The following is a 57671-nucleotide window of genomic DNA, read 5'->3' as shown; positions in this document are numbered from 1 at the left end:
ACTATCTATTTTCCTGTGACTATTAATGATACCGAATGGAATACTTCATTTGTTTGTTCGCCTTACACAGCATATATCCACTATGCAAAGGATGAAATCAAACGGAAGATAAAAAATCCACTGGTTCGGTCTCCCTTGTTATTTATTATTTTTCTAATATCAAAATGGTTCAAAAAAGGCCTTTTAAACAAAAATGTTCACGTTAACAATTTTCTCTTATCTACCAATCCATATCCAGTATGGGATGGAGCAACCATTAAACAAATCACTACTTTTATAAAAAAGGAATTCCCAGAACATGCCATTATTTTTAGATCACTTAATCAATATCAACATACACATTTATTAGGTGTTTTTAAACAAGAGAACTATACCTTGATTGGCAGTAGACAAGTATATATTTTTGATTTACCTTATACAGATTGGTTACAACGTAAGAATAATAAATTAGACAACAAACTCATAAAAAAGAAAGAGCTTACCTTTATTGATCATACAGGTATGGCTGTCTATTTGGATCAGGCTCTATCATTATATAATGATTTATACTTAAAAAAGTACTCGACGTATAATCCTCAATTCACCTTACGATATTTTGAACATTGTTATAAAGAAAATATGATTCTTTTTCAAGGTTATAAAGATGAAAACAATCAATTGAAAGCATTCTCAGGGCTTTTTATTTTGGACCAAACAATCACCTCTCCATTAGTGGGTTATGACACTAAAGCACCACAAAAAGAAGGGCTGTATATCCATGCTGCTCAATTGGCAATTCTGCATAAATTCAAAAGTGGATTATTAGCAAACCTGAGCTCTGGAGCATCAGGTTTTAAAAGGTTTCGCGGAGGAGTTGCCTCTATTGAATATTCTGCTATCTATATCAAGCATTTACCAAGAAAAAGACGTGTAATATGGAAACTTCTGGCAATAATTTCTAACAAAATAGGAGTTCCAATTATTCGAAAATATAAATTGTAAATTACCCTATTGCTGGATGTAAATTAAAAGAAACTTAATCCCTTCAATAATTGATGAAAAAATACTGGTATCCAATTGCTTTACAAAAAGAGATCAAAAAAGATCCTAAATCATTCTTTTTATTGGGAGAAAAAATTGTTGTCTATAGAGGATCGCATGGATTGGTTGCTCAAAAAGATAGTTGTCCTCATAGAAAATATCCATTATCAGAAGGTAAAGTTGTAGATGGTGAGATACAATGCGGGTATCACGGATGGAAGTTTGATAATAAAGGATTTCAATCCGATTTACCAGGGTCGGGAAAACAGTTAAATAGCAAGTGTAGTATTTTACAAACCTATAGCATCCATGAGCATGAGCATTTAATATGGATATGTCTACAAGAAAATGTGCCGTTTACCCCTTTTCATAAAGATTTGCTTCCCAGAAAAATATTTTCTCACAAAACTACTATTCCTGGTGATCCTAAAGATATATTAGAGAATTTTCTTGATCCACTACACACCTCGTTTTTGCACAATGGTATCATTCGCAGTCAAAAGAAAAGAAATAAGACTATTGCTGAGATTAGATCGATTAAAAATGGGGTTGAAGTAAAATATACAGAGGTTTCTCCACAAACAGGTATCATAGGATCTATTATGGGACGTTTTATCACCCATAGCTATGGCAGGTTAACAAAACCTAATGTGATTGATCTAGAATTTCATTCTAAGAAAGGAATAGTGATGACAAATAGATTTATTATAGTTCCTACTCACAAAAATGAAAATTTCTTTTTCTCTCAGCTTACTTTTAGAAAAACCTGGATTCCCAGCCAGTTAAAAATGGGAATTCTTGCGCCATTATTTTATCTTGCTTTACAGCAAGATAAGAAAGCCTTAAAAATACAGCTTATGAATATGGTTCCAGAAGAACACAAAGAGTATAACTCTACCTATCTAGATATTATGAGGCCTTATATTGATCAAATGCAGATGGATAAAGAATTAAAAGTAGTAGAAAAAGATATCAACTTATTTTTATGAAACATATAAAAGTATTAGTGACCGGAGCAACTGGTTTTTTAGGATTTAGAACCCTTGAAAAACTGATCGATCTGCCGTATATTTCAGAGATTATCGCTACTGGTAGAACATTAAAAGAAACGCATACCGTTCATCACCCAAAAGTGACCTATATGCTGGGAGATTTATCCCAGTATTCTTTTGTAGAAAAAATTGTTACTAATGTAGATTATATAGTTCATACGGCTGCCTTGTCGTCTCCCTGGGGAGCTTATAAAGAATTTGAATCTGCTAATGTAACCGTTCAGCAAAACATTATTAAAGCATCAGAACAAAACGATATTAAAAAAATCATTTACATCTCTACTCCCAGTATATATTTTACGGCGTCTGATCGTTTTGATATTAAAGAATCAGATCCATTACCTTCTAGATTTATTAATGCATATGCGACAACAAAAAGATTAGCAGAAATAAGCTTAGAAAATTCAAATATCCCATATATTATTCTACGCCCCCGAGCACTTGTAGGCAGAGGAGATACGGTAATTATGCCTAGATTAATTAGAGCTTCTGATGAAAATAAATTAAAAATTATTGGTAACGGAAAAAACGTAGTAGACTTTACCTCTGTAGCCAATGTAGTTGATGCTATCATTCTTGGGTTTAATGCATCGCCTGCAGCAATGAATCAAGCGTATAATATTACTAATGGTGATCCAGTCTGCATTTGGGATAAAATTAGTTTAATTCTAACTCTGTTGAATAAAAAAGCTCCCAATAAAAAGGTATCATATACCTTAGCACATTTTGTAGCGTATCTATTAGAACTTAGATCAAAATTAACAACAATGAAAGAACCTACGCTAACCGTATACTCGGTTGGAATTTTAGCAAAATCATTTACGATGGATATTTCTAAAGCTAAAAAATTATTGGGGTATACACCAAAAGTAACGACCGATGAAGCTATACATGAATTTTGTGAATGGTATACCAGCATATGAAAAAGACCAATTTATACTTAAACTATGCTGGATATTGTATTGCTAAAAAAAATCACGCGATACGAGGTGGCAATAAGCAAAAAATTAAATTCCATGCATTGTGGGGAATTATACAGCATCCTGAAAAAGGATATATTTTGTATGACACCGGATATACACAAAAGTTTTATAAAGCAACCCGTCATTTTCCTAATAAAATATATGCAGTAGCCACTAAAGTATCCATTACACCAGAAAAAGAAGTAAAACATCAACTGATGAATTACGGAATCTCACCAGATGAAATCAAACATATTATTATTACCCATTTTCACGCAGATCATGTCGGTGGACTAACTGATTTTCCTAATGCACAGATATATACGTCCAAAAAAGCATTAGAACACACCTTACAATTATCAAAACACATCTCCTTTGCTAAAGGTGTATTAAAGGATTTATTACCTTCTGATCTACAAAAAAGAGCCTTTATTATAGAAGATCACTGTGACAAAATATCTACATCTCATTTTGATTATAAATACGATTTATTTCATGATCAATCCGTCTATATTTATAATATGCCGGGACATGCAGCCGGTCAAATCGCTGTAATGGTTGAGACAACAAAAAATAAATACTTTCTAATAGCAGATGCTTGCTGGTTAAAAGAATCCTATGAGGAAAATAGGCTACCTCATCCTATCGTAAAGTTATTCTTTCATTCATGGAAATCATTTAAAAAAACAGTTAGTGCGCTGAATAGTTTTCATAAAGCACATCCAGAAATACTCATTGTACCCACGCATTGCTCAGAAACCACTCATAAACTTGTTGACAATGAATTAAATTTTAGTAAGCTTTAAAACAACTGATTTCTTGTGAATTCATAGTACCACGTTCTCAAAAGTATATTTATCGTAATCAAAAGTCTATATCACACTGACGGTTCATTATAAGTATACAATGACTCGATTTATTCCTTTATCCCTTCTAGATCTAACATAAAAGCATATTCCAATGCTACTCGCTTATAACGTTCAAAACGACCAGAAGCACCACCATGACCCGTCTCCATATCGGTATCCAGAATAAGCAAATTATCATCAGTTTTTAGCTCCCGAAGCTTTGCAGTCCATTTAGCAGGTTCCCAGTATTGCACCTGACTATCCCAATAGCCTGTGGTAATAAGCATGTTAGGGTATTCTTTAGCTTCTACATTATCATAAGGAGAATATGATAACATATATTCGTAATATTCTTTATTTTTAGGATTTCCCCATTCATCAAATTCAAAAGTTGTGAGTGGTATAGTCTCATCCATCATAGTAGATACTACATCCACAAAAGGCACTGCTGCAATCACTCCATTCCATAATTTTGGCTTCATGTTTGCAACTGCTCCCATCAACAAACCACCAGCACTTACACCCCTAGCATACATATGTTCCGGACTGCTATATCCTTCTTTATTCAAAAATTGGCCGACATCTATAAAATCAGTAAATGTATTCTTCTTTTTCAATAATTTCCCATCTTCATACCAATACCTACCCATTTCTTGTCCACCTCTGATGTGTGCGATGGCGTATACAAATCCACGATCCAGCAAACTAAGTCTGGTAGTGCTAAAATAGGGTTCTGTACTGCTTCCATAAGAACCGTATGAATATAACAACAGGGGTGTCTTACTACTTATTTGCGTATCTTTTTTATACACTAATGATATGGGGATCTTAACTCCATCTCTCGCAGTCGCGTATGTACGTTCTGATATATAATTATCTTTAGAGAAGTTAGGATCCACTACTTCTTGTTCTTTTAATATGGTTTGCTCTTTTGTATCCATTCTATAATCTATTGTACTGAATGGAGTTGTCAAAGAAGTATAGGTGTAACGCAAAATATTGGTATCAAAATCCAAATTGGTAGTTGCATAAGCTAAATAGGCAGGGTCATTAAATTCAATATAATGATCATCTTCTCCATTCCATTTCATTACTCTAATGGTACGTAAGCCATTATTTCTTTCACCTAATGCTAAATAATTTTTAAAAACAGTAAAGCTCTGCAATAGCACATCTTTTCTATGTGGTATTACATCTACCCAATTTTCTTTTGTTGTTGTAGTAACAGGAGTTTTTACAAGCTTAAAATTAGTAGCATCTTTATTAGTTCGTATATAAAAATATTCTCCTAAGTGCGCTACACTATATTTCAGATCACGTTCTCTGGGTTGAATAACTTTCCATGCTCCGTTTGGTGTATCCGCATTAAGATACCGAGACTCTGAAGACAACGTTTGACTGCTCACTATAAATATAAATTTATCTGATCGAGATTTGTAAACATAGGTGCTAAAGGTTTCATCTTTTTCGTCAAAAACTAATTCATCTTTTGATTGATCAGTTCCCAAAACATGTTTATATACTTTATCTTCTCTCAAGGTAACTGAATCCTTTGATGTATAAAAAACAGTTTTATTGTCATTTGCCCAAGCGATACGCCCACTGGTATTATCCAGTTTATCGGGCAATAGTTCCCCCGTTTTCAAATTCTTAAAAAAGATAGTGTATCGACGTCTGGAAACAGTATCAATCGCATATCCTAACAATTCATTATTCATACTAATGGACCTCCCTCCAATACTAAAAAACGCTTTTTCTTCAGCCATCTCAGGTCCATTAAGAATAATCTCTTCTTCTGCAGCATCTTTGATTTGTTTGCGACAATACAATGCATAGTCCAACCCTTCTTCAAAGCGTGTATAATAGGAGTATCCGTTATCATTATAGGGTACTGAGGAGTCATCCTTTCTAATCCGGCTAACGATTTCTGTATACAATTTCTTTTGTAAACTTTCTGTATGTTTCATCGCAGCATCCTTATATGCATTTTCCGCATTTAGATAATCTAATACATCTTGTGTTTGACGATCAGGAATTTCATTATTTTTTTGCTCATCACTAAGACGCATCCAGAAATAATTATCTACTCTGGTATCTCCATGAGTTTTTAATTCTTCTGCTATTTTCTTTGCTGTTGGCGTCTCGATAGAAAGATGTGCTTTTGCCAGTTCAGGTTCCTGCTTTTCTTTTTTACAAGAAAGAAAAATTATTGAGAAAATAATAAGCGAATAAAAAAAGTTAGATTTCATATGGTTGGAAGTATTGAATTCTAAAAATAGTTGTATTGCCAAAATAACAAATCATCATTAACTAAATTTTAGTAATAGCTACTTGTATCGTAAGGCTTATGGTACGAATCTATAATGAGTCAATATCATCAGTGAGACTAGTAGGATTAATGATATAATAACTAGTCTCTAAAAAAATAATTATCGGCATTATTAACAAAGAGGCACACAAAAACAGATACCGTCTGATCATAGGTGTTTTGTAAAAGAATTATATCATATAAACTAAACATTGCATTCTATTGTGAAATTATTCTTACACTTATGGAAATCATTAAAAAAAATAGTAAGTTCACTAAATGGTTTTCACAAAGTGCCTCCAGAAATATTCCGTATGCCGATTCATTGCTCAGAAACCACTAAAGAAATGGTTAATAACGAACTAAATTTTAATGTACTTTAAATTCTTGATTTTCTGGAAATTCGCGGCACTGCGTTTACAAAAACGCATTTATTACAATAGGTTACCATTATTACAGGAAAAAAGGTGGAAACGGTTTCAAACTACCTTACTAAATTCTTCTTTTTATAAAGAAAATGCAATAAATAAAGCTTCATTAGAAGAATATCCAATCCAGAATAAAGCTTTATTTATGGAAAACTTTAATACCATTAACACACACAAAATAAAACTAAAAACAGCACTTGCCATCGCTATAAAAGCAGAACAATCCCGTGACTTTTCTCCTATGATTGGTCATTTAACCGTAGGGCTATCTTCTGGAACCAGCGGAAATAAAGGAGTGTTTATCGCTTCAGAAAGTGAACGTGCACACTGGGTAGCTGCAATTCTGGATCGAGTTATCGGTTTTTCTCTAAAAAAACGAACAGTTGCTTTTTTTCTAAGGGCTAATAGTAATCTATATGACTCTGTAAAATCAAAATTATTGAGATTTGAGTTTTTCGATTTATATGAGCCAATAAATAATCATATGAATAGGTTAAATCAATTACAACCTACTATACTGGTTGCACAACCCAGTATGTTGTTAGAATTAGCCGTTGCTTATTCCACAGGAAAACTGAAGATACACCCTCAGAAAATAATTTCAGTTGCTGAAGTATTATATCCCGAAGACAAAAAAATATTAGAAACTACATTTAATCAAATAATTCATCAAGTATATCAATGTACTGAAGGGTTTTTAGCAACCACCTGTAACCAAGGAACTCTTCATTTTAATGAAGATTTTTTAATTATAGAAAAAGAGTATATAGATGATTCTAACACAAGATTTTATCCTGTAATAACAGATCTACTACGTTCTTCTCAACCCATTGTCAGATACCACCTTAATGATATTATTACTGAAAAAACAAACTGCACTTGCGGGCAAAAGACCTTGGCTATTGACCAGATAGAAGGTAGATCAGATGATATCTTAATTTTTAAAAATAATTATGGAATCGAAATACCGATATATCCTGATTTTTGTAGACGTGCGATTATCATCTCAGATGATTCCATTACCGACTATGAATTAATCCAACGATCTGCCAATCAAATTGCTTTATTCATCAATGGAACTGAACGTATGTATCAACATGCCAAACAAGCCATTCATAGATTACTATCTAATCATGACATAGCCCATATTGATATTATAAGAAGTACCGTAAAAAAACATAGCACAGGAGATAAATTAAGAAGAATTAGAAATGATTACAAGTAAACCTATCAAAATAGTAAGCACAGGAAAATATCTTCCTGCTATTGTATCTTCTATAGAGCTTGAAAAAAAGCACGGTATCCCTTTGGGTTGGTCTTCAGAACATTCTGGAGTAACCACCAGACATATTGCTACAACAGAATCTAATGGATATATGGGAGCCAGAGCCGCAGAGCAAAGCCTAGATCACGCTAAGATGATCTTAGCAGATATTGATATGATTATTTCTGCAAGTGGCACGTTTGATTATCCGATTCCTAATCAAGCAAGTATTATCAAATCAGAAATGAAAGATGGATATACATGCCATATACCAGCGATTGATATTAATAGTACGTGTTTAAGTTTTATAACAGCATTTGAGTATGCTGCCAACATATTGAATGGGAAACAGTATAAAAACGTTTTGATTATCAGTTCAGAAATTGCTTCAAAAGGGCTGAATCCTGATAATTGGGAAACATTAACCCTTTTTGGGGATGGTGCTGCCGCTGTTATTGTAAGCTATGATGAAACTTCAGAATCTACATATTTTAAAGGTGGACAACAAACATACAGTGAAGGCGTTTATCACACTATTATCGAAGGTGGAGGAAATCAAAATCCCATAAAAGAGCATGCTTATCATCAGGAATTACATTCTTTCAAAATGAATGGAAAACATTTACTAAAGATGGCTATCCAGAAAATACCTGTATTTATAGATTGGTTTTTTAAGGATCTTGATATCAACATCTATTCTGTTGATGTGATTGTACCACATCAGGCCTCAAAACTAGGACTCAGTATTTTTAATAAATTATACGATATAGAAGACAAAAAAGTCAAAAAAACATTAGCATCCTATGGTAATTGTATCGCAGCTTCTATTCCATTAACGCTTATAAACGCAATAGAGTCCGGAGAAATAAGTAGAGGAGATCAATGTCTATTAGTAGGAACTTCTGCTGGATTTTCTATAGGAGGCGTACTTTTAAAATATTAAGAACATGTTTGTATTCTCCATAGTATTAACACTTAATTTTCGAAAACAATGATAGCATATTGATGTTCCTCAACTTCAGATAACTCGATTTTACTATCATTATGACTTTATTGATTCAATAATCCATTAATATTATTTAATACTATCGATATTTTATATATAATAAGACGCAGATTAAGGGTTAACTAGCTCATTAACATCCTGTTCACTAATTTGTGGATTAGCACCTTCACGACTTGCCACTAAAGCACCAACTGCGCATGCAAAATCGATAGCTTCTTGAGGCGATACTCCCTTTAACAATTTATTAATTAAGGAAGCCAAAAAAGAATCTCCTGCTCCTACAGTATCGACCACAATGATCTGATAACCGCTATTGTAATAAAATGTTTTATTGTAATACAATATGGCTCCGTGACGACCTTTTGTAACACAAATTGATTGAGTATCTGTCTGTTTAGCAATGAATAAAATATTTTGCTCTAAAGATTGTGTCTTAGAATCCAACATTTTTGCTATTTCAAAAATCTCTTCATCATTAAATTTAATAAAATTAGCTTTAATCATTAAGTAATGTAATATTTCCGGAGTATAGTAGGGTTCCCTAAGATTGACATCAAAAATCTTAAACCTGGCTAATTCTAGTAACGCATACAGTGTATCTCGTGAACTATCGTTTCTGGTAATTAAACTTCCAAAGATAAAAGCATCTGAATCCTTTACTACTTTAATAGCATTTTTTGTTAATTGTACATAATCCCATGCTCTTGGGAATTTTATATCATAAGATGCAGAACCCTTTTGGTTCAATAGTACATGCACCGTTCCTGTTTTTAATGTTTGATTAATCTGGATACATTCTGCATTGATCCCTTGTTCCTTTATAAATTCTATTATTTCTCTACCTTCAGTATCATTTCCTATACTACTAATTAATGAAATGTTATTCTTTAAAGATTGTAATCGTATCGCAACATTTAAAGGTGCTCCTCCGATTTTTTTGTGATTTGGAAAAATATCCCATAAAACCTCACCAAAACAAGTGATTTTTGTCATTCTAAATTTTATTTAACATCTTATTATTCATTGTTAAAATACTTTTTTCTACACCATATTTTACTATGTTCTGATATGATTTTGTGTATACCTGCACAAATGTTTCCGATTCTTTAAGTTTCCCAAATACAGATGCTATTTCTAAAAATACTTTTGGGTCTTTTTTTGACAAGAGCGCTTTTTCGTATAGAAGCCCCTTCATGCCATCTTTTATCAATAAGTTATCACCTGCTTCATTTTCTCCTAAACTATATATTGCCCAAGCTGCTATCAGAAAAGCTGCATGTGCGATACTACTTCGTCGTTTTAATTGTGCATATACTGTAGGTAAAATAAATATGGGAATTTTGGCAGAACTTTCAGAACAAATTCTATCTATCTGATCTTTTATGTATTCGTTTCCAAACCTTTGAAGTAACGATTTCTTATAACCTTCTAAGTTAACACCCTTTAGGTCAGACAATAATGGACTAACCTCAGTATCCATATATATTCTTAAAAATGAACTGATCGCATTATTATTAGCTGCCTCATCAATCGTAGAATACCCCATTAGCGCTCCCAAAATGCCTAATACAGAGTGCCCTGCGTTTAAGAGTCTTAACTTCATTCTTTCGTAGGGAGCTACATCTTCAACAAACTGTGCTCCTACCGTTTCCCAAGCAGGTCTTCCTGTAATGAAATTATCTTCGATTACCCATTGCTCAAAAGATTCACAAACTACCGGCCACCCATCTTCGATACCTGATACCTCTTTTAGATTAGCAATGTCTAATGATGATGTAGCTGGCGTAATTCTATCTACCATACTATTGGGAAAAGAAACATTTGACTCAATCCACTCTGTTAATTCAGGTTCTGCTAACTGAACATAACTTAAAAGCATTTTTTTAGTAACATCCCCATTCCCCTGAATATTATCACAAGATTGTATAGTGCATCCTAATAAACCTCTTTTCTTTCGTAATTTTAGTGCTTGAGTTAGATATCCAAATATTGTTTTTGGTGCCTGTGGATGCTCTACATCATATTTAATTAATGGGTTATTGACATCAAAATCACTTGTTGCCTCATTATAATTATAACCTCCTTCTGTAATCGTTAATGTAATAATTCTAACTTCTGGACTTGCCATTTTTTCTATAACTACTAAAGGATTATTAGGTGCAAATAAATACTCAACAATAGCACCAATTACTCTTTTGGTTAAAGAACCATCTAATTCTTTTATTATTAAAGTATATAAACCATCCTGCTCTTTTAATGTATTATATATTTTAATATCAAAATCTAATAACGCAACTCCACAAATACCCCAATCTGTTATAGATTCTTGATGCAATAAACGATCTATATAAGAGGCTTGATGTGCTCTATGAAAACCACCAATACCCACATGTACAATACTTGCTTTTATGGAACTCCTGTTATATTGAGGAACAGCAACCTGCTTTGAAATCTGATATAGATTCTGTGTATTTAATTTACAACTAGTCATTTTTAACTCTTTTTTATTTTTCGAAACGCTGTAGTAGTACAGCAAAAATGATAATTCCGCCTTTTACAACTTGTTGTGGATAAGAGGGTACATTTAAAAGATTTAAAATATTACCTATTAAACCTAAAATAAGCACGCCCATTAATGTATTAATTGCCGACCCCTTTCCTCCATTTAAACTTGCGCCACCGATTACTACTGCAGCAATAGCATCAAGCTCCCATGCCATGCCCATATTAGGAGATCCCAAATTTGTTCTTGATGCAACCACAATTGCAGCAATAGCAGCTAATGACCCAGAAATAGCATAAACTAAAAATTTATATTTGTTTACTTTAATACCTGACAATCTTGAAGCTTCTTCATTACTGCCTATCGCAATAATTAATCTTCCGAAAACATTATAACGTAACATAACGGCTGCAAGAATAACAATGATAAAAAATATAATAGCAATATTAGGAATTGCCAATGTTGAATTATTAGCAAAATCAGACATGAATTCTCCTCCCGGAGTTTTAAAGGTAATAGGTGAACCTTTTGAATAAATAAAACCTAACCCTCTTGCTACTGTCATTAATGCAAGGGTAGCTATAAAAGGTGCCATTTTTTGAAAAGCTACAAGGTATCCCGCTACACTACCTAATGCAAATCCAATACCGATTGTGAGTATAATAGCAACTGGCAAGACTACAATATTGACTAACATAGCAAAAGTTACAGCTAATAAAGCAACCATAGATCCTACGGATAGATCTATACCACCGGTCAAAATTACAATGAGCATCCCAATACTAATAATACCAATACCAGAAACTTGTTTTAATAAATTAGAGAGATTAACTGATGTAAAAAAAACATCAGAGATCGTTGCTGAAAAAATTAACAATACAATAAAAATGAATATTGTATTATACTTTATTAAAAACTTAAGCAATCCGCCGGGGCTACTTAGCTGTTCTTTTAGTGTTAAAGCCATTATGTTTTGTTTTTGAACTATTATTCTATTCTTTTAGTGCCTCTCCGATAGCATATCGTAGAATATTTTCTTCGGAGAATTTTTCTTTTGGTAGCTCACCGTAAATACTTCCTTTATGCATAACAACAATTCTATCCGAAATACCAATAATTTCTGGCATATCTGAAGAAATAACGACAACGGCAACTCCTTTTTTTGCCGCTTCGTTGATAAGATTATATATTTCAACTTTAGCGCCGACATCAACACCTCGTGTCGGTTCATCAATAATGATAACTTTACTATCAATACTCAACCATTTCGCCAAAGCTACTTTTTGTTGATTACCGCCACTTAGATTTTTAACAATAACCTCAGAACTTGGTGTTTTTATATTAAGTTTACCTATTAAGCCTGAAACATTCGTATGTTCTTTATCTAAACTGATAAAACCTAATTTACCAGCGATGGCTCCAAAATTGGTAACACTTATATTTTTTCTTATTGAAAGTGGCAAAAACACTCCTTCTTCTTTTCTATCTTCAGAAACTAATCCAACTCCATAAGCGACAGCATCTACAGGGGATTTTGTTTTAATTTCTATATTATCTAGTAATAAGGTTCCGGATTTCTTTCTATCAGCACCAAAAATAAGCTTAGCAGTTTCTGTTCTCCCACTTCCTCCTAAACCTGCAATGCCAAGAACTTCACCTTGCCTTACATTGAATGATACATCATTCACTAAAGTATCTCTTGCCGTTAAGTTTTTAACTTCAAAAATTGGCACTTCTCCTATGATAGCATCACGATAAGGATACAAATCTTTTAATTCTCTTCCAATCATTAAATGAATAACACCATCTTTATCTATTCCTGAAACTGGCATACTACCTGTATCAGTCCCATCTTTAAGGACTGTAATAGAATCAGCTATCTCAAAAATTTCATCCAGATGATGTGAAATATAAATAACAGCTATTCCTTTCTCTTTTAATCTAAAAAGATTATCAAATAATTTTTTAGTATCAGTAGGGTCAAAAACAGTTGTTGGCTCATCTAACACCAATACTTTAGTATCTTCTGATAAAGCCTTAGCTATTTCTACTACCTGCTTTTGAACAATGCTTAAATCCCTTACAATTGCTGATGCATCAATTTCAAAACCTAAAGAATTAATTAATTCCTGAGCATCTTTTATTAGTTCTTTCCAGTTCATCCAAAATTTACTGGCACCTAGTTTGTGTAAATAAATATTTTCTGCGACAGATAAATCGTTTACCAATGATAATTCTTGATATACAACACTAATGCCCAATACTTGCCCGTCATGTGTGTTTTTAGGATTAATTTCTGTTCCATTTAGAAAAACTTTTCCACTATCTTTTTGATGAACACCACTAAGAATTTTAATCAATGTAGATTTTCCGGCACCATTTTCACCTAGTAATGCATGAATTTCTCCTTGCTTTACCTTAAAATCAACATCCTGAAGGACGGAAACAACACCAAAACTTTTTGATATCCCGTTCATTTCAACACGATATTCACTTTTTGAATTTTGCATATCTTAAAGATGTTTATCTAACTAATGATTTTAAACTTTTATTAGAAAATCGCATTAGGGTTGTAGTATTTTGAAGCGTTTTCTTTGGTGATCAATAATGGCGCTGTAAAAGAAGTTTTAGAAAAATCTCTCTTACCATTCATATATTGAATAGCATATTCTACAGCATTCTTACCAATCTGCACAGGACTATTCATAGCTGTACACCCATAGAAATCTGTTTCCATAATATACTTAATAGCTTCTTTTTGTCCGTCTGCTCCGGCAACTATCAAAATGTCATCCGTTTTTCCTGCCTGTGCAATTGCTTTAATAGCGCCCAATACGCAAACGTCAGACTCAGTAATCACCACATTAATATCCGGATGAGCTACTAAAATATCTTCCATAGCTTTTTGCCCCCCTGCGTACGACCAATTTGTATACATTTGAGTCTTGATATCCAGATCAATATATCCTAAGGTTCTTAGTTGCTCTTCAGTAATACCTTGCAATAGACCTTGTTTACGTGTTCTCCCAACAGGATTACCTGCATTACCACTTAATAAAGCAATGTTCATCTTTTTCTTTCCAAATTTTTTAGCTAGCCATTCTCCTGCTAATGCTCCATTTGCCAAGTTATTTGACTGGATGGTAGTAATATAATCTGCTGAAGGATCTATAGAACTATCTATAATAAAAACAGGAATACCAGCCGCTTTTGCAGCCTTAGTCACCCCAACTAAAGCATCAGGATCTTTAGGATTAAGTAGTAAAGCGTCAACACCTTTAGTTATTAAATCTTCTACTGCCGCTACTTGTTTATTGATATCATCCTGTCCGTCTGCAGATAAGAAAACCATTCCGTTCTTTTCAGTATTTGTCTGAATACTCTGTAATAATGCTTGATAATAAGGAGCATTTAATGAGGGTGTACAATATCCTATCTTTTTTCCTGTAAGATCTATTTCACTTACAATAGCTTTTCCAGACTCTTCTGTATCCTTAACAGTAGAATCAGATGTTTGTGACTGTTCTACGCAACTTACTATATTAAAAAAAATTGCGAGTACTACTAAGAGTTTTAAAACGATTTTTGAGTGTATTGTTTTCATATGTAAAAATATTAATTAGCTTGTTTTAAAGGATTAAAATAATGTCAGGTCTAATGACAACACTGTAATCTCTTTCTCTGGATTCCACATTGCAGTAACCTCAACGGGCATTTTATACTGTCCGATATTGATATCCCTATTTAAAGCCATACCTACATTAATTAGATTACCCTGCCCCTCGGTATAAAATGTTTTATTAGTTATAAATGACCAGGCGCCTCCTGCAAAAAGAGATAATTTATATCCCTTATGTTCCCAGACGCTACTTTTGACTTCAAAATAATGTGTGTATGAGTCTTGTAAGGATCCATCCTCCTGTACTTCAAAATCTCCAGAACCACCACCTATAATGGTAGCAAAATACAACAATGTACTAGGATGAATTTTATATCCAAAATTAATATCTACAAAATTATATCCTTGTCTTTTGTCATAGCTCCAATAGGCTAAAGTATCCCCTCGCTCTTCTACACCTGTATAATTATTATGTGTGACAGCCTCTATAAAGAATGTATCCGAAAATCTGTATACAGTGTAAATTGAAAATTCCTTATAAGCAGCACTAATATAAGCATCAGCTTCTGGATTATAGACATCATTACTGGTAAAACTACCACCACCCCAGACTCCAAAAGTAAATTTTTTATTCCTGGTATTAAATTCAAGGTTTGTTGCAAACATAGCGCCTTGATGCACTACGAATCCATGCCATATATGCATGTTTTTAAGGTGACCACCAGCATTAAACATTTTGTAGTCATCTTTTATAGCTCTATCCACTTCAGAGCGTTCTGTTTTCTCATCTTGAGCATAAAGTATCGGCATCCCTGTAAGGATCGATATAAAAAAGCCCATGAAACATTTTTTAACAAAAAAACTTTGAGCATTCCAGGCTATAATGGAATTTCTATTTAGTATAGATTTTTTTTGACTCAACCAGTGTGATAGTGGTTTCATATTTTTGAGTATTTAATTATAAATATTAAACGTATTTATGACGTTTGTTAATCAAATATATAATAAAATTTAATTAATCGTCATTTTTTAAACATAAAATATAAATATATGTCTCAATTTTTAATAAATAATTACTTAATTATCATTATTTAAACGACTATTATCAACACATATATAATGTATTAATGACGTTTATTAATTAATTATAATAAAATGTAATTAATTAACTTTGCAGACTAAACTGGTTTATGAAACTCAAAAAAATCTCTAACATATCGGTAGACTGTGTTGTTTTTGGATACGACACCCTTACTAAATCACTTAATGTTTTACTAATAAAGCGTTACTTAGAATCAAAAACAGAAGCTGATATTCTCGTAGATGATTATGTATTGACAGGATATCACGTATGTGAAAATGAAACTCTGGACGACGCTGCCACTCGGGTTTTAAAAGAGCTAACAGGCTTAACTAATTTATACAAAAAACAGTTCAAAGCTTTTGGCGATCCTGATCGATTAATGAATGAAAAAGACCTTATTTGGATTAAGCACGAACAATTTAATTTAAGAACTATCACCATTGCTTACTACTTTTTATTAAAAACAGAAGAGGTAGCTCTAGAAGAAAACAAGTATCAAGCAAAATGGTTTCCTATAAGAAATTTACCCGATTTAGGATTTGATCATGAAAAAATCATCTTAGAAGCACACGAAGATTTAAAAACAAAATGCTTACACGAACCTATAATTTTTGAGCTGTTACCTGATAAATTCACTATTAATGAGGTGCAAGATTTATACCAGTCCATTCTAGGCATAGAAATCGACAATCGCAACTTTAGAAGAAAATTAATTAAGAAAAAATATATCATCGCACTAGACGAAAAACAAATTGGCATCTCTAAAAAACCTGCTCAATTATATATGTTTAGCAAAGATGTCTATGAAAAAATATTCGAAAAGAATTATTTAATTCATATTTGATTTGCTATTAAAAAATTTTGTCTTTTACTTAATACTATACTCTTTAAATTGATCTTATGAAAATAATTACGCCTTTACTATGTATTATATGCTTAGTGTCGGGTACAGCTTTATTATATACTTATCTATATGCTAATGGTGGTGCTGATGGCTTAGGTTCATTTTTTATTGGAGTTATTCTGGCTATACTATTTATTTGTTCCCTTATCGGATGTATTGCAAGTTTGATAAGCACTATATTTTCTAAAAAAGTAAAGAAAATTATACTACTATGTGCCGCATGTACTCCAGTATTGGCAATAATAATCATTGGCAGTATTTTTTTTGTTTTTAATACAGAATACCAAAATGATTATCAAAAATCCATTGACATAGAAAAGTCTATAAACCATACAGAAATTTTTAAGTCTGATGTGCTACAACTTCAATTCACTCATGTTTCTGGAGAGGTCAACGGCTCCGTTAATGGCATACCTACTGTAGTATCTATTACCCCTAAAATAATTGACAGTATTCTGTACGTCACAAAGAGTGAAGATAAATATTACTTTCCTGACCGATTATTTTTCATACAAAAGAAAGCACCCATCAAAGAGCATTTAGAAAATTTGATCAAATCGATGAGTCCAAATCCAAACTGCTCTCTATTAAAAATAAATATTGCTGAAGAATTCCCTTTGCTTGACACCAAAACAAAAGGTTATGTCTTAAAGCATCCTACTTGCACGTACGATAATACTTCAGCTTTAATCACTAGTCTATTCGGTAGTGAAAATGATATTTTTTTACAAGCTTATTTTCTTAGCATACCTCATCGTGATGATTTACTCATGGTGATCGCTATACCTAACCCTAGCAGCAGTATTAATGCTTCTGTAGAAAAACTGACAATGGATAATATAGCAAATCAAAATAAATGGTATCATACTTTAGAATTCTTTTGATAGTGATAATGTTTTAAAATAAATTAATTGTAGTAGAGATTTTACTCCTTTTCCTTCATAAAGTCTTTGGCTCCATATCCATAGTTTTTTATTTCCTATAAGCCCTGAAATATAATTCAATATTTCATCTATCACATCCTCGATATTAGTAATATTCAGCATCTGGTATATCACCTTCAGCGTATGAATCATCCTATAAGCTTGCTTCTGATATAATCCTTTTTATTTATACCCGATAACACATATTCTTAGGCTATCTGATAGTTCTTCAAAACTATAGCGTTGTATTTCTTTACTAATATTATTTTGAATATCTTTTATAAAATTCCACTCTAGACGAGTTGGAGCATATTGCGCTTCTATTAATTTAATATAATCTTGTGAAACTTTTAAATGCCCCTTAATAACAGGAAACAAAACAGTAGTAAATAAATTAAAAATACCTTTTTTAGAACATAGAAAAGTAATTAGATCCATAGTACTATTTACTTTACGTATACAAAAAGAGGGTTCATGAGCAATAAAATCAAATAGTAAAAAATCCCCTTCAATGACAAGGTTTACATCTATTTCAGTACATCTTCCTTCAGTAGGCACTCCAGGTGTAGCATGCATATGCTACGTTTTATTTAAGAAACTATTTTCTTTATCAAAAAGTGTCCATTGCCATAATTGAGTTTTAGTAAAACAATAACGATCCTTATTAAATTTTAGCTTTGAAATATCCTCAAAAATTGTATTTAATTCGTATTTCATCATTGGCTCTTTGTATAATAAATAACCTCTTAGAAGCACTCATCACGTAGTGTTATGTATTATAATTTACAGAAATAATTATAGTATCACTTTAGTCAGATGCATACACTGACAAATAACATCTATACTTAATCTTATCATTGCTTCACTAGTTGTTTAGCAATAGTTTCAGTGCCTTTTGAAATTTTTACTATATAGATTCCTGGTCTAAGCTGAAGATGGACAGCTTGTACATCAGTAAAACTGTTCATAAGAACCCCTTGAACTGTGAAAATTTCAACAGATGACACTTGAGTATCAAAGCTTATAAAATCTTTTTTCAGAGGATTTGGAAACATCTTAAAATCTTTTTTACCAAAAGTTTCTGAGGATAAACTATGCTCTTGGAAATCTGGCGCCAATGGCTGCAAAGGAGCTCCTCCTCCCCCAATCTGGTCAATCGAATTATTACTAATAACAGCTAAGGCTTTCATGAGCTTATTCAATTCATCTTTCCATATTATACTACTCATCGAAAATCCGTACGCTTCTTCAAATTCGAGTTCAGAGTCTCTTTCTACAATAATATCCCAGGTATCCCATGCAGCATCTTCGGTAAAATAAACACCATAATTTTGCATAGCAAAAAAGAGTTTTTCTCCAGCTACAGTCATTAATCCAACAGACTCCGGTGTTACCTGAGGGGGTATTGCAAATAATGACCCCATAACCACCTCCTGATTAGTACCCTTGTATTCTGTAGAGGCGTAATTATCTGCATCGTTTGCTGGCCACTTATATCCTTTAATTTCTTCGCTATAAAAACAATACTTAGCTGCCCAAGGGTTAATTTTAATAGCATGTCGAATTGGAATTTCGCTAATTAATTCTCCTTTTCTGATCGTTCCTCCCAGAGCAGACATTCCAGAAGCACCCTGACCGCCGCCAGCTAATCCATCACCTTTAATAGACTGGTAGTTTCTATTATCAGGATATTGCATCCATGATGGTAGATGTACAGGACCTGCTTCCATACATCGTGATATTTGACTTCCTTCAAAAACAATATCAGAATTAGAGAGTCTAAATGCAAAATTATCGTTAGGAGTTAAACCATACGGGCTATCCCCTGCATCAGGAACGACCCATGTATCGGGCACTTTAATTGTAAAACCAAGATTATCTGTTCCCCCACATCGATCTTCTTCAAATGAAATTGCATTTACTACCGCTCTTTCCGGATCTTCAAAATTTAAAGCCAGGATATGCTGAATATCAACACCAACATTACTTGCATTTTCAAAATTTACTTCGGTATAAACTGCATCGCTACCAATGGGTTGATTCCAAATTGAATTTTTAGAAAATGGCCAAAGCCATGCATCCCTTTCATTTGATACCTGTTCTTGACTATCAGCATTACTACAACCCAGCAATAGAAGTACTAAACAGTTTAAGGTTTTCATATTCATTTTTTTTTACAAAACTACACAAAATCACATAAACAATTCAATTATAACCACTTAAACCCAATAATCGTTGATGTTTCTCAAATTTGAACTTTAGTTTTAATAGAAAATAAAGTTCAAATTTTACTCACAACAGAGACACTTCTATCGATATCATATTCTCATATAATCAAATATCCCAACCTAGACTTCTGGTAAAATAGAAAAACCGGCAGCCGTTTCAAGCGATTTTAAACTTGTCAAAACAGTTTAGAGAATTAGTTAACAAAAGATAAATGAAAATATCAACATCCAAAACATACTAATTAGTATGTTTTGATTATATTTGCCTAAACTTTTAATATGAAAGCAAGAAATCTTGTGTTAATTGCTATAATTGTTCTAAGTGTTAGCTATATGTCATACAGGCTCATCAGAAACTTAAATATAGATAGTAAAGTAAACCAAGAACTAGTAGAGAACTCAATAATATTAGATGTTCGCACTAATTGGGAATACAAAAGAGGTGCATTACCAAACTCTGTTAATATAAAAATGAGTGACCTCAAAACTATTGATATTCCCATTGAAAAAGATAAAAATATTATTACCTATTGTTCACATGGATTACGAAGCATCAAAGCAAAATACATTCTTAAAAAACGAGGTTATTACCACGTTTATAATGGAGGCTCAATACATGACCTTGAGAAATACTTTAACAACTACTAAGCATATCATATTTTTAATTAAAATGATCAAAGAAAATTAACCATCATCATAATAGTAGAAATCATACGCTATGGTTTAGCATAAAACAATTGTATTTATTCATTCTAAACCATCCAAAACTGTTATTATTAGAATCTATATAAAAAATGTCAAAGGCAGATACTACACGAAAGAATATATTAACCAAGGCATTTGCTTTGATCTATAAAAATGGATATCAAGCTACCAGTATAGACGAAATCATTGCAACCACACAAGTAACGAAGGGTGCACTTTATTATCATTTTAAAAATAAAGATGAAATGGGATTGGCAATGATAAAGGAAATTTTATACCACTCAACGGATGCAACAATACTAAAACCACTAACTAACACGAAAGATCCGCAATCTCAAATCTATGGAATGATCAAAGATTTACTAGACAACACTTCCTTCTTTAAAATTGAATATGGATGCCCTATAGTCAATCTGATAGAAGAAATGGCTCCATTAGACACAAAATTTGCAAGAGAGCTACGTAAGCTTTTCATAGAATGGAGAAAAATGATTGTTACTTATTTAGAAGAAGCAAAAGAAAAGAAAACTATAAACAGTACAATAGATAGTGAACAAGTTGCAACCTTTATCTTAATTAGCTATAGTGGCGTACGAAATCTAGGTAAAATATTAGGTGAATCCTGTTATAAATCTTACCTAAAAGAATTAAAAAACTATCTGACTGTATTACACTAATTTTTTTTAACCTAAAACATACTAATTGGTATGTTTTATATATCATTTTATCTTCTATTATGAATATACTTTTTAACATAGCTATTACCATTACAATCTTATTTAGCCCCGTTGCTATTTGCCGTATCTTTTTAACCTTTCGCATTTTTTTTACAAGACATAAAGTTCGACTTAGTGAAAGCTCCTTAGATTTTGCGTATAGCTCCTCAAATAATTCCTATTTAAAAAACAAAAAACTTAAAATCACCCTATAATGAATACTATTTTATTACCCCTGCATTCTATTTTTCGATGGCTCGTTTTAGTGAGTTTATTATATGCAATCTATGTGTCATTCAAAGGAAAAGCAATGCATTTACCTTTTACTAAAAATATAAATCATATCAGACATTGGACAGCCACCATTTCTCACATACAGTTAATGATAGGCATAATATTATATACTCAAAGCCCTACAGTTAGCCATTTTCTCAATAATGGAATCACAGGATGGAATGAGTTTACATTCTTTGGTATGGCACATATTTTATTGATGCTTACTGCCATCATAATAATAACAATTGGCTCCGCTAAAACAAAGAGGAAAAAAACTGATTTAGAAAAATTCAGAACAATGTTTAAATTTTTTACGATAGGATTGTTAATCATATTCATTGCAATACCTTGGCCATTCTCACCTCTTGCAGACAGACCATATATAAGACCATTTTAATTGATACACTATGAAAGACTTTTTTAGCACTGCCATAGGTAGATTAAGAATTGCAGGAATTCTAGAAGGCATTTCCCTTATCATCTTATTATGTATAGGAGTACCCTTAAAATACCTGATGGAAATACCTGGGATTGTAAAATTTATGGGACCTGTCCACGGTGCATTATTCTTACTTTTTATTTTTCTGTTTATTGGAGTCGCTACCGAACACAATTGGAAAGGAAAGACCCTATTAAAAATTATCCTGGCATGCTTTATTCCCTTTGGCACATTTTATATCGACAGAACTATTTTATCAAAAGCACATCGACATACTAAAGCTATATCCAGAACTGAAAACAATTAATTAGACATTATATGAATGAATTAATAAACGCTAAAACCACTTGTTTCATAAATCTCTATGATTTAGATTATTTAAAAATGGAAGTTCTAAATTCTGAATATATAGTAACTCTTACTGATCTCCAAGGGGCAGAGATTCTGAAAGGTTATGGAAATTCAATGGAAGAAGCCATCAATGATTTACATCATAATTTAATTTGACAAAACAAATTATACGAAAACACTGTATGTATCTAAAAAAATCACATTGGGTTTTACTTATCATCATCTTAGTCTTATTATGTACAATGTTATTCCGTAATAAAAGCAAATACACTTCTATTGAAGAAACTATTGTATTCAATGAAAAGCTTAGTGATTATAATTTCTTTAAAGGTACGCCATCAGATTTAAAACCTACATCAGCATTAGACATTTATGAACTATCATCAGAACTTTTTACAGATTACGCGGATAAGCAACGAATGATTCTATTACCAAAAGGAAAAAAAATCATTGCTACAAACAGTGAGCTTCCCGATTTTCCTAATGGCACTATAATTGTTAAAACGTTTTTCTACAAAAATCACATGAATCATCAGGATGTGAAACAAAAAATAATAGAAACCAGATTACTTATAAAAAACAATTCGGTATGGAACGCTGCAACATATCGGTGGAATATGCAACAAGATGAAGCATTTCTTAGTAAAAATAGAGAAAGTGTTCCAATTACTTTTATCGACAATTTCGGAAATAAGAGAAGTACTTCTTACCAAATTCCGTCAAGTACTGATTGTGCTACTTGTCATAAACAAAATGGAAGTTTGTCACCATTAGGTCCTAAAATCAGAAACCTTAATATTGATATATTAAGAAATAAACACTTTATCAATCAACTTGAATATTTCAAAAATCAAAACAAGCTAGAAATATCTGAGAAGAACATATTAACTACTCCAGACTATTCGGATGTAAACTTAGATTATAACAAAAGAGCTCGGGCATATTTTGATATAAACTGTGCTCATTGCCATAATAGCGAAGGAAATGCCTACCATGTTCAGATGGATTTGCGTTTGAACATTCCATTTGATAACAGCGGCATAGCTAAAAAGTCAGCACAAATCCTTAGCAGGATAAATATTTCTGGTGAACTGCACATGCCTAAAATAGGAACAACACTTAATCACGATGATGGCATACAATTAATTACAAAATATATCAATTCACTCAACAAATAATAAGATCCCGCATTATACAATATTTGGGACTTACAGTTCACTATACCAGAGTAATTACTAAATCATAAAAGAAATAAACTTAATTAAAGTAAGGAGGTTATCGTGAATATCACATCTAATAATACTACCATGATTAGATATATTCAAAACAATTTACAATTAACAAACCATATTAAGCATTCAATTATTTTAATTTATGAATATTTATTCATATTTTTGAATATGTCTGACTCCAAAACAAAACGTTTACATCAAATTTTTGACGCAACACTTCAACTTACCGGAAAAGTTGGAATTGCCGGTTTAAAAATGTCTAGTATTGCAAAAGAAGCATCCATAGCAACAGGTACTCTTTATATTTATTTTAAAAATAAAGAAGAGTTATTAAATGCATTATATTTCAAATTACAGAATGAGAGTGCTCCTGCCATTATACAAGATATACATCATTTAGCGATTAATATTCAACTATACAAAATGTGGAAAATTGCTTTAGAACGTCTTGTTGACAACAATTTAAGAATAGTGTTTCTAGAACAATTTGTAATTTCCCCATACATTTCGGAGTCTAATAAAAAAATAGATATTGGATTTAAAAATTATTTAAAACAAATACTCGAACAAGGAAAATCAGAAAATTTAATTAAGAATTTAGATAATGATATGCTTATTTCCTTAATCATTGGTTTTGTGAGAAGCTTTTCAACACATATTGTGAACGATCGCAATGGATGTTTAAGCGAGAAATCTATTGATGAATCGTTCTCTTTATGTTGGAATGCCATTAAAATGTAAAAAAATTTGATTCTTTAATGAATAAATATTCATATAAATACAAACTTATGAAATGTGCCATAACAAATCTTGATTCCCTCCAAGATGGTTATTGGCTAATTCAATCTAATTATTAAAAAAACAAAGATTAACAGATGAAACTAGAACGAATCCTACTGAACCTAATCGTACCTATAATTTTTATGCAATCTTATGCACAAACTTCAAAATCCAAAACTTACGAACATCAAAAAAATAATTTCACTATGGACAAAACAAAAAGAATTGATATTAATGGTGAAAGCTTAGCATACTTTGACAATGAAAAAGGAAACACAACACTGTTATTTCTTCACGGTGCTTTCATCAATAAGGAATATTGGAATGAGCAATTATCTTATTTCTCAAAAAACTATCGTGTTATAGCGGTCGATTTGCCAGGTCACGGAAAATCTACTCATAATAAAGAGGATTGGACAGGTCCGAGATTTGGTAAGGATATCAACCAATTTATTCAAGAATTAGCATTACAAAATGTCATCATCATAGGACACTCTTTCGGATCAGACGTTATGCTTGAGACTGTTGCTGTAAATGATGCTAATATTATTGGTCTAATTGAAATCGACCATATGAAGAACGTAGGGATAGAATTGCCCCAACAGGTCATTGACCAATTGGTACAAGGCTTAAATGCCAACTTTGAGAATACTTGTCAGCAATTCGCCAAGCAAGCATTATTGACTGAAGCTACAGATCCTAAAATTGTTTCAAGATTATTGACAGATTATAAAGAAATGAATCCCGAAATCGGCATTCCCTTACTTGAGTATGGTTTTAGTTATCCACAGCGTGAAACAGAACTTTTAAAAAGCCTGAAATTAAAGCTGTATTCCATTCACGTGAACTATGCACCTACTAATGAAGAAAGTCTTAAAAAACATCTTGGTGATAATTATGAATTGCATACTATGGAAGGGACTTGCCATTATCCAATGATTGAGAATCCAGATAAACTAAATACCATTATAGAAACAACAGTATTAAAAATTAAAAAATAACGCCTCAAAGGTTAAAAAAATATATTTTAATTGGAATTCAGTAAAAGACGCTTCGTTGGGACTCTACTATTTAATAGCAAATTAAGAGTACGATGTTATTAGTTGACTGATCATAGTTAATTCTATGCATGACCGAGTGGTGATGCACGGATTGAGGATATATCCAGTATCTTTCCTTGAAATTTTATGCGTTATTTACTTAGGTTATGCTTATTCAACCAATTTTGCTAATGTATACGTATCCAAAAAGGCATCAACCTGAACTATTTTACCGGCATCATCTAATTTTAATTTCCAGGCATATTCATTGATATAATCTTGTCCATCAATAGTCTTTGCTGTACCTTTCCATTGAAACCAAACAATATCTTCTGATGCATTGATATCAATAAATTCTGGTTGTAGACTTGTAGAAAGGAAATCATTTATAGGTATAACCGCTTTCTCTATAAATTCCTTCTTACCTTTATATACGCCTGAATAAGGCGCATTGCCTATAACTCGCCAAACCATATCTTCATCCAATAAGTCAAAGAAACTACCTTTGCCAGAAATCCAACCCTGGGCCGCTTTTTGAACTATCTTGTAATTTCTTGAAACTTTATTTTCTACCAAGTTATTTTCATTCGTTTTTTCAATAATGTTTGCATTTTTTTCCTTGCAAGAGAAGAGAGCCAACGCTAGTATTACCATAATTGCCTTTGTATTCATACTTCCCAATTTTAATCTTCTTTTTTATACAATATCATTCCACCGTGATAGAGTATACCATCTTTAAAATCCCCATCTGCAGTAAAGCCTGTATCATCCTTATAATCAATATGGTTTCTCTTTACCCAATATTTACCTTGGTAGGCACTTTCTGTATTGCCACGAGCTTCATCATAACGTCCATTGGGCAATAAGTTGTGGCGTACGTGATTATCTTCCGTTACCCACATTCCGATATATTCTTTTGTTTCTTCAATTGTTTCCATTTTTTCGCTATTTATTTCTTTTTCAACTTGGCTTTTACACCCTGTATACGAAGCCATTATTATCAAAAGACCTATAATCATTCTATTATTAAAATCCATTTTGATTCATTTAGATTTTTTTAAATGAGAAAAGAGCTATTCCACTTGGTATACAATCTCTTATAAAATAGCTCTTCTCAAAATGATAGGATTAAGAAGCATTTACATTTTCAAAATCTGTGGAAACACCGAGTGATTTATGGGCTTCCATCATTTCCTGAAGATTAGCTATTTTTTGATTTACAAATTCGTAAGCGTCACTGCCTAAATAGAGATGCGTAGGTGGATTATCCATCTTTGAAAGTTTTATAAATACATCAGCTGCCTTTGCTGGATCGCCAGCTTGATTGCCATGAATGTCCTGAGCGTGAACCCTGACCGTTTCTCTTGCAAATTCATAAACATCGATGGTACGCTCACCTGTTTGCATTGAATCACTACTGAGGAATTCTGTTCTAAAATATCCTGGGGAAACACAAGTCACGTGAATACCCAGGGGCTTTACTTCAGCTTCTAAAGCTTCGCTGAAGCCCTGTACAGCAAATTTTGTTGCGCAATAAATACCATATCCAGGGAACGTTGCTACAAACCCACCTATGGATGCGATGTTCATTATATGCCCAGAACCTCTTTCTCGCATACCAGGAAGTATATTCCTGATTACGTGCAGAGAACCGTAAACATTTACATCAAAATTTTGATGCACTTCATCGTGCTGTAATTCTTCAATCGCACCGCCTAATCCATAGCCTGCATTGTTGACTACAACGTCTATACCACCGAAATAGCTTAACACTTTGCCAATGGTGCTTTTTACATCGTTTTCATCGGTTAAATCCATTGCTAAGGGCAAAAAATTATCACTATTTTCAGAAACTTTTTCGGTTAGCTGCTTTTTATTTCTTGAAGTTGCCGCAACTTTATGTCCGGATTTCAGTAATTTCTCAACCAGGTTTAAGCCCAATCCTTTTGATGCACCTGTAACGAACCATACTTTACTCATACCAATTTTATTTAAGATTACTACTTTTTGTCTCAAACAAAATTACGGTTGTCAAGCGCCTATTCTCGTATGTCAATCAAACCGACACTTATATAATTCAAACAATGGTGAAGGTTTTACGCTTTTGCGAAAGAGTACTTTTTGACTTATACTTCCTGACGAATGGACGTAGGCGTTGTGGCTGTCTGCTTCTTAAAAAATGTGGTGAAATGGGCAGGTTCATCAAAGCCCAATGAATAAGCTATTTCAGAAATTGACCAATCGGTAAGTCGAAGTAAAATATGAGCTTCAGAAACAATACGCTCTGCGATAAGTTGTGTCGTAGTTTTACCTGTTGTTTTTTTAACCGCCCGATTTAACGAATTCACATGAATCGAAAGCTTGTCTGCGAAGTCTCTTGGAGTTTTTTCGGTGATGCAATAATTCGTTGATTCTATTGGAAACTGACGTTCTAATGCTTCTTTAAAGATGATTGTTATTCGTGTGCTCGCATCTAATTTGGTGGCTCTTATTCTGGTAGGTTGTAATTTTAGGGCGTAATGGATGATATCTGAAACTTTACTTTTTATTACTTCATACTTATAGTGGTATGTAGAGTCTATTTCTGTTGTGATTTGCTCAAAAACCTGACTTATGTAGTTGTCTTGTTCTCGTGTCAATTCAAAATTGGGATGCCCGTCAATACTGAAAACTGGCAGATTAGAAGGGCTTTTATGTATAGAATTCAAAAGAAATTCCTCTTTAAAAATCAAAAATTTTCCTGAACATTCCCCACTACCTTGTACAAAGGAATAAGGAACTTGTGGATTAAAGAACATCAACGTACTTCTATGAGTCTCAATACTTCTATCGGCATAATGAAAGGTATGTTTGCCACGTATCAATGTAATTTTATAGAAGTCCCTTCTTGTGTAACTAACGGGTTTGGCATCAGGGCTCAAACTTTTTTCAAGGTCAAATACATTAAAATGCCCAATTTCTGAAGGCTGAAACCTATCTGTTGCCAATCCTTTGTTCTTATAAAATTCGGTCAAATTTTCCATATCCCTTTTTTTACAAAATTAGAGATTGTTACTTATATATTTCAAACCGATTTGAAAAAGCATTGATAAAACAGATCTAAAATCGGTTAATAATACTTAAAACTATCAATTCTAATATTAATTACCTATCCAATCTTCCTGTATCATTTCCATATTAGAAGCACCACCCGATAGATTTCCAGCATATACCGCTTGAGCAACCGAACGTATAAATGTGGTGTTATCCCCACAGGCGAACACACCGGGAATTGATGTTTTTTGAAACATATCGACTTCAATAAATCCTTGCTCGTTGAGTTGACATCCCAGTGCCGAAGGTATAGCCGAATGCTGCTCAAAGGAGACACGTGCATAAAGTGCCTTTAGAGGTTCCTTAGTACCATCTCTGAATTTTAGTTTTTCAATATAACCTTTTGTATGCTCAATAGAAGCAATAGGCTTTTCAATTACGACGATATTGTTTTGGTTGAGTTCATTAACTTGGTCCTCACTCAGTTCAGATTTTCCATTGGTATAAATGGATAACTCGTCCGTCCAATTTGAAATCAACTTTGCAGTTTCAAAAGCACTATCCCCATTGGCCAGAATACCCGTTTTCACTTTCCGTACTTCATAGCCGTGGCAATAGGGACAATGTACTACGGTGATTCCCCAGCATTTTGCAAAGCCATCTATTTGCGGTAGAACATCCTTTATACCAGTAGCGAAGACAAGTTTTCTACTCTGAAAAGATTGACCGGATTGCGTTGTAATTTCAAAACCATCTTTCGTTTTTTGTCCTTGTACTGCAAAATCCTTTAAAAACTGTACCGTTGGATACTCCAGGACCTGTTCTTTTGCTTTAGCTGAAATAGATGCGGGGGTAGCACCATCTTGCGTGATAAAATTATGAGAATGTGGAGTTTGCTCATTGCAAGGGTTTCCTGCGTCAATAATTAATACGCTTCTTAATGATCTTCCCAGTGCCATTGCTGTCGAAAGTCCAGCATAACTTCCACCTATAATTAATACATCAAATTTAGTTTCTTTTGTCATTTTATCTATTTTTTGAAAAGCTGATAACGACAAGGGCATTATAACTACTCCTGACGCACATAAACTTTGTTTTATAAACTTTCTTCGGTCTGCCATTTTGATTTTTTATCTAGAGCAGGTTATGGTGTAAATCATTCATAGCGTCTTCAATGGATTCACCATAACCTTTTACTATCTCATAACCTGTTGAATCTATTAATGCCGCAGAGTATTCTAAATTCACAAGTTCAAATTTTAAATTTTTAAGTTCTGCTGTATTAAGCAGATGAACGTTTAAAGTGTTCCGTGTTTCGTTCATTGTTTTTATGGTATTTATGTATCAAAGTTCTGATATATCATCCGGTCTTTACATCTGACAAAAATTTATTTCTAAATTGTTTGTAAATGATTTGTTTCACGATAAATTTGTGGGCTAACCCCAGTATTTTTCTTGAAAAATCGACAAAAATAGGAGGTGTCCTGATATTCCATTTTTAAGGCTATTTGACTCACTGTATCCTCTGTCTGAATTAATTTAGCCTTTATTTCCAATATGATTCTATCTTGTATTATTTCGCTTGCAGACTGCCCTGTAACTCCCTTCACTGTATCATTAAGATAAGTCGGAGATATAAAAAGTTTATCAGCATAATCAGCAACTTTTCTCACTTGCATAAAATTCTTCTCGACCAATTTCTTAAATCGCGATGTTATTAAACGCTTTCGCGATAGAGAACTATGTTGTTCGTCTTTCCTTAGCTTTGTAAGACGTTCTATTTCAATTAAGAGAACATTGAGATATAATCTGCACAATAAATCATCGTTCCAAGATTCTCGATTATTTACTTCAAAGGATATTTTTTCTACGATTCCTAAAAGCTTCATCCATTGTGAACTGGATAACTTGAGAAGTGGTAAACTATTGAGTTGAAAAAAAGGATAGAAACACAATTTCACTTGGTTTTTTAAACACAATAGAAAGTAATCTGTGTCAAAGACCAAACTAAGACCTTCAAAATACTTACTTATATACTCGATTTTTGAAGTTTGTCCTGGTGGAAAAAAAAGTATCGTTTTATTTGATGCTTCATATAATTTTTCACCTATTCTTATAGATAATATTCCTGATTTGATAAATAAAATTTGATATTCATCACTTACATGGATAAAAGTCTTCCCGATGATGTCTTTCGCTTTCTCTGAGAACTTCTTTACCTCAATATAGTTCGTTGTTTTTTCCATTTTTAAATTGTTATCTACTTTTGGCTTTGGCACTATTCACATTAATATAACTTTAAGGGTTATTTTTACATTGTTCCCCCAGATCATACGTGTCTAACAATTTGACATATACAAAGATATAAGAATATGTCGCCAGAATCGTGTTACAGATTACATTTACTATGGTACAAATCACGTTTAATAAATAATTAGGAAAAACTGCTTATCAAAAGGTCTGCAAGAAAAGAGAACAAACACGTTTAGACTGTTTGTAGCATCGTTATACTACAGAATGTTTTATAGTTCACTGTAAGAAGTGACATTATAGTTTGTTTCGAAAAGGTAGAAAAAAGATAATTTATTAAAAAGCGTAGTTAGTTATATTGATACGACTGGAGAATGAAATAGTGACTAATATGTCTATGCATCACAATATAACTGAATCAGTAATCGACCTTGCTATCACGTTTTACAAAAATGATTTTTTAAACTTACTCGCATAGCCTACCTATTTTAGATACGGAAATCAAAACATATGCTGCTCTTGTTAAAATTCATTTTAAAGATAGAGTAGTAAAAGGGTCTTTGGATAAAATACAGGTGTAATAAATATTGATATTATGAATTTTAAATACAATGAAGGAATTTATCTCCTCTAAGCACCGTAAATTCAAAAACCGGAATCTAACTTGGTTAACAAATTTGGAGAAATATATAGAATTAAGAAATCATTAAAGCAAATACAATAAAAAAGGATATGGAGACTCATAACCTCCATATCCTTTTTTTTATTTATTTTCAACCCACAAATTATAGCAATTATTTTACGAATTGCATATTTTGCTGGTTACCATCAGCTTTAAATGCTTTTAATATATAGAGCCCACTAGATAATGTACTAGTATCTAAAGTGATTTTGTTGCTCGTAATTGAAGCTTCTTCCATTATGGTTTTTCCTGTTACGTCAATAATTTTTAATTGAAGAAAGTCTTCATAAACGTCTAAGTTAATATTCAACTCATTAGTAACAGGCACTGGATAAACCGATATATCAGCATTCTTAGAACTATTTAACTCTCCTGCAGTTTTTGCCTCAGTTATTGGTGTGATTATCCAATTCAAGTTTTGATGTGTAACTGAAGAATTCCATAACTGCACAGTTTGTCCATCTTTACCTCCAGAACCTCCATCAAGAGTAAAACCAGAAGCATTACGCTTTATTAACTTATATGAACCTCCACCAGCACTAACCTTTTCCCAGTGTTGATTGTAATTATTTTCACCACAAGTCCATAAATATACATTTTGTTTATTAGCCCCTCCTCTATTACCATCTATACAATAATTAGTACCTTGTTTTTGATAGGAATAATATCCATTGCCTCGATCTATTTCTACCCATTGTTGATTTGGATTAGTAGGGTCATAACTCCACAGATAAACATCTTGTCTATTTGCTCCTCCATTACCACCATCAATCGCATACCCGGTAGCATTGCGCTTCTGGATAGTAACAATCGGATCCCCACCTCCTACTACTGTTCCACCATCTAAATCTGCATCATATTGTATCTCCTGACCAGATACGAGACGATCTGATTCTATAGAAAGTCCGGCTCCATCTGGAAGGTCATTAATTGTAAAATTTCTACTCTGACCAGAAATCAAACCTTTTAAGCTAGTCCCAGAACGTGTTCCTCCTACAGTAGGATAAGCATCATAATAAATAGGAGCAAGTCCATTATTTTTGATCGTTACACTAGTGCTATTGCCGTTTGAAGTATATGAAGTTACTTCAAAATGATATCCAATGTTCATTCCCGCATCTTCTATTCTAGAAGCACTTTGTCCCACACTTAGCTGATCATTTCCAATCATATAAGTTATATCATATAATGCTGCCATTTCCTCAAAACTGGTACCATGGGGTCCATTAGGTAAATCCAATACATGCTCCTGATCATAATCGCTATAATAACTAAACTCACCGCCCGCCACTTTTGTGTTTGCACGTGTCGCTCCAAATGTTAACCAGGATGCTCTGTTATATTCATTATTATTCTGAGAATGCTGACTATGTAAAAAGGAATCATCAAACAATCCAAAATTTAAATTTCTCAATGAAGCGCTCGCAGCAAGTGGAGACGTACTACTATCAGCTGCGTCTATAGAGATAGTCCATTGTGTATTATTAAATACACTATTTATATGATTTAAAAAAGTAGTTTGGTATGCTTTTGTTGGAAATGTATCTCCAAATGCAAAAGGTCCATCATATAAGTGATATTCTGAATATGATCCAAATCCTACTTGTACAAATGCTAAACGAGGATCATTATCATAACGTGCTGCAAAATTGGTGAAAAATTCTAAGGTAAAATCCTGTAATTCCTGGCTAGACCAATCCGGGATAAAGGTATTAGAACCTTCAACACTTGCTGTACGGTTATTATACCCACTACTATTAAGAATATATTGTGGCACTGATCGAGAAGTGACTCCAGGATAAGTATATCTAAATCTTAAAATGACTTGTCTGCCTCTACTCGCTGCGGTACTTAATAAATCATCAACTACTCCCCAATTATATTGACCTCTGTTTTGTACTACATCTGAATATACTAAATAAGAATACTCCAGCTGTACTTTATTACCTAATGTACTTAAATCTCCAGAATTTTCTGCCCAAAAAACAATACCAGTCATCGGTTGTACCCTATCGATACTGGATTTTAATTCCAGACTGGTTTGTGCCGAGACAATGGTCATAAAAAATAGTGCAAATGCACTTAATTTTGTCCTCCAAAATGAGAACTGTAACTTTAATGAGTTGGCTAATAACATGTTTTCTAATTTAAAATTATAATAAAATGATTTTTAATCGGTTTATATATAAAAGTTAGGTTTTAAATATTTGTTAAAAATAATAAAAATAATATGAAACTTTTAATATAAACTTTAACTTTCTTTAAGTTGAGAAAATAAATCGTTTAAAGGGATATAAAACTTTTTATCCTACTTATTTATAATCAAATTCGTACAAAATTTAAATAATTTTCATTTCATTATATTTATTAAATGGTATAATATATCCTGTTATTTTTTACATATTCGCATCTGTACAAGAACCAATTAGCCTTGGTTATCAAAGTTTGTCTACAATAAAATCAGATAAAAAAGTGCGTAAATACCTCTACATATAGTTTAATTAATACAACTAAAATCAAGTTAGCTCAAAGATATCAATGGGTTCTATGATAAAAAGGGTATTATTCATTTAAGAAAATCAATGAAAATAGTCTATTACTTAGAAATCTTTGGTCATTGAACTAAATCCTGCTATGCCAAAATTACCAAGTGCTTGTTCATTGATTGTAGTATTAGTTATATTACCAACGATGTTTGTTGGTGTAAACAAAGATGATAAGACAAGATCATCATCAAGATTATTTAATAAGTTAGCATAAAACTGAAACGTGTTAAAATTTATATTATAAATACTTGCTCTTACCGTATCACCCTCTCTTATTCCATCGATCTCAATAAATTCTTCTAAATTGTCAGTTACAAAGCTATCATTAAATACACCTAAAAATTCATCAATTAATATTCCATCTTTGAGCACCTCGAATTGGACTAAATAGAAATTTTCATCTTCGATTTGATCTGTAACTGTAACCCTCACAATATCTCCGGTTTTCACCATACTTATAATAGGTATAGAAGGTTTTAGAATTTCCTCCTCTGAGGTAAGTACTGTTTGATCTTGTAAAACAGCCTCTATCCAATAAGTATTGCCAGTTATAGGAGTAATCATCTCAGAGCTCATATAATCTCCATTATCTGTAGTAAAAGAATCTGTAACTAATAAAACAGTATTGGAAGCATCTCTGCTATATAAGAAAATTTGTACATCGTTTACAGTACTAAAAGTTGTATCGGTTACTGGTACTGTTTTTTGAATCTGAACAGATACAAAATCGGTTTCATTAGTAAGTAATCCAGAGATAAATACTTGTTCTTCAAACTCAAAATCAAAATCCTGAGTAAGATCATCAAGACAACTTGTCAATATGCTTAAAGAAACCAGTATTGTTATGTATATATATAGTCTTTTCATTGTGCTAAAATTTAAAATTATAAGATATAAATGGAATCGGAGCTCCAATCAAAGAAATCTGTCCTGTTTCTAGTTCGTTATCTTCTAAAACGGAATTAATAGAAAATGCATTTTTATGTCCATACACATTATATAAACCAAAGCTCCAGCTGCTTTTCCAATTTGTTTTTGGATTACCTGTTGGTGTATAGGTAAAAGAAATGTCAGCTCTGTGCGTATCCGGAATTCTAAATGAATTTCGATCAGCATAGGTCAGATAGGATTCTCCATTAAAAGTAAACCTACCATTGGGCTGGGTTGTAGGTCTTCCTGTCTGATAGGTAAAAAAAGCTCCTACCTCCCATTTCTTAGATAATTTGTAATTAGCGGTCAAATTAAATAAGTGTGGTCTATCGTAATCTGAGGAAAAATAAGCACCATTATTAATCTGTTCTGAAGAAAAAGCACTTTTTGTTTTTCGTTTTGTTACCGAATAGGTATAATTCGCATTTCCAGTTACTCTACCTTTATTTTTATAAGCTGCTAATTCTAATCCATAAGAAAAACCTTTTGCAGGAACTAATTCAGTTTCTAAATTATTGTTTATTCCTAACCGAGCTCCATTTTTATACTCTACTATATTATCAAATGTTTTATAATATCCTTCTAAGGAAAAATTATAGCCCTTATCTTTGGTATCGTATGCATATCCCGCAGAAAATTGATTGACTTCTAGGGGTTCTATATACTGACCTGAAGGTTTCCATACATCATTAGGCAAGGCTATAGTCTGGCTGGTTATTAAATGGATATATTGAAACATTCTATTGTATCCTATTTTAAAGGCTTTTCGATCATTAAAATCATATTTTAATGACATCCGTGGCTCTACACCAAAATAACTCTTAGAGATTTCATTATTCTTTACATTTCTAAACCCTGTAATTGTGCTTGGTGTTTGTGGAAAATCAGGATTATAGATAGCAATAGTATCCTCTCCATAATTCGCAAACCAGGAAAATCGTAAACCTGCATCTAATGATAATCTATCCCATTGCTTTTCCACACTATAATAGGCTCCTAGTTCCAGAGCTTTTTCTTTGTCATAAACTTCGTTAATTTCAGTACCTCTTAGTTTAGGAATAAATTGATATAAATTACCAGAAAGACCAAATCTCATCTGCATATCAGGGCTTGAAAAATAAGTAAAATCGGGTTTAAAAATCCAATTTTCGATAGATCTTTCCAGCGTAGTTACAAAATCTTCTTCTTCATTAAAATCCTCTCTTATTCCTATATTAAACTTATACTTACTATAAATACCTGTAATATTAGCAAACAATTTACTAGAAAAGATATGATTCCATCGTACTGTGGCAGTAGCATTAGTCCACCCCAGATCTATCCCAACATCAGATCCACCCTCACCACCTTCTTCCTCTTGATCAATTTTTATGACATCAGCAGCAAAAAAACCTGAAGCATATAGCGTATTATTCTTATTGATGTTCCAGGTCAATTTCGTATTTAGGTCATAAAAATGGAATTTATCAGCAGGAATATCATTTATCAAAGGAAAAAACAAATCAAAATAGGATCTTCTCCCAGAAGCTAAAAAACTTACTTTATCTTTTTTTATAGGACCTTCTATTGTAAATCTTGAAAACAATAATCCCAGACCTCCTTCTCCCTTGAATCTTTTTGAATTTCCATTTATTTGTTGAATTTCCAGTACTGATGATGCTCTGCCTCCAAAACGTGCAGGAATACCTCCTTTATATAATTTCACAACCTTTACTGCATCTGCATTAAAAATAGAAAATAGTCCAAATAAATGAGAGGTATTATATAGGGGAGCTTCATCGAGTAGAATTAGATTTTGATCTATATTTCCTCCTCGAGCATTAAACCCACTGGTTCCTTCGCCTACGCTACTAATTCCTGGCTGTGTTAAAACAGCTCTTGCAATATCCGGTTCACCAAAAAACGCTGGTAATTTTTTAATTTCTGAAGCAGTTAGACGAATCGTTCCTCCCAGAATGGACTGCACCTGACTTTTAGCATGCTGATTAGAAGTTATTACAATTTCTGATAATTCGCTTAATGATGGTTGAAGCTCAATTTTCAGTTTGATATTGTTTTTTAATTCAATGCTAACTTCTTTTGTTGTATATCCCAAATATGAAATTTCAAAAAGATAAGTTCCTTTTGGTAATGTGATAGCATAAAAACCATATTCATTGGTAAACACACCTTGTTTACTATCTTTTATACTAATACTGGCACCTAAAAGCGTCTCTCCCGTATTTGCATCAGTAACAGTTCCATTTATAGTATAGTTATCAGCTTGAATGTTGGATTTAGAAAGAATAATATGGTTCTTTTTTATGTTATAAGAAATTGAAGAATTCTCAAAAAGCAATGCCATAGTTTCTGTTACATCCTTTTCAATAACCTTGATACTATAGATTTGATCAACATCGATCACATCGTTATTTAAAATAAAATTATAAGATGTCTGCTCTTCAATCTTGTGTATAATTGATTTTAAGGAGCTGTTCTCTTCAGATAGTGTAATATTGTCTTGAGAAAAACTATGAAATGCCAGCAGTTGAAAACAAAAAGTAATATAAAAAAAGAAGGATAATTTCATCAAAAAAATGGTTTTCCTATGACTATTTTTTGGCCATAATATGACCCTGAAAAAGTTTATTTTCATAAATTTGGATATTGTTAAGTTATACTGATTTTGCGATTAGAATTTTTTAACATGTATAGTGGGAAAATGCCAGTTTTCCCACTTTTATTATTGGATTATCCACTCATTAGTTTCTTGGTTTAGTTCATATGTAAAGTCTTTTGATATTGTGAGTATTTCAAAAATTTCGTCTATTGGCGTGGTTGTTTTAAAAGACCCTGTAAATTTAGTAGCGGCAATGTCCTTATTTTCAAATCGGATTTGCCTGCCAAATTGAGCTTTTAAGTCAACCGCTATATCGCTAAAGGTCTTATTTTCGAATTGTATTTTTCCTTCTTTCCAGGCAATCCTGGACGTATTAAGATTCATTTTTGATGTCACCACTTCTTTAGTGCTCTTATAAAAAATAACCTCATCATCCGGAATCATGACAAATGTTTCTTTAAACTGTGTCTCAGAGGTTACTTCAACTTTACCCGTGAGTAATTTTGTCTCTGTAGTAGGACTATCTATATATGCTCTTACATTAAAACTAGTTCCCAGAGCTGTGACCTTAATATGATCTGGTGTAGTTACTGTAAAAGGATGTACAGTATCTTTTGCTACTTCAAAAAATGCTTCTCCTTCTAGAAATAAAGTTCTTGGGGTATCTACATCATAAGATAATCTGGTGAGGGCATTCAACCTAATTTTGGAGCCATCTGGCAATTTAATACTTCGTTGCTCGCCATAAGTTGTCTGAACCACTATTTGATTATTTGAAAACACCGTATTATAGAAGTAAGTTCCAGCGATAATAGCAACCAATACAGCAGCATATTTGAGCATACTTTTCCATATTGCTCTTTTTGGTTTGACACTATCAAAAAAACGTTGTTTAGCATTTTCTACAGAAGGATTCTGTTCTGATGTATGGTTATGAATCGTTGATATTTCAATAAATAAGGTTTCGTCAAAATCAGAAGAATCCATCCATTTCTCTACTTTCTGAATAGTGGAGGCATCAGCACTTTTTGAGATGTATTCCCAAAGCTCAACTTCTGTGATTTTAAAATGCTCCATACCAAAAGGTGTTTATTACTTATAAGACGTATCTCAAGCAGGGTTACCCTATCAAAAAATTAATTTCTTTCTTAAAAATAATCTTTTAATCCTTTCTTGAATACTACTAAAGCCTTTGAAATATGGAGTTCTACAGTTTTTATGGAAATATTTTTTTGTCTAGAAATTTCTTTATAAGTCAATCCTTTATCTCTGGACAGCTTAAAAATATCAACCGTTTTTTGTTCAAGAGTGGCATAAATGTCTTCAATGCGTTGTATTAATTCCCATTGCCTATCTATCTGGGCCTCAACACTGGTATTTGAAGCGTATAAGTTAGTATGTTTTTCTCTGGTTTGCTTTTTTCTATAGGCATCAATCATCTTATTTTTGAGGGTGACGATTAAAAAGGATTCTATGGATCGCTCAGAATCATTTATCGTATCAAAGTTTTCCCAAAGCTTTATAAATGTTTCCTGAACCAGTTCTTCAGAAAGATCAGGTTCTTTTAAAACTTTAAAAACATATGCATATAATCTACGGTAATGCCTGTCGAACAAATTAGAAAATCTGACCTCTTTAGCGGAATTCGATGTAATTTTTTTATTCAAATAATCTCAGTGCCTGTTGGATTGCTAAATTATATAAAATAAATTTCACAATTCTTTTCTATTCTCATTTTACTCATCCTTTCAATTTTTTTATAAGTAATATGGCACTAACAAAAGCTCAATATCGCAACCGATAGTTTTCTAAACATACCTTGTGACAGGCTTTATAAATCAAATTATATGTTTTCTATCAAATACGACGAAGCATAAAATATTTTTATACAAAACATTATAAATATAAATAAAAATATATGATTATTTTTATGGAAATTTGTAGTAGACAATAACTTACTAAACATTCTTAAAGATGAAAAACCTACTGTATATTTCCTTAGCTATTACCTTGATATCTTGTAATATGAGTACTACTAAATCCAGTTCTGTAGTTTCTAATCAACATTTTGAAACAAAACAAATTTTACATAATTCTTCTCATCCTATGCCAGATTATTGGCTAGAAAAAAAAGGAAAAAATTTACCTGATAGTTTTATCAGCACTAAAAGATTTTATAAAGCTGAAAACTCTTTAATTCTTGATTACAAATATCCTCATTTAGATGAACAATACAACCCGGCTTACAGTAAGTTCAATTCTTTTATAGAAAGCAACTATTTAAGCACAGAAAAGACTGTTGAACAAGTATTGCACAATGATGATTTGTCTTGCGATCCTTTGTTTGAAGATGCTAAAAGAAAGAGAAGGAATATAGATTATAAAGTGTACACTAAAAATGATCAATTGCTAAGTGTCCTCTTATATAAAACTAATTACTATGACGAAGAAAATCATAACTCTTTTATGTTCAAGGGATTAAATTATGATTTGAAAACAGGCACTTTCATCAATTATGATGATTTATTTGAAGAGACTAGTGATCAATTTTTATTGTTCAAGCTCAATCAAGAGTTACAAGCACGTATAGGAGGGCAAGATTCTTTTAATGATTGCTGGGAGTTCACTAAAGACAAATTTGAAGCCTTCAAAAATAATTTTGTTGTGGATGCAGGTTCCATAAAATTTTATTTTGATGATTGCACGGTATGCCCAACATATTCTGGTAATTATTTTCTGGAGATACCTATAGAGGAGCTTTCTCCCATATTAAAGAAAGGAAAAATTTAAGAAACTTATTATATATCAAACAAAAAACAATCTCAAAGATCTACATCATCACATCTGATCATGTAGATCTTAAAAAATAAAAATATCATGAAAAAGTCTTATATCTTATTATATATTATGATGACTTGCTTATATACAAATATATACGCGAGTAAAACGGATAACGTAGATCCCATTATTGAAGTCGTAGAGTCTTATATAAACCTTATGAATTCTCTAGAAAAAGATGATGCCGTTACAAAAGTGTTAAATCTATATAGCGAACAGTATACAGGGAATACTACCTATGTAAATCTATCAGGTGCCATAATTAAAAAAAACTATACAAAAGAGCACATTAAAAGTCAATTGAATGATATTGTTCAGGACGGTAATTATAACCTTAAGATAAAAATGAATTCAATTTTATATACTATTCAAAAGGAAAGTGCAGGAACAGTTTCTGTATTATTAGATTTTGAATCCTTTATTGACACTAAAATTGCAGAAAAAGGTACGATACTTATGAACGTTGTTGTTGCCAAACAAAAGGAACAATGGAAAATTATGCAAAATAATATGGTTCGTGTTTCTGAGGTTAAAGATATCGGAGATTGTGTTTGCCATATCTTCGAAAAAGGAAGCACCCAGTTTGTAACTGAATTATACTACCCTGCAGGAGTGAAGTACGATCATAAATTTGAGGCTTTTCGTATTACATCTAACGAAAAAAACAAGGTTGTTAATTCTGGTGGAAAAACCTTTATTTGGGAAAACAACAGCAATAAGTTAAGCCTGAATCAAGAAGAATTAGGGGTCGCAAAAACTCCTAAACAAGTAGTCGAATTACTGATCAAAAAAATGAACACTGAGACATGTGCTACCATCATTTTTAGATAGTATCCCAAGAGGTTTTCATGTTGTTATCTTATTTTAGTTATAAAAACACTGATGTGAATTAAATACAAAACAACATTAAATATAGCACCAGTAATAGGTATTATCTCGCCAGTAGAGATCAACAAAACCAGAGTTATAACAGATTCTATGTTTATTCTATTAGCTAATTTAGTACGATACGACCCTCAGAGAATGACTTAATTTTATAAACTAAAATTCGGCAAGTCGGTTTTATACTTCCGGAAGTATTAACCGTGCCTTTGAGGGAATATAAAAAGGTTGCAAAATTTGCAACCTTTTTATATTCATTTTTTACATTTAAATGTTGTTTTAGATTCGATAATTTATAAGTTTTTAAGCATTTCAATATGTATTACTCCATCAATTTTCATCGAAAGTCCTTGATCGCGTGCTTGCAGGATTAATTTAGTTACCAAATCACGAGATGCCTTCAGCTCAGAAATTCTCATTTTAGCACGTAGAACCTGAGGGTCATTATTATCTCTTCTACATATGATCTGTAGATTATGAAACTTGATTTTATCAGCGATTAAAGACAGTAGTACATCTGCCGAATTTACGGGAGAATAAATTCCTTCTACTAACTTTATTTTATTATAAATCGGATTCATTTCAATAAGTGTTTTATGTACTAGGTTGTTTTGGTTATTTATCTGATCCATAAGTTTTATCTACATTAAATTAGTTATCTGGATCATTTAACTGGACAACTAATTTTGCTATTCATTTTGAATCAAATCCATTTTCTAATGGCGATGTCTATTACTTATACTACAATGACCATATTTTTTTACTTAGGTTATTATAAAATATAAGAATAGAGGGAATAAAAAAGTTGACGCATTTAATTCATTAAGGATGTATAAAAATTGCTTTTGCCTACATTATACTTTGTGAAATTTTTAATATTAATATCTAAAAAAGAATTAAAAAAGGCACTAAATTATTCTGTTTGTAAACATTGATAATGTTTCGAAGAATAATGAAGTGCCGTATACACTAAACTTATTTGGTTTTTATAAAAAAGTTATTCTCCTTGTCCTAGCGAAAACCCTCTTTTCCCATCAAATTCGTATAGATTTTCAGTTTTGATCGTATCAAATCCTTTCGTGTTTAATTTTGATAAAAGTGCCACTATTTGTTCGTGATTAATAGCTTTATAACTAGGGATTGCCTGTTGTATTTCTGCATCCAAGGCTACAAATCTACAACGCCAATGATCCGTACAATATGTTTCTTCTAATCCATTAGGGAATACCTTTACTCCCCGATTTGTGATCATTTTTAATTGTAAGTTATACGCATTGATCTGAGATAAAGCATTTCCTATTTCGTTAGGATCAGAACCCTCCCAATCCACAAATACATCAACACCGACTAGTACTTTGTTAGATTTTTTTCTTTTGTACTCAAAAGTTTTCATAACTCCCGAGCCTTCAGTCAATTTACTTATTGATAATTTTTTAGGATTATTTCCTAATCTGGATATTACCTTATTTGCAAACTCCTGGGTAGATACCTTTTTCTTACTAGTATTCTTTTGGTATATATCTGCAGTATGATACCCATCTTCTATCGTTGCTAATAAAGCATTTTTGATAGTATCTGCAATTTCTAATTGACCTACATGGGCTAGCATCAGGATGGCAGCATTTATAAGCCCTGAAGGATTTGCGATATGTTGTCCTGCGATATCTGGTGCAGAACCGTGAATAGCTTCAAACATAGCTACATTTGCTCCAATATTTGCTGAGCCCGCTAATCCCACAGAGCCAGCTATTTCAGCAGCAATATCAGATATAATATCACCATATAAATTAGATGTTACGATAACATCATAATTTTCTGGATGCGCTGCAAGTTTTGCCGATCCTATGTCAATAATCTGAGATTCACTTTCAATAGTTGGATATTCTACTGAAATTTTTTTGAATACTTGATGAAATAATCCATCTGTTAACTTCATTATATTATCCTTCACCATACAGGTTACTTTTTTTCTACCATATGCTTTGGCATACTCAAAAGCATAGCGAACTATTCTTTCACAACCAGGTCTTGTAATAAGTTTAAGACACTGTACCACATCTCGCGTTTGTTGATGCTCAATTCCTGCATATAGATCCTCCTCATTCTCCCGTATAATGACTACATCCATTTTTGGAAAATTTGTAGTGACAAATGGGTATAGAGAACTAACAGGTCTGACATTTGCATATAATCCTAGTGATTTTCTAAGCGTCACATTAAGACTCTTATATCCTTTGCCCTGTGGTGTGGTTACAGGTGCTTTTAGAATTAATTTATTACGTCTTATAATATCCCAAGATTCTTTGTTGATACCAGCCGTATTTCCTGATAAATATACTTGCTCTCCAAGATCAATAAATTCGGGTTCAATATTGGCACCTGCTGCTTTTAGAATATGTAAGGTCGCAGTCATAATTTCGGGACCAATACCGTCGCCTTTTGCAACGGCTATTTTTATTGCCTTCCCCATCTTCTTTTGATTCGAATCTTGAACTAAAATATCATTTTTCATATCTATCTTGTTTTATGATTGAAACAAAGATCTATATAATTTATCATAAGTTTTTATTTATATAATTTATGAAAAACATTAAATTATATTATACTTTATTTTATTTTCATCCACGAAACACAATATTTTATGAATTTTTGACTATTAAAAACCGTCTGAAATATCATCTTGTTTTATCGAATCAATTAGATTATGTGAGCATTCTCCTAGCTGATGTTTCAATTCAATAATAATTCTACTCAATTCTTCATCTAAAGCTCTATTAAAAAAAGTTATTTCTTCCTCATTAATAAGAGCTAATGTTTGCTGTATCAAATTTGTTACTACTGTCCTTTTTGCATCAAGGTTTTCTAGCTTTAATTGTTTGTTCTTGTAATTCGATTCATTTTTAAAGGTATTTTCAATATTTCGTCTCAAATCGACCACACTTCTAAGTGTGACAAGTCCCATATTTCGAAACGTCTTTTTTATAAATCGTAAATAAGTGTATCTTCTACTTTCGTTGGGTTCATTTAAGAAATAGATAATCCTTTCTTTAATACTTTTGATATTTTCATTAATATAAGATACATTGATTTCTTCACTTACATAAAGTACTTGCTCAAAGAAGTCCAAAAATTGACCATCAAGTTCTAAAAAACCTCCATTTTGCCTTATTACTGATTTTTCTATTAATAAATCAATACGATTTTCATGAAAATCAACCAATTCTAGTGCATCACTCAATCTGTATTCTATGGACTTTCTTTTACTAAACATTTCAGATATTAGTTTTTCCTCTCTTTTCAAAGCGGTAACCAATTCTTTTATGTCATTGAAAGTATTCATCGTTTTATTATGTGGGTTGGCTTCCGATTTGTGGCGTAGAGTGGAGCTTGATAGCTCTATCTATCTCTGTTAAAGATATAAATATTTTAGAATTACAGGTGCCTTCTTCATAAAATTGTACTTAAAGTTTTCCCTCATTTTACTTACTAATATCAAATAAATAAAAAGTATTGTCTGCTATACTAATACACAAAGGAGAATTGTTTAAAGCATGTTTTGAACCTATTTTATTTACAAATTGCTGGAAAAATACTAAAGGGTAAAAAAAATGTAACAAGACAATTCCGTGTAATAACTTTGTAACAGTCGATGGTTTATTCGTACCCCTAGATATATGCTTCCTTTTGATATACGACAAGTCGTGCACCAAGCCGGAGATGAAGGAAAAGATATTACTTTAGCTACAAAATATTAGGGTCAATAACTAGATGTAGTTACTCTGATGCTTACATTTTTTTATAGAAGAAATTTATTTACCTACACCCTTTACTTTACCCGCTAACTCGATAAAAAGCATTTATTCTGTTTACATTAGGTTTAATTCAAATACCTTAATACGTTTTCACTGTAACATTTCCATTTTTAGGATATCTCTAAATTCGACAAAGAATTGTTATTATAGTTCAATATTTGCACATTAACACTCAACGACTTAGTTAATCTTTTGAAGTAAGTTTAATGCTTTCAACAGTTTTCTTATATTTTTCCAATAACTCATTATTATTTGTAAAAGAATTTCCTATAAAAGCAACACTTGAACTTTCTCCAATTAAAACTACGGCATAAATAATTCCATTTTTATTATTAAGTTGTTGTTCAGATTCTAAAATAATTGCCGAATATTTTCCTATTTTAAATTCTGCAAGTTCTGGTGAATTTAATTTATATCCGGTATTTTCCGCGTTTGCTAATAAATTCTTTAAAAAAGAGAATCCTTCATCGACTTTCATTTTCGGTAATGTTAGAAACATTATTGAGTTAGCAAATGGATCATCTATATCTGCTTTACCTTCCTCATTAAAGACAAACATATTTGAAGTAGTAAATGCATACTTAAAGTTGGTTATTGATTGATCAAATTCAAAGTTAGAAAGTTCGAATTGTTTTAGATCAGATTCTTTTTCATAAAATAATGTTTTAAAGATTTTTAATACCTCATTCCTATTAGTTCTACTTTTTTCGGGATATACTCCAATAGCAGCCACCGCAAAATCGTCATCACCAAATAAAAATAAAATTTTCCGTTCTTTCTTTTTAGGTGTATAACCTTCACCAAAAATACCTTCGAAATTATTAAATTTAACATTTTCAAGTATCTCCAATTCTGTTCCATTAGATTTTAATACTTGATGTGTAATTTTTAATTTCGCTTTATTAAAATCAAAAGCGTTTGATTCAATAAATTGTATCTGAATACCATTATCACTTTGATACTTGGATAGATTTTTAATATAATAAAAATTTGGTGGGATTTCAGCAAAGATTTTAGTGCCTTTTATTCCAATATGATTAGCAGTTTTTGTAGTTATTATTTTTTCAGGAAATTTATCTCTAGTTTTATTACTACAACTAAAGAAAATAAATTCTATCAAAATAATTATTAATACCTTTCTACTCCAAAAAAAACTCATGTTACTTATTTTATTATCGTTTTACCTCCGCCAATTACGGTATATTTCAATTAATTTAAAAAAAATATAGAATTCAATATTGGTGATTTTTCAGCTTTTCAATTTAGTATAGTACTTAATATCTTAAAACAAAACTCAATGTGAATTTTTCTTGTTTATTTTCAACAAACTTCTACTGAAACACAAAATTTAAGAATATTCCTCGAGTTGATAATTTATCGATTTGGGAAGTATATGGGCTATCTAAATCATTATCTCTAATCAATTCATCCGACATTGCGAATATACCACGTATTGAAGGAGTAAATTTAAAATATGGTAAATAAAAATCAATACCAAATCCTAGCTCATAATAATTAGTTGTATTAGTTGTTCTAAACTGACCAGCGCTATTATCATCAGGATTATTTTCATTGCTTGACAAATTTAAAGAAGTTGACACCCCACCTATTATAAAAGGCTTGAAATTATTAAGCCTTTTAGTCGAAACCTTCAATAATAAAGGAATATGAACATAAGTTGACTTAATCTCTCTAAACCCTTCTCTAGAATTATTGAAATCCGGATTTGTATATGTTAGGTTTCTCTGCGAAAAAGTAACCATAGGTTCTAGTCTTAAGTCCAAATAATCGTTAATTCTCAAATTACTCAAAAGACCAACATTAAACCCTGCCGATTTATCAACGATTATATCAGTATTAGATGCATTAGCTTTATAATCAAAATCAAAATCATAACTATTAAAACCTAAAATAAACCCAAAGCTTATCCAGTCTTTATCAACGTTCTGATTATTCAAGACTCTTTCTTTACTAAAAAGCTGCGCACTTGCAATATAAGAGTTTAAAAACAATAAGGTTATAATTACTATTCTATTCATTTTAATAATATATTTAATTATATTATAAATATTAAGGTTTTAATATTACTAAACAATTTCTTTGATTAAATATTGCTTTAGTATTAATTCATTTTCTAAATTATGATTTTCTGTTAGGTATAATTGTAGTCTAAGATAAAACTTAGAATACTCAAAAATAAAATTTACATTATTTAAAAGTTTTCCACAGAAATTTATAAAGAACAAATATAGTAGCCTCACTTCAATATTTTATTCTAATTAGTCATTTTTATTAATCTTTGATAATTTGACAATATTTAAAAATAAATTTCTGACTTACTCACAATTAAATGAACACTTTATTAGGAGTAGACTACGGTTTTAACATTTCCATTATTGAGTTAGGATTTCGGGAAAGACTAAGGAATACAAATTTCATTGATAATTCTTTTCAAATTGATGAACTATTTAAAAACAAAAAAGAATAACTTGAGTTATGCATATGAAGTAAATATTCGTTTAGTTTAATGGAGTAAAAAACATTACTAAATAAGTCTGAAATCATAAAAAAGAATCAATTTTTTTAACAAAATTATAGTTCAATGCTAAAAATTAACATAGTCTGAATTAATTTTAACAAATACAAAGGTAATAAATCGATTAATTAAGACATTATTTAAAGAGAACTTGATTGGGAATAAACATTTATTCCCAATCTATATTTATTCGATAATAATTTTTACTTACTTAGAGGAAATTATTTTTATAATAAAAGCAGAATACATTAAATTATTTCTAATGGTATTCACAAGAGGTACTCTTAATGAAAGAATTATATTTTACCTAAGAAATTAACGATAGATTAAGTATTAAGATTTATAAAATATAAAGTTATTATATGGAAATACTGAAAAAGTATCATTTATCACAATGCTCTAAAATTGTTTCTTCTTCATTGCCTGGAGAAAAATCAAAAAGACTATTAGATTTACAAAAAGAAATTGAAGGAATTGTTGTTTCATATCCTACAAAAATGCCCATCGCTATTGACAGCGCAAAAGGTAGTATTATTGAAGATGTTGACGGGAATCATTTCATTGATTTCTTTGGAGGTTGTGGAGTTTTAAATGTAGGTCATGGTAATAGTTTTGTTTTAGAATACGTAAAAAAGCAACAATCCAAATTAATTCATGCTTTGGATTTTCCAACAGAAAACAAGTTGTCTTTAATCCAAAAAATATTAAATCACCTGCCAAGCAAGATTCGTAAAGACTTCAAAGTTAGCTTTGGCGGTCCAACTGGCTCAGATGCTGTTGAGGCGGCAATAAAACTAGCAAAAATAAAAACTGGTCGAGAAGGAATTATAGCGTTTTCAGGTGGTTATCACGGCATGACTTCTGGAGCTTTGGCAGTAACTTCTGATACTTTTTTTCGAAATAAATTATCTTCTTTGATTCCAAATGTGAGCTTTGTTCCTTATAGTTATTGCTATAGGTGTCCCTTTAATAAAGAACCCGAAACTTGTAACTATGAATGTGCAGACCACTTCGATTGGTTATTGAAAGATAAACATTCAGGCGTAGCGCAACCTGCAGCCATAATAATAGAGCCACTGCAAGGAGAAGGCGGTAATATCCTACCTAAAGAAGGTTATTTAGAGCGTATTGTTGATATAGCTCATAAAAATGGAGTAATTGTTATTTTTGATGAAATTCAAAGTGGCTTCTTTAGAACAGGAATCTTTTTAGAATTCATGAATACAAAAGCTATACCCGACATTATTACCTTTTCAAAAGGTTTTGGTGGTATCGGTTTTCCGATTTCTGGTTTAATTTATAAGAAATCTATCGAAGCTTGGGAGTCCGCAGCACACATTGGAACATTTAGGGCTAATCAAGTGAGCATAGCCGCTGCCAACGGGGCTTTTGATTTTGTAAAGAAATATTCTTTAGAAGAACACACTGAATATCTCAGTTCTTACCTTTTTGATAAATTATATCAATTAAAAAATGAAAGTAAATTTATTGGAGATATTCGAGGAAGAGGTCTTATGATAGGAATAGAATTTGTTAAAAATAAGGATACAAAAGAACCTTTTGAAGAATTTCTAAAAACTTTAAGGTCAACATGTTTTAACAAAGGATTACTTTTCGAAGTAGGTGGTCATTTTAATAATGTCATGCGATTTACCCCACCATTGATCACTACGACTGAAATCGTCAACGCAGCAATTGAAATATTGACCATTTCGATACACGAATGTGAAGAAATATATTTGGAAAAAAGTCGAAATGCAGAATCATTGTAACCCAATTTTCGTTACAAAATTAACTTACATCACTATTTTCTAGATCAATTTTTTATTTAAATAACACAAATAATATATGGTTTATAACGAAATTTCAACTTTACAAAAATATATTTGGTTAGATCAAAAACTCAATCCTAATTCTCCTAAGTATAATATTGGTGGATACGTTTTAATTGAAGGTGAAGTTAATGTCTCAATATTTCAAAAATCAATACGTGAGCTTACAGTATCAAATGAAATATTCTCTTACAAATTCACAGAAAAGAACGGAATACCTTTATATTTTCTAAATAAAGAATCTTATAGTGATTTTATATTTTTTGAAGAATCTAATTTTGAAAATGCAGTTTCTAAGATTAAAAATGATTTCTCCGAGTCTTTCGGAATTATATTAGACAAAAAATTATTATTTAAAATATGGTTGATAAAAATAAGCGATAAAAAATACATTTGGTATATAAAAATACATCATTTATTAGCTGATGGTTTTTCTTTCCATTTAATATTTAACAAAGTTAATGAGATATACAATAGAATATCTTCTAATAATATTGAAACCAATAACAAAGAAAAAACTAAATACTCTTTTCAAACATATATTAATGAAGAAAAGGAATATAGGTTAACTCAACTATTTAATGTTAACAAAGAGTTTTGGCTTAATGAATATAAAATTTTAGAGCCATTAGTCTATCAAAAAAAAAATGATGATGGAATTTTTTATTCAAAAAAATTTGATCTCAATCAGACAGAGAGTATTAAATTCTATGATGTTGTTAAAGCTTATAATTTAAGCCCATTTCATGTTTTTATAGGTCTGCTATATATTGCAATTTCTAAATATTATGGAATAAAAAAATTATCAATAGGCATACCAATTCAAAACAGAAGTAATTTATCCCAAAAATCCGTTATTGGCCCATTCATAAATGTCATACCCTTAAAATTAGAAAACATCTCAGAAATTTCTCTATTTGATTTTTTAATTAAAATAAAGAGACAACTTTTGAAAAGTTATCGTCATCAACGATTTCAGCTAGCCGATATTATTAAAAGTGTTGTTAATGAAAGAGAAAGAAGATTATATGATATTCGCTTGTCATATGAAAAGACATCCTACGAACCATTTTTTTCAAATACACCGACATCTATTCATCCTTTATCCAATGAAAGTGAAGATGATCCGATTTCTATTCATATTTTCGATAACGGTGATCAAATATTAAGATTTAGAATTGATATTAATAGTAGATTCGTGCCAAAATTTGAAATAACAGAAATTTTGTCATCATATCGTTTTTTGATAGAAGAACTCCCACATAATATCAAGAAAAATATTTCAGAGATATCTATTTGTAGTAATTCACAAAAAAAAGAGATTATCGATATTTCCAAAGGTTTACGAGTTTTTAGAAAAGAGAGTAAGAATTTTATCTCACTTTGGCTTGAAAATTTAAAATTACGCCCTGAAAATGTCGCTGTCATTTCAAATGAAGTTTCCTATACCTATCAAAACCTAGAAAAAATGTCCAATAGGCTAGCAAACCATTTAAATGGCCTTAACATTAAAAAAAAGAGCAGAGTTGTAATAGATCTTCCGAATTCTGTAGAAAGCGTCGTCTCAATTCTAGCATTGTTTAAAATTGGAGGAATTTATATACCTATAGATAATTCATATCCGCAAAAAAGGAAAAACTATATTATAAAGGACTCTATGACCGATATAGTTATTACAAATAAAAATCAATATAAAAATCACCAATTCTTCATTAATATTAATGAAATTATTTATGATCAAGAGATATCTGAGTCATTTAAACTTCCGAATTTTTATTTAAAAGATGATGCCTATATAATCTATACTTCTGGTTCAACAGGTAAGCCGAAAGGAGTCGTAATTACACATAATTCCCTTTACAATTACTGCCTGACATTTTCAGAGTTTTTTTCTTTGAATGATAGAGATTTAGTTTTGCAACAATCGTCTCTGGCTTTTGATACATCTATAGAAGAGATCTTTCCCATTTTATCAGTAGGAGGAATCTTAGTATTTGCAAATGATTCTAAAGATTTTCATCAGATTTTTTTGGATTGCCAATTGTATAAAATAACTGTTTTAAGCACAAATCCTTTTGTCATAAATTATTTAAATCAATTTCATCAGGATTACCAATTAGAATTAAGAGTCTTGATTAGTGGAGGTGAAGTTATAAAAATAGACAGCTTAAATAATATTGTAAACAAATTTCTTGTTTATAATACTTATGGTCCAACTGAAGGAACTGTTTGTGCAACATATCACAAAATTACTGATATGGAAGAACCAGTTCCAATTGGAAGACCTATTTCTAATACTAGTGTTTATATATTAGAAAACTCTAACTTATTGCCTAAAGGAGCTACTGGAGAAATCGCTATTTCAGGAAAAGGAATTGCGCGAGAATATTTGAACAACAAAGAGGAAACTAATTCATCTTTCATTAATTTAAATGGCGAAACGGTCTATTTAACAGGCGACCTAGGTAAATGGAATGCAAATGGTATACTGTTGTTCAAAGGAAGAAAAGATGATCAATTAAGTTATAAAGGTTTTAGAATTGAGCCTGAAGAAATTGAATTACAGTTAAAAAAAAGTGATTCTAAAATTCTAGAATGCAAAGTTGTTATTAAGGGTTTACATCAACCATCACTTGTTGCTTATATCAAAACATTTTCAAATCTAAAACTAAATTTAGAAGACTTAGTTATTGATTTGAAAAAGAACTTACCCTTTTATATGATACCAACTGATTACGTTGTTCTCAAAAAAATTCCATTAACGGCAAATGGTAAAATTGACATATTAAAACTCCCTAAACCCACTTTAAAAAATATAGAACTCCAAATTGATAAAAATAGTCAACCAACGAAAGAGTGGGAGCATATATTAGTGAAAATTTGGAATGAACTACTAAACATTAAAAATTCAAATATTCATTTTAATTTTTTTGAACTTGGGGGGCATTCTTTGTTAGCAAATCAATTTATAAGCATTCTAAGATCTACTTATAAAATTGAAATTTCTTTAAAAGACTTTTATCTTAATCCTACTATTGAGGAAATTGTAAAATTGATTGAATTACCTTCTAATAAAATGTTAGAAATCAATAAAATCCCTAACAATACAGTAATTCCGTTATCTTATCAACAAGAACAACTCTGGTTTTTAAGCGAACTTGACAAAAATGATTCTGCCTATCTAGTTCCTGGAGCAATTAAGTTAAAAGGAATTGTGAATTTAAAAAATATAGAAAAAGTATTTAACATTTTAATTGAAAAGCACGAAATTTTAAGAACTGTGTTCAGAGTAGTTGATGGGGTTCCAAATCAAAAAATTTTATCGCCATTTAAATTGCAAATTCCGGTTGCAAAATTATCTAAATTTCCTCTGAAAAAGCAAGAAGCAATTCTTAAGAAATTTATTCTTGAAGAAGGTAATAAAAAATTTGATATTGAGAATGGTCCATTATTAAGAATTAATTTGATTGAACTTTCTGAAACTGAAAATATATTAGTTTTATGCGAACATCATTTGATTATGGATGGTTGGACACAAGGAATTCTATTAAAAGAGTTTATTGAAATTTATTCTAAAATACTTGCAAATTCTAAATATGAAAATTTTATTCCGACATTACAATATAAAGACTATGCATATTGGCAGAGGAATTATATGGTAGGAGAAGTATTAGATAGTCATTTAACATATTGGGTTAAAAAATTAAAATCTATGAGGACAGAATTTAAACTGCCAGTAGATTATGAAAGGACAAATGTAGTTCCAAAAAATGGTAAATTATTAGTTGAGAAATTATCTGGACAGTTATCTAAAAGTCTAAGGTCGTTTAGTAAACAAAACAAGGGGACTCTTTTTATAACTATGCTTACCGGGTTTAAAATTTTGATTAGTAAGCTTTGTAATGAAACTGACGTTGCTGTAGGTACTGGTATTGCAAATAGAAAATTAAAAGAGTTCGAATTTATGCTTGGAATGATGGTTAACACTATCGTGTTAAGAACAAAATTCGATTCAGAAAATTCGCTAGAGGAAATTTTAACAAAAGTTAAGAAAACCAGTTTTGAAGCTTACGCTTATCAAGATACGCCATTTAATAAAGTGGTTGAGAAAATAAAACCATTAAGAAAGTTAGGTGTTTCTCCTTTAATACAATACTTTTTTGGTTTTATAAACACTCCAAATAGAGGTTTAAAAATACCAAACTTAGAACTAGAAATAATAAATTCACATAATAGATCTTCCAAGTTTGATTTGAATATAACAGTATATACACCATTTGATCAATTGGAAATACAAGATGATTTGGAAAGTCAAAAAGAGATTGTAATTGAATGGGAATATAACTCCAATATTTTTAATAAAAGTACTATGTCAAAAATGATTAATATGTACTTAAAAATATTACAAGAAATTATTACTAATCCAAATCAACCGTATCACTCAATTGATTACATATCAAAAAAGGAGTCTCAAAAATTGCTCACAGATTTTAATCAAACCACAAAAGAAAATCTTGATAATAAAACAATTATAGATTTGTTTCAGGAACAGGTAAAGTATGCCCCTAATAAAACTATACTGGTTTTTGAAGATAACGAAATCACTTACAATAATCTTGATGTCCTCACAAACCGATTTTCAAATTATCTTATAGATCAATTTGATGTTAAAACAGAGGATCTTATTGGAATTAAATTACAACGAAGCGAGTGGTTAATAATTACATTGTTAAGTGTTTTGAAAGCTGGAGGAGTTTATGTGCCAATAGATCCAAATGATCCTAATTCACGTATAGAGTATGTAGAAAAAGATAGTAATTGTAAAGTAATTATTGATGAATCAGTATTAGACGATTTTAGGAGAAAAGAATTTGATTACGATAAAAAAGCACCAATTGTCGAAATTAATTCTAAAAATTTAATGTACGTAATATATACTTCAGGTTCAACAGGCATGCCAAAAGGAGTAATGATAGAGCATGGTGGTATTGTAAATAGATTGTCTTGGATGTGGAATGTATTGAATTTCTCTAAAAATGAAATAATCCTACAAAAAACTAAATTTACATTTGATGTGTCGGTATGGGAAATTTTTTTACCACTATGTTGGGGTGCAAAATTGATAGTTTGTAAAGAAGAAGATGCATATTCTCCTTTCAATATAGTATCATTAATTAAAAATCATAATATCACTTGTATTCACTTTGTTCCTAGCATGCTTAACTTATTTATGAAAGCCTTGTTTCATGATGAAAATTTGAAGAACGATATTAGCTCTTTGAAAAGATTAATTACAAGTGGAGAAGTTCTACCTATTAGTATGGTTCAAAACTGGTACAGAAAGTTAGATTTTGAAATTTGTAATCTTTATGGTCCAACCGAAGCGTCTATAGATGTAACTCATCACACAACATCTATGAATGATCAAATAGTACCTATAGGTCGTCCAATATGGAACACACAGATTTATATTTTAGGTGATAAAAATGTATTACAACCTGAAGGAGTAATTGGAGAGATTTTTATTGGAGGATCTGGTTTAGCGCGTGGGTATATTAATAGACCAAAATTAACAAGAGAAAAATTTATTGAAAATCCATTTATTAAAGGAGAAAAAATATATAAAACTGGTGATTTAGGAAGATGGTTATCCGATGGTAATATTGAGTTTCTAGGTAGAATAGATGAACAAATTAAACTTCGTGGTTATCGAATAGAACTAGGAGAAATTGAACATCACTTATTGAACCATAAAAATATAAGAGAAGCGGCTGTTTTATTAAAAGAGATTGATAATGAAGAATCTTTATTAGTAGCTTATCTCGTGTTCGATGATAATAATATAGATGATGGTATAAAAGATTATTTGAGAAAACTATTGCCCGATTATATGTTACCTTCAAAATATGTACAACTAGAACGATTACCATTAACTGGTAATGGTAAAATAGATAAAAAATCTTTAATTTCTTATGAAGGCAATACTATGCGTTTAGGTGTTGAATATATTCCACCCCAGGATAAATTGGAATTGCAATTAGTTCAAATATGGCAAGAAATACTTAGTATAGAAAAAATAGGAATTAATGACAATTTTTTTGACATTGGAGGTCATAGCTTGAGAGCTACAAAGCTTGTAAGTGCAATTAATATAAAATTTGATTCAAAATTACTTTTAAAAGATGTATTCATTTATAAAACAATAAGAGAACAAAAAGAAATGATTGAAATTCATAAATGGTCTTTTGGGAAGGGTAAGGAAAATACGGATTTTCAAGAAAGCAAAAATAAATATTCATTTTAATCGAAATCAGAAAAACAACTAATTAACCAATAGGATATTATATAAAATAATTTAAATATCTTGAGACAATTTTTATTTTATGGACAAAAAAGTTTATTCATTATTAAAAACTTTAAAAAAATTAGGCTGTAATTTATATTTAGAAGGAGAGAATTTAAATGTCGAAGTTTTTAAAGATGATCTTAGTTTAGAACTTAAAAATGAAATAGCTAAATATCGAAATGATTTAATTGATTTTTTAAATAGAGATAACAAAAACCATACTACAATTCCTAATGTTCCTGAGTTGTATAACTATGAATTATCATCTTCTCAAAAACGCTTGTGGACTTTAAGTCAATTTGATCAAGGTAATATTTCGTATAACATGCCTTCTCAATTTTATTTAAAGGGATATTACGACATTAATAGTTTTCGCAAAGCAATAACATCTGTTATTTATAGACATGAAATTTTACGGACAATATTTGAAGATGATGATGACGGTAATGTACGGCAACGTATTTTGCCATATGAGAAAAGTAATTTTTTCATTGATAGCATAGACCTAAGTAGAGAGAAAAATAAAAATGAACTAATTGATAACTATATTAGAAATGATAGTTATAAGGCTTTTGAATTAGATAAAGGCCCTTTAATCCGATGTAGTTTATTCAAACTATCAAATGACAATCACTTATTTTATTATAACCTTCATCATATCATTGCAGATGGTTGGTCATTTGAAATTCTTTCTCGTGATATTCTATCGTATTATGAAGCATATAAAAATAAAAATGAACCTCGGTTACCTAAGTTAAGAATTCAATACAAAGATTATGCTCAATGGCAACTAAATCAATTAAAAAGTGATTCATATCAATCACATCGTTTTTATTGGCTAGATAAGCTTTCGGGTAACTTACCTGTTTTAGAATTACCTAAGTCTACATTAAGACCCAAAATAATGTCTAATAAGGGTGGTCGTCTAAAAATATGTGTTAGTAGAAAAGCGAAACTTGATTTAAACCAATTTTCTAAGAATAGAAACGGAACCTTATTTATGACCATTGTTTCTTCTTTAAAAATTTTGTTGTATAAATATACTCAAGAAAAAGATATTATAATTGGTACTCCGGTTGCTAATAGAAATCATGTCGATTTAGAAAATCAAATAGGAGCATACTTGAATACTTTAGTTATACGTAACCAAATTAAGGAATCAGATAGTTTTGACAAATTATATGATGATGTTAAAACTACATTGTTGAATGCATATACTCATCAGGAATATCAATTTGATGACCTTGTCAATGAGCTAAAATTACAACGTGACATAAGTCGAAATCCAATTTTTGATATTATGGTAGTTTTACAAAATAAAAATGAATATAATTTTTTTGATGCAGATGATTTATCTGAAACTACAGACATTGAATATCTAGGGAAATTGGTAACTAAATTTGATTTGTTATTTAACTTTTATGATAATGAAGATAATCTTTTTTTGATTATTGATTATAATGAAGATCTATATGATCAAAAGGCTATTGGTCACTTGGCGATACATTATCGTGAACTACTCTCTAGTATCGCGGACAACCCTGATATGGCTATTGAGGATTTATCAATGTTAACCCCCAAAGAAGAACATCAGTTATTAAAAGTATTCAATGATACCCAGGTCGAATACCCAAAAGACAAAACGGTTATCGACTTGTTTGAGGAACAGGTCAAAAATAATCCCGAACATATTGCTG

Annotated in this window: 49 protein-coding genes (1 of these 49 running past the window's edge); 21 read left to right on the top strand and 28 right to left on the bottom strand. The window is 31.2% G+C overall.

Annotation, left to right across the window (positions count from 1 at the left end):
* The 4 genes in view from ABD816_RS17200 to ABD816_RS17185 are tightly spaced (at most 53 nt apart) and all read left to right on the top strand, a layout consistent with a single transcriptional unit that may run on beyond the window.
* Positions 1–981, top strand: the 3' portion of a protein-coding gene (locus ABD816_RS17200) for a hypothetical protein (RefSeq protein WP_344929495.1). Its footprint begins 141 nt before the window's first position; only the last 981 of its 1122 coding nucleotides appear in the window; the start codon falls outside the window, past its left edge; it ends in the stop codon at positions 979–981.
* 53 nt (positions 982–1034) lie between these two features.
* Entirely contained in the window at positions 1035–2009 is a 975-nt protein-coding gene (locus ABD816_RS17195; protein ID WP_344929494.1) for a Rieske 2Fe-2S domain-containing protein, read from the top strand.
* Positions 2006–2995, top strand: coding sequence for an NAD-dependent epimerase/dehydratase family protein (locus ABD816_RS17190; RefSeq protein ID WP_344929492.1), 990 nt, complete (start codon positions 2006–2008; stop codon positions 2993–2995). Before ABD816_RS17195 ends, ABD816_RS17190 begins: the two co-directional genes overlap by 4 nt.
* Complete coding sequence (locus tag ABD816_RS17185) at positions 2992–3840, top strand: MBL fold metallo-hydrolase (RefSeq protein ID WP_344929490.1); 849 nt, start codon at positions 2992–2994, stop codon at positions 3838–3840. The genes ABD816_RS17190 and ABD816_RS17185 overlap by 4 nt, the downstream gene beginning before the upstream one ends.
* Before the next feature lie 110 nt (positions 3841–3950).
* Here ABD816_RS17185 and ABD816_RS17180 read toward each other — a convergent pair whose 3' ends face one another.
* Entirely contained in the window at positions 3951–6131 is a 2181-nt protein-coding gene (locus ABD816_RS17180) for a S9 family peptidase (RefSeq protein ID WP_344929487.1), read from the bottom strand.
* A 431-nt stretch (positions 6132–6562) separates the two neighbouring features.
* On the opposite strand from ABD816_RS17180, the gene ABD816_RS17175 reads away from it, so the two are divergent.
* On the top strand, positions 6563–7843 hold the full coding sequence (locus ABD816_RS17175; protein ID WP_344929486.1) for a F390 synthetase-related protein: 1281 nt from the start codon (positions 6563–6565) through the stop codon (positions 7841–7843).
* On the top strand, positions 7830–8825 hold the full coding sequence (locus ABD816_RS17170; RefSeq protein WP_344929485.1) for a 3-oxoacyl-[acyl-carrier-protein] synthase III C-terminal domain-containing protein: 996 nt from the start codon (positions 7830–7832) through the stop codon (positions 8823–8825). Before ABD816_RS17175 ends, ABD816_RS17170 begins: the two co-directional genes overlap by 14 nt.
* Positions 8826–8999: 174 nt before the next feature.
* Here the strand turns inward: ABD816_RS17170 and ABD816_RS17165 are convergent, their stop codons facing one another.
* From ABD816_RS17165 to ABD816_RS17140, 6 genes are read right to left on the bottom strand one after another with little or no spacing between them, the layout of a single operon-like run.
* Positions 9000–9881 carry a carbohydrate kinase family protein gene (locus ABD816_RS17165; protein WP_344929483.1) on the bottom strand — a complete coding sequence of 294 codons (882 nt, stop codon included), beginning with the start codon at positions 9879–9881 and terminating at the stop codon, positions 9000–9002.
* Position 9882: 1 nt separating this feature from the next.
* Positions 9883–11379 carry a mannitol dehydrogenase family protein gene (locus tag ABD816_RS17160; RefSeq protein ID WP_344929481.1) on the bottom strand — a complete coding sequence of 499 codons (1497 nt, stop codon included), beginning with the start codon at positions 11377–11379 and terminating at the stop codon, positions 9883–9885.
* A 13-nt stretch (positions 11380–11392) separates the two neighbouring features.
* Positions 11393–12358 (bottom strand): ABC transporter permease, encoded by a 966-nt coding sequence (locus tag ABD816_RS17155; protein ID WP_344929479.1) that lies wholly within the window; start codon positions 12356–12358, stop codon positions 11393–11395.
* Between the two features lie 25 nt (positions 12359–12383).
* On the bottom strand, positions 12384–13901 hold the full coding sequence (locus ABD816_RS17150) for a sugar ABC transporter ATP-binding protein (protein WP_344929477.1): 1518 nt from the start codon (positions 13899–13901) through the stop codon (positions 12384–12386).
* Between the two features lie 41 nt (positions 13902–13942).
* A complete protein-coding gene (locus tag ABD816_RS17145) occupies positions 13943–14995 on the bottom strand; it encodes a substrate-binding domain-containing protein (RefSeq protein WP_344929475.1) in 1053 nt (350 codons plus the stop codon).
* Positions 14996–15028: 33 nt separating this feature from the next.
* On the bottom strand, positions 15029–15850 hold the full coding sequence (locus ABD816_RS17140; protein ID WP_344929473.1) for a hypothetical protein: 822 nt from the start codon (positions 15848–15850) through the stop codon (positions 15029–15031).
* A 350-nt stretch (positions 15851–16200) separates the two neighbouring features.
* Here ABD816_RS17140 and ABD816_RS17135 point away from each other — a divergent pair, with 350 nt between their 5' ends.
* Complete coding sequence (locus ABD816_RS17135; protein ID WP_344929472.1) at positions 16201–16938, top strand: NUDIX hydrolase; 738 nt, start codon at positions 16201–16203, stop codon at positions 16936–16938.
* Between the two features lie 56 nt (positions 16939–16994).
* A complete protein-coding gene (locus ABD816_RS17130; protein ID WP_344929471.1) occupies positions 16995–17882 on the top strand; it encodes a hypothetical protein in 888 nt (295 codons plus the stop codon).
* Here ABD816_RS17130 and ABD816_RS17125 read toward each other — a convergent pair.
* The 4 genes from ABD816_RS17125 to ABD816_RS17110 form a co-directional block, all read right to left on the bottom strand.
* Complete coding sequence (locus ABD816_RS17125) at positions 17868–18074, bottom strand: hypothetical protein (protein ID WP_344929469.1); 207 nt, start codon at positions 18072–18074, stop codon at positions 17868–17870. The two genes, ABD816_RS17130 and ABD816_RS17125, sit on opposite strands and share 15 nt — an antisense overlap.
* Before the next feature lie 30 nt (positions 18075–18104).
* A complete protein-coding gene (locus ABD816_RS17120) occupies positions 18105–18497 on the bottom strand; it encodes a hypothetical protein (RefSeq protein ID WP_344929467.1) in 393 nt (130 codons plus the stop codon).
* A gap of 3 nt (positions 18498–18500) precedes the next feature.
* Positions 18501–18638, bottom strand: coding sequence for a hypothetical protein (locus ABD816_RS17115; RefSeq protein WP_344929465.1), 138 nt, complete (start codon positions 18636–18638; stop codon positions 18501–18503).
* A gap of 137 nt (positions 18639–18775) precedes the next feature.
* Positions 18776–20083: a T9SS type A sorting domain-containing protein gene (locus ABD816_RS17110; RefSeq protein WP_344929463.1), complete on the bottom strand. Its 1308-nt coding sequence runs from the start codon at positions 20081–20083 to the stop codon at positions 18776–18778.
* 345 nt (positions 20084–20428) lie between these two features.
* Here ABD816_RS17110 and ABD816_RS17105 point away from each other — a divergent pair, with 345 nt between their 5' ends.
* From ABD816_RS17105 to ABD816_RS17070, 8 genes are all read left to right on the top strand, one after another.
* Positions 20429–20797 (top strand): rhodanese-like domain-containing protein, encoded by a 369-nt coding sequence (locus ABD816_RS17105; protein ID WP_344929461.1) that lies wholly within the window; start codon positions 20429–20431, stop codon positions 20795–20797.
* 146 nt (positions 20798–20943) lie between these two features.
* Entirely contained in the window at positions 20944–21531 is a 588-nt protein-coding gene (locus ABD816_RS17100) for a TetR/AcrR family transcriptional regulator (RefSeq protein ID WP_344929459.1), read from the top strand.
* A gap of 253 nt (positions 21532–21784) precedes the next feature.
* Positions 21785–22243, top strand: coding sequence for a hypothetical protein (locus tag ABD816_RS17095; RefSeq protein WP_344929456.1), 459 nt, complete (start codon positions 21785–21787; stop codon positions 22241–22243).
* A 10-nt stretch (positions 22244–22253) separates the two neighbouring features.
* Positions 22254–22592: a DUF3817 domain-containing protein gene (locus ABD816_RS17090; RefSeq protein WP_344929454.1), complete on the top strand. Its 339-nt coding sequence runs from the start codon at positions 22254–22256 to the stop codon at positions 22590–22592.
* 11 nt (positions 22593–22603) lie between these two features.
* A complete protein-coding gene (locus ABD816_RS17085; RefSeq protein ID WP_344929453.1) occupies positions 22604–22792 on the top strand; it encodes a hypothetical protein in 189 nt (62 codons plus the stop codon).
* A 26-nt stretch (positions 22793–22818) separates the two neighbouring features.
* Complete coding sequence (locus ABD816_RS17080) at positions 22819–23814, top strand: hypothetical protein (RefSeq protein WP_344929451.1); 996 nt, start codon at positions 22819–22821, stop codon at positions 23812–23814.
* A gap of 222 nt (positions 23815–24036) precedes the next feature.
* Positions 24037–24609, top strand: a complete 573-nt coding sequence (locus tag ABD816_RS17075; protein ID WP_344929449.1) for a TetR/AcrR family transcriptional regulator — start codon at positions 24037–24039, stop codon at positions 24607–24609.
* A 134-nt stretch (positions 24610–24743) separates the two neighbouring features.
* A complete protein-coding gene (locus ABD816_RS17070; protein ID WP_344929448.1) occupies positions 24744–25649 on the top strand; it encodes an alpha/beta fold hydrolase in 906 nt (301 codons plus the stop codon).
* Between the two features lie 210 nt (positions 25650–25859).
* On the opposite strand, the gene ABD816_RS17065 is transcribed toward ABD816_RS17070, so the two are convergent.
* The 12 genes from ABD816_RS17065 to ABD816_RS17010 form a co-directional block, all read right to left on the bottom strand.
* Positions 25860–26360 (bottom strand): nuclear transport factor 2 family protein, encoded by a 501-nt coding sequence (locus tag ABD816_RS17065; RefSeq protein WP_344929446.1) that lies wholly within the window; start codon positions 26358–26360, stop codon positions 25860–25862.
* A gap of 11 nt (positions 26361–26371) precedes the next feature.
* Positions 26372–26626, bottom strand: coding sequence for an Atu4866 domain-containing protein (locus ABD816_RS17060; protein WP_344929445.1), 255 nt, complete (start codon positions 26624–26626; stop codon positions 26372–26374).
* A 190-nt stretch (positions 26627–26816) separates the two neighbouring features.
* Positions 26817–27668, bottom strand: a complete 852-nt coding sequence (locus tag ABD816_RS17055; protein ID WP_344929444.1) for an oxidoreductase — start codon at positions 27666–27668, stop codon at positions 26817–26819.
* Between the two features lie 146 nt (positions 27669–27814).
* The gene (locus ABD816_RS17050; protein ID WP_344929443.1) at positions 27815–28711 is read right to left on the bottom strand and encodes a helix-turn-helix domain-containing protein; all 897 of its coding nucleotides are present in this window, start codon (positions 28709–28711) and stop codon (positions 27815–27817) included.
* A gap of 117 nt (positions 28712–28828) precedes the next feature.
* On the bottom strand, positions 28829–29842 hold the full coding sequence (locus tag ABD816_RS17045) for an NAD(P)/FAD-dependent oxidoreductase (RefSeq protein WP_344929441.1): 1014 nt from the start codon (positions 29840–29842) through the stop codon (positions 28829–28831).
* 13 nt (positions 29843–29855) lie between these two features.
* Complete coding sequence (locus ABD816_RS17040; RefSeq protein ID WP_344929440.1) at positions 29856–30044, bottom strand: hypothetical protein; 189 nt, start codon at positions 30042–30044, stop codon at positions 29856–29858.
* A gap of 71 nt (positions 30045–30115) precedes the next feature.
* The gene (locus ABD816_RS17035) at positions 30116–30967 is read right to left on the bottom strand and encodes a helix-turn-helix domain-containing protein (protein WP_344929438.1); all 852 of its coding nucleotides are present in this window, start codon (positions 30965–30967) and stop codon (positions 30116–30118) included.
* A 798-nt stretch (positions 30968–31765) separates the two neighbouring features.
* A complete protein-coding gene (locus ABD816_RS17030; RefSeq protein WP_344929435.1) occupies positions 31766–33790 on the bottom strand; it encodes a T9SS type A sorting domain-containing protein in 2025 nt (674 codons plus the stop codon).
* Between the two features lie 463 nt (positions 33791–34253).
* Positions 34254–35066: a DUF4249 family protein gene (locus ABD816_RS17025; protein ID WP_344929433.1), complete on the bottom strand. Its 813-nt coding sequence runs from the start codon at positions 35064–35066 to the stop codon at positions 34254–34256.
* 4 nt (positions 35067–35070) lie between these two features.
* Entirely contained in the window at positions 35071–37698 is a 2628-nt protein-coding gene (locus tag ABD816_RS17020; protein WP_344929431.1) for a carboxypeptidase-like regulatory domain-containing protein, read from the bottom strand.
* A gap of 153 nt (positions 37699–37851) precedes the next feature.
* A complete protein-coding gene (locus ABD816_RS17015) occupies positions 37852–38805 on the bottom strand; it encodes a FecR family protein (RefSeq protein ID WP_344929430.1) in 954 nt (317 codons plus the stop codon).
* 71 nt (positions 38806–38876) lie between these two features.
* A complete protein-coding gene (locus ABD816_RS17010) occupies positions 38877–39395 on the bottom strand; it encodes a sigma-70 family RNA polymerase sigma factor (protein WP_344929428.1) in 519 nt (172 codons plus the stop codon).
* Between the two features lie 307 nt (positions 39396–39702).
* Here ABD816_RS17010 and ABD816_RS17005 point away from each other — a divergent pair, with 307 nt between their 5' ends.
* Both ABD816_RS17005 and ABD816_RS17000 read left to right on the top strand, forming a co-directional pair.
* Complete coding sequence (locus ABD816_RS17005; protein WP_344929425.1) at positions 39703–40518, top strand: DUF3298 domain-containing protein; 816 nt, start codon at positions 39703–39705, stop codon at positions 40516–40518.
* A gap of 87 nt (positions 40519–40605) precedes the next feature.
* Positions 40606–41397 (top strand): hypothetical protein, encoded by a 792-nt coding sequence (locus ABD816_RS17000; RefSeq protein ID WP_344929423.1) that lies wholly within the window; start codon positions 40606–40608, stop codon positions 41395–41397.
* A gap of 344 nt (positions 41398–41741) precedes the next feature.
* On the opposite strand, the gene ABD816_RS16995 is transcribed toward ABD816_RS17000, so the two are convergent.
* The 5 genes from ABD816_RS16995 to porT form a co-directional block, all read right to left on the bottom strand.
* Complete coding sequence (locus ABD816_RS16995) at positions 41742–42080, bottom strand: hypothetical protein (RefSeq protein ID WP_344929421.1); 339 nt, start codon at positions 42078–42080, stop codon at positions 41742–41744.
* A 365-nt stretch (positions 42081–42445) separates the two neighbouring features.
* Positions 42446–43960: an NADP-dependent isocitrate dehydrogenase gene (locus ABD816_RS16990; protein ID WP_344929419.1), complete on the bottom strand. Its 1515-nt coding sequence runs from the start codon at positions 43958–43960 to the stop codon at positions 42446–42448.
* A gap of 144 nt (positions 43961–44104) precedes the next feature.
* Complete coding sequence (locus tag ABD816_RS16985; protein ID WP_344929417.1) at positions 44105–44788, bottom strand: hypothetical protein; 684 nt, start codon at positions 44786–44788, stop codon at positions 44105–44107.
* A 656-nt stretch (positions 44789–45444) separates the two neighbouring features.
* On the bottom strand, positions 45445–46419 hold the full coding sequence (locus tag ABD816_RS16980) for a hypothetical protein (protein ID WP_344929415.1): 975 nt from the start codon (positions 46417–46419) through the stop codon (positions 45445–45447).
* A gap of 172 nt (positions 46420–46591) precedes the next feature.
* Entirely contained in the window at positions 46592–47299 is a 708-nt protein-coding gene (porT, locus tag ABD816_RS16975; protein WP_344929413.1) for a type IX secretion/gliding motility protein PorT/SprT, read from the bottom strand.
* An 859-nt stretch (positions 47300–48158) separates the two neighbouring features.
* Between porT and ABD816_RS16970 the strand changes: the two genes are divergently transcribed.
* The 3 genes from ABD816_RS16970 to ABD816_RS16960 all read left to right on the top strand — a co-directional run.
* On the top strand, positions 48159–49568 hold the full coding sequence (locus ABD816_RS16970) for an aspartate aminotransferase family protein (RefSeq protein WP_344929411.1): 1410 nt from the start codon (positions 48159–48161) through the stop codon (positions 49566–49568).
* 76 nt (positions 49569–49644) lie between these two features.
* Positions 49645–55932: an amino acid adenylation domain-containing protein gene (locus tag ABD816_RS16965; RefSeq protein ID WP_344929408.1), complete on the top strand. Its 6288-nt coding sequence runs from the start codon at positions 49645–49647 to the stop codon at positions 55930–55932.
* Between the two features lie 79 nt (positions 55933–56011).
* Positions 56012–57671, top strand: a 1660-nt coding sequence (locus tag ABD816_RS16960; protein WP_344929407.1) for a condensation domain-containing protein, incomplete at its 3' end; no start/stop codon positions are given.

The sequence above is a fragment of the Aquimarina addita genome (assembly GCF_039539305.1).
GTDB lineage: Bacteria > Bacteroidota > Bacteroidia > Flavobacteriales > Flavobacteriaceae > Aquimarina > Aquimarina addita.
The sequence above is the reverse complement of the archived record's forward strand: the minus strand, read 5'-3'. Positions and strand labels throughout refer to the sequence as shown.

What these genes read in the sequence shown, in the direction of transcription:
- ABD816_RS17195 (WP_344929494.1), top strand. Translation starts at nt 1,035, where the DNA reads ATGAAAAAATACTGGTATCCAATTGCTTTACAAAAAGAGATCAAAAAA.
- ABD816_RS17190 (WP_344929492.1), top strand. Translation starts at nt 2,006, where the DNA reads ATGAAACATATAAAAGTATTAGTGACCGGAGCAACTGGTTTTTTAGGA.
- ABD816_RS17185 (WP_344929490.1), top strand. Translation starts at nt 2,992, where the DNA reads ATGAAAAAGACCAATTTATACTTAAACTATGCTGGATATTGTATTGCT.
- ABD816_RS17180 (WP_344929487.1), bottom strand. Translation starts at nt 6,131, where the DNA reads ATGAAATCTAACTTTTTTTATTCGCTTATTATTTTCTCAATAATTTTT.
- ABD816_RS17175 (WP_344929486.1), top strand. Translation starts at nt 6,563, where the DNA reads ATGTACTTTAAATTCTTGATTTTCTGGAAATTCGCGGCACTGCGTTTA.
- ABD816_RS17170 (WP_344929485.1), top strand. Translation starts at nt 7,830, where the DNA reads ATGATTACAAGTAAACCTATCAAAATAGTAAGCACAGGAAAATATCTT.
- ABD816_RS17165 (WP_344929483.1), bottom strand. Translation starts at nt 9,881, where the DNA reads ATGACAAAAATCACTTGTTTTGGTGAGGTTTTATGGGATATTTTTCCA.
- ABD816_RS17160 (WP_344929481.1), bottom strand. Translation starts at nt 11,379, where the DNA reads ATGACTAGTTGTAAATTAAATACACAGAATCTATATCAGATTTCAAAG.
- ABD816_RS17155 (WP_344929479.1), bottom strand. Translation starts at nt 12,358, where the DNA reads ATGGCTTTAACACTAAAAGAACAGCTAAGTAGCCCCGGCGGATTGCTT.
- ABD816_RS17150 (WP_344929477.1), bottom strand. Translation starts at nt 13,901, where the DNA reads ATGCAAAATTCAAAAAGTGAATATCGTGTTGAAATGAACGGGATATCA.
- ABD816_RS17145 (WP_344929475.1), bottom strand. Translation starts at nt 14,995, where the DNA reads ATGAAAACAATACACTCAAAAATCGTTTTAAAACTCTTAGTAGTACTC.
- ABD816_RS17140 (WP_344929473.1), bottom strand. Translation starts at nt 15,850, where the DNA reads ATGGGCTTTTTTATATCGATCCTTACAGGGATGCCGATACTTTATGCT.
- ABD816_RS17135 (WP_344929472.1), top strand. Translation starts at nt 16,201, where the DNA reads ATGAAACTCAAAAAAATCTCTAACATATCGGTAGACTGTGTTGTTTTT.
- ABD816_RS17130 (WP_344929471.1), top strand. Translation starts at nt 16,995, where the DNA reads ATGAAAATAATTACGCCTTTACTATGTATTATATGCTTAGTGTCGGGT.
- ABD816_RS17125 (WP_344929469.1), bottom strand. Translation starts at nt 18,074, where the DNA reads ATGATTCATACGCTGAAGGTGATATACCAGATGCTGAATATTACTAAT.
- ABD816_RS17120 (WP_344929467.1), bottom strand. Translation starts at nt 18,497, where the DNA reads ATGCATGCTACACCTGGAGTGCCTACTGAAGGAAGATGTACTGAAATA.
- ABD816_RS17115 (WP_344929465.1), bottom strand. Translation starts at nt 18,638, where the DNA reads ATGAAATACGAATTAAATACAATTTTTGAGGATATTTCAAAGCTAAAA.
- ABD816_RS17110 (WP_344929463.1), bottom strand. Translation starts at nt 20,083, where the DNA reads ATGAAAACCTTAAACTGTTTAGTACTTCTATTGCTGGGTTGTAGTAAT.
- ABD816_RS17105 (WP_344929461.1), top strand. Translation starts at nt 20,429, where the DNA reads ATGAAAGCAAGAAATCTTGTGTTAATTGCTATAATTGTTCTAAGTGTT.
- ABD816_RS17100 (WP_344929459.1), top strand. Translation starts at nt 20,944, where the DNA reads ATGTCAAAGGCAGATACTACACGAAAGAATATATTAACCAAGGCATTT.
- ABD816_RS17095 (WP_344929456.1), top strand. Translation starts at nt 21,785, where the DNA reads ATGAATACTATTTTATTACCCCTGCATTCTATTTTTCGATGGCTCGTT.
- ABD816_RS17090 (WP_344929454.1), top strand. Translation starts at nt 22,254, where the DNA reads ATGAAAGACTTTTTTAGCACTGCCATAGGTAGATTAAGAATTGCAGGA.
- ABD816_RS17085 (WP_344929453.1), top strand. Translation starts at nt 22,604, where the DNA reads ATGAATGAATTAATAAACGCTAAAACCACTTGTTTCATAAATCTCTAT.
- ABD816_RS17080 (WP_344929451.1), top strand. Translation starts at nt 22,819, where the DNA reads ATGTATCTAAAAAAATCACATTGGGTTTTACTTATCATCATCTTAGTC.
- ABD816_RS17075 (WP_344929449.1), top strand. Translation starts at nt 24,037, where the DNA reads ATGTCTGACTCCAAAACAAAACGTTTACATCAAATTTTTGACGCAACA.
- ABD816_RS17070 (WP_344929448.1), top strand. Translation starts at nt 24,744, where the DNA reads ATGAAACTAGAACGAATCCTACTGAACCTAATCGTACCTATAATTTTT.
- ABD816_RS17065 (WP_344929446.1), bottom strand. Translation starts at nt 26,360, where the DNA reads ATGAATACAAAGGCAATTATGGTAATACTAGCGTTGGCTCTCTTCTCT.
- ABD816_RS17060 (WP_344929445.1), bottom strand. Translation starts at nt 26,626, where the DNA reads ATGGAAACAATTGAAGAAACAAAAGAATATATCGGAATGTGGGTAACG.
- ABD816_RS17055 (WP_344929444.1), bottom strand. Translation starts at nt 27,668, where the DNA reads ATGAGTAAAGTATGGTTCGTTACAGGTGCATCAAAAGGATTGGGCTTA.
- ABD816_RS17050 (WP_344929443.1), bottom strand. Translation starts at nt 28,711, where the DNA reads ATGGAAAATTTGACCGAATTTTATAAGAACAAAGGATTGGCAACAGAT.
- ABD816_RS17045 (WP_344929441.1), bottom strand. Translation starts at nt 29,842, where the DNA reads ATGGCAGACCGAAGAAAGTTTATAAAACAAAGTTTATGTGCGTCAGGA.
- ABD816_RS17040 (WP_344929440.1), bottom strand. Translation starts at nt 30,044, where the DNA reads ATGAACGAAACACGGAACACTTTAAACGTTCATCTGCTTAATACAGCA.
- ABD816_RS17035 (WP_344929438.1), bottom strand. Translation starts at nt 30,967, where the DNA reads ATGGAAAAAACAACGAACTATATTGAGGTAAAGAAGTTCTCAGAGAAA.
- ABD816_RS17030 (WP_344929435.1), bottom strand. Translation starts at nt 33,790, where the DNA reads ATGTTATTAGCCAACTCATTAAAGTTACAGTTCTCATTTTGGAGGACA.
- ABD816_RS17025 (WP_344929433.1), bottom strand. Translation starts at nt 35,066, where the DNA reads ATGAAAAGACTATATATATACATAACAATACTGGTTTCTTTAAGCATA.
- ABD816_RS17020 (WP_344929431.1), bottom strand. Translation starts at nt 37,698, where the DNA reads ATGAAATTATCCTTCTTTTTTTATATTACTTTTTGTTTTCAACTGCTG.
- ABD816_RS17015 (WP_344929430.1), bottom strand. Translation starts at nt 38,805, where the DNA reads ATGGAGCATTTTAAAATCACAGAAGTTGAGCTTTGGGAATACATCTCA.
- ABD816_RS17005 (WP_344929425.1), top strand. Translation starts at nt 39,703, where the DNA reads ATGAAAAACCTACTGTATATTTCCTTAGCTATTACCTTGATATCTTGT.
- ABD816_RS17000 (WP_344929423.1), top strand. Translation starts at nt 40,606, where the DNA reads ATGAAAAAGTCTTATATCTTATTATATATTATGATGACTTGCTTATAT.
- ABD816_RS16995 (WP_344929421.1), bottom strand. Translation starts at nt 42,080, where the DNA reads ATGGATCAGATAAATAACCAAAACAACCTAGTACATAAAACACTTATT.
- ABD816_RS16990 (WP_344929419.1), bottom strand. Translation starts at nt 43,960, where the DNA reads ATGAAAAATGATATTTTAGTTCAAGATTCGAATCAAAAGAAGATGGGG.
- ABD816_RS16985 (WP_344929417.1), bottom strand. Translation starts at nt 44,788, where the DNA reads ATGAATACTTTCAATGACATAAAAGAATTGGTTACCGCTTTGAAAAGA.
- ABD816_RS16980 (WP_344929415.1), bottom strand. Translation starts at nt 46,419, where the DNA reads ATGAGTTTTTTTTGGAGTAGAAAGGTATTAATAATTATTTTGATAGAA.
- porT (WP_344929413.1), bottom strand. Translation starts at nt 47,299, where the DNA reads ATGAATAGAATAGTAATTATAACCTTATTGTTTTTAAACTCTTATATT.
- ABD816_RS16970 (WP_344929411.1), top strand. Translation starts at nt 48,159, where the DNA reads ATGGAAATACTGAAAAAGTATCATTTATCACAATGCTCTAAAATTGTT.
- ABD816_RS16965 (WP_344929408.1), top strand. Translation starts at nt 49,645, where the DNA reads ATGGTTTATAACGAAATTTCAACTTTACAAAAATATATTTGGTTAGAT.